The sequence below is a fragment of the Rhizobacter sp. OV335 genome, assembly GCF_900142965.1.
Classification (GTDB): Bacteria; Pseudomonadota; Gammaproteobacteria; order Burkholderiales; family Burkholderiaceae_C; genus Rhizobacter.
The window spans coordinates 165,750-223,420 of sequence record NZ_FRCQ01000007.1 but is presented as its reverse complement, the minus strand read 5'-3'; the positions used below and the strand labels follow the sequence as shown (position 1 = coordinate 223,420).

General features: G+C 65.8%; 48 protein-coding genes and 1 pseudogene (1 of these 49 only partly in view). 28 read left to right on the top strand and 21 right to left on the bottom strand.

Annotated elements, in window-relative coordinates; genetic code table 11:
- Positions 1–1,080: the 5' portion of a YbfB/YjiJ family MFS transporter gene (locus BUE42_RS10340; protein ID WP_073464959.1), read on the bottom strand. 165 nt of this gene lie to the left of the window's left edge; the window shows 1,080 of its 1,245 coding nt (coding positions 1–1,080); it begins with the start codon at positions 1,078–1,080; its stop codon lies beyond the left edge, outside the window.
- A gap of 81 nt (positions 1,081–1,161) precedes the next feature.
- Here BUE42_RS10340 and BUE42_RS10335 point away from each other — a divergent pair, with 81 nt between their 5' ends.
- Positions 1,162–2,022, top strand: coding sequence for a LysR family transcriptional regulator (locus BUE42_RS10335; protein ID WP_073464957.1), 861 nt, complete (start codon positions 1,162–1,164; stop codon positions 2,020–2,022).
- Positions 2,023–2,040: 18 nt separating this feature from the next.
- On the opposite strand, the gene BUE42_RS10330 is transcribed toward BUE42_RS10335, so the two are convergent.
- Positions 2,041–2,532: a VOC family protein gene (locus BUE42_RS10330; protein ID WP_073465016.1), complete on the bottom strand. Its 492-nt coding sequence runs from the start codon at positions 2,530–2,532 to the stop codon at positions 2,041–2,043.
- 67 nt (positions 2,533–2,599) lie between these two features.
- On the bottom strand, positions 2,600–3,511 hold the full coding sequence (locus BUE42_RS10325) for a helix-turn-helix transcriptional regulator (RefSeq protein WP_073464955.1): 912 nt from the start codon (positions 3,509–3,511) through the stop codon (positions 2,600–2,602).
- A 120-nt stretch (positions 3,512–3,631) separates the two neighbouring features.
- Here BUE42_RS10325 and BUE42_RS10320 point away from each other — a divergent pair, with 120 nt between their 5' ends.
- Both BUE42_RS10320 and BUE42_RS10315 read left to right on the top strand, forming a co-directional pair.
- On the top strand, positions 3,632–4,513 hold the full coding sequence (locus tag BUE42_RS10320) for an alpha/beta fold hydrolase (protein ID WP_235002235.1): 882 nt from the start codon (positions 3,632–3,634) through the stop codon (positions 4,511–4,513).
- 84 nt (positions 4,514–4,597) lie between these two features.
- Positions 4,598–5,659 carry a sensor histidine kinase gene (locus tag BUE42_RS10315; RefSeq protein ID WP_073464953.1) on the top strand — a complete coding sequence of 354 codons (1,062 nt, stop codon included), beginning with the start codon at positions 4,598–4,600 and terminating at the stop codon, positions 5,657–5,659.
- Positions 5,660–5,665: 6 nt separating this feature from the next.
- Here BUE42_RS10315 and BUE42_RS10310 read toward each other — a convergent pair whose 3' ends face one another.
- Both BUE42_RS10310 and BUE42_RS10305 read right to left on the bottom strand, forming a co-directional pair.
- Complete coding sequence (locus tag BUE42_RS10310) at positions 5,666–6,589, bottom strand: NADP-dependent oxidoreductase (RefSeq protein WP_073464951.1); 924 nt, start codon at positions 6,587–6,589, stop codon at positions 5,666–5,668.
- Between the two features lie 20 nt (positions 6,590–6,609).
- Positions 6,610–7,065: an ester cyclase gene (locus BUE42_RS10305; protein WP_073464949.1), complete on the bottom strand. Its 456-nt coding sequence runs from the start codon at positions 7,063–7,065 to the stop codon at positions 6,610–6,612.
- 102 nt (positions 7,066–7,167) lie between these two features.
- On the opposite strand from BUE42_RS10305, the gene BUE42_RS10300 reads away from it, so the two are divergent.
- Positions 7,168–8,079, top strand: a complete 912-nt coding sequence (locus tag BUE42_RS10300; protein WP_073464946.1) for a LysR family transcriptional regulator — start codon at positions 7,168–7,170, stop codon at positions 8,077–8,079.
- Between the two features lie 22 nt (positions 8,080–8,101).
- Here the strand turns inward: BUE42_RS10300 and BUE42_RS10295 are convergent, their stop codons facing one another.
- A complete protein-coding gene (locus tag BUE42_RS10295) occupies positions 8,102–9,484 on the bottom strand; it encodes a virulence factor family protein (RefSeq protein WP_073464944.1) in 1,383 nt (460 codons plus the stop codon).
- Positions 9,481–12,081 carry a bifunctional lysylphosphatidylglycerol flippase/synthetase MprF gene (gene mprF / locus BUE42_RS10290; RefSeq protein WP_235002230.1) on the bottom strand — a complete coding sequence of 867 codons (2,601 nt, stop codon included), beginning with the start codon at positions 12,079–12,081 and terminating at the stop codon, positions 9,481–9,483. Before mprF ends, BUE42_RS10295 begins: the two co-directional genes overlap by 4 nt.
- Before the next feature lie 162 nt (positions 12,082–12,243).
- On the opposite strand from mprF, the gene BUE42_RS10285 reads away from it, so the two are divergent.
- A complete protein-coding gene (locus BUE42_RS10285) occupies positions 12,244–13,965 on the top strand; it encodes a carbohydrate-binding protein (protein WP_200798933.1) in 1,722 nt (573 codons plus the stop codon).
- A gap of 13 nt (positions 13,966–13,978) precedes the next feature.
- Here BUE42_RS10285 and BUE42_RS10280 read toward each other — a convergent pair whose 3' ends face one another.
- Entirely contained in the window at positions 13,979–14,458 is a 480-nt protein-coding gene (locus tag BUE42_RS10280; protein ID WP_073464940.1) for a DUF6152 family protein, read from the bottom strand.
- A 49-nt stretch (positions 14,459–14,507) separates the two neighbouring features.
- The gene (locus tag BUE42_RS10275) at positions 14,508–14,927 is read right to left on the bottom strand and encodes a hypothetical protein (RefSeq protein ID WP_073464938.1); all 420 of its coding nucleotides are present in this window, start codon (positions 14,925–14,927) and stop codon (positions 14,508–14,510) included.
- A gap of 277 nt (positions 14,928–15,204) precedes the next feature.
- On the opposite strand from BUE42_RS10275, the gene BUE42_RS10270 reads away from it, so the two are divergent.
- The 8 genes from BUE42_RS10270 to BUE42_RS10235 all read left to right on the top strand — a co-directional run bounded on the left by BUE42_RS10270 (position 15,205) and on the right by BUE42_RS10235 (position 24,103).
- Positions 15,205–16,707, top strand: a complete 1,503-nt coding sequence (locus tag BUE42_RS10270; protein WP_073464935.1) for an FAD-dependent monooxygenase — start codon at positions 15,205–15,207, stop codon at positions 16,705–16,707.
- Positions 16,708–16,756: 49 nt separating this feature from the next.
- Entirely contained in the window at positions 16,757–17,119 is a 363-nt protein-coding gene (locus BUE42_RS10265) for a response regulator (RefSeq protein WP_073464932.1), read from the top strand.
- 148 nt (positions 17,120–17,267) lie between these two features.
- Positions 17,268–20,225, top strand: coding sequence for an EAL domain-containing protein (locus BUE42_RS10260; protein ID WP_159445396.1), 2,958 nt, complete (start codon positions 17,268–17,270; stop codon positions 20,223–20,225).
- Between the two features lies 1 nt (position 20,226).
- Entirely contained in the window at positions 20,227–20,415 is a 189-nt protein-coding gene (locus tag BUE42_RS10255; protein WP_073464927.1) for a hypothetical protein, read from the top strand.
- Positions 20,412–21,260, top strand: coding sequence for an HDOD domain-containing protein (locus tag BUE42_RS10250; RefSeq protein ID WP_083614034.1), 849 nt, complete (start codon positions 20,412–20,414; stop codon positions 21,258–21,260). The genes BUE42_RS10255 and BUE42_RS10250 overlap by 4 nt, the downstream gene beginning before the upstream one ends.
- A gap of 8 nt (positions 21,261–21,268) precedes the next feature.
- The gene (locus BUE42_RS10245) at positions 21,269–22,213 is read left to right on the top strand and encodes an ATP-binding protein (protein WP_073464925.1); all 945 of its coding nucleotides are present in this window, start codon (positions 21,269–21,271) and stop codon (positions 22,211–22,213) included.
- A gap of 10 nt (positions 22,214–22,223) precedes the next feature.
- Complete coding sequence (locus tag BUE42_RS10240; protein WP_083614033.1) at positions 22,224–23,564, top strand: response regulator c-di-GMP phosphodiesterase, NosR family; 1,341 nt, start codon at positions 22,224–22,226, stop codon at positions 23,562–23,564.
- Positions 23,564–24,103: a response regulator gene (locus BUE42_RS10235; protein ID WP_073464923.1), complete on the top strand. Its 540-nt coding sequence runs from the start codon at positions 23,564–23,566 to the stop codon at positions 24,101–24,103. The genes BUE42_RS10240 and BUE42_RS10235 overlap by 1 nt, the downstream gene beginning before the upstream one ends.
- On the opposite strand, the gene mddA is transcribed toward BUE42_RS10235, so the two are convergent.
- The 5 genes from mddA to BUE42_RS10210 all read right to left on the bottom strand — a co-directional run bounded on the left by mddA (position 24,104) and on the right by BUE42_RS10210 (position 29,572).
- Complete coding sequence (gene mddA, locus BUE42_RS10230; protein ID WP_073464920.1) at positions 24,104–24,862, bottom strand: methanethiol S-methyltransferase; 759 nt, start codon at positions 24,860–24,862, stop codon at positions 24,104–24,106. It lies immediately after the preceding gene.
- A gap of 44 nt (positions 24,863–24,906) precedes the next feature.
- Positions 24,907–27,078: an alpha/beta hydrolase gene (locus BUE42_RS10225; RefSeq protein WP_083614032.1), complete on the bottom strand. Its 2,172-nt coding sequence runs from the start codon at positions 27,076–27,078 to the stop codon at positions 24,907–24,909.
- Complete coding sequence (locus BUE42_RS10220) at positions 27,075–27,734, bottom strand: TetR/AcrR family transcriptional regulator (RefSeq protein WP_073464918.1); 660 nt, start codon at positions 27,732–27,734, stop codon at positions 27,075–27,077. The genes BUE42_RS10225 and BUE42_RS10220 overlap by 4 nt, the downstream gene beginning before the upstream one ends.
- A 304-nt stretch (positions 27,735–28,038) precedes the next feature.
- Positions 28,039–28,641, bottom strand: a complete 603-nt coding sequence (locus tag BUE42_RS10215; protein ID WP_073464916.1) for a porin family protein — start codon at positions 28,639–28,641, stop codon at positions 28,039–28,041.
- A 136-nt stretch (positions 28,642–28,777) separates the two neighbouring features.
- A complete protein-coding gene (locus tag BUE42_RS10210) occupies positions 28,778–29,572 on the bottom strand; it encodes an SDR family NAD(P)-dependent oxidoreductase (protein WP_073464913.1) in 795 nt (264 codons plus the stop codon).
- 161 nt (positions 29,573–29,733) lie between these two features.
- Here BUE42_RS10210 and BUE42_RS10205 point away from each other — a divergent pair, with 161 nt between their 5' ends.
- Both BUE42_RS10205 and BUE42_RS10200 read left to right on the top strand, forming a co-directional pair.
- Positions 29,734–30,765: a LysR family transcriptional regulator gene (locus tag BUE42_RS10205; protein WP_083614030.1), complete on the top strand. Its 1,032-nt coding sequence runs from the start codon at positions 29,734–29,736 to the stop codon at positions 30,763–30,765.
- A gap of 248 nt (positions 30,766–31,013) precedes the next feature.
- On the top strand, positions 31,014–32,636 hold the full coding sequence (locus BUE42_RS10200) for a recombinase family protein (protein ID WP_073464908.1): 1,623 nt from the start codon (positions 31,014–31,016) through the stop codon (positions 32,634–32,636).
- 99 nt (positions 32,637–32,735) lie between these two features.
- On the opposite strand, the gene BUE42_RS32105 is transcribed toward BUE42_RS10200, so the two are convergent.
- Positions 32,736–33,731: a hypothetical protein gene (locus tag BUE42_RS32105; RefSeq protein ID WP_143171422.1), complete on the bottom strand. Its 996-nt coding sequence runs from the start codon at positions 33,729–33,731 to the stop codon at positions 32,736–32,738.
- Positions 33,732–33,947: 216 nt separating this feature from the next.
- Here BUE42_RS32105 and BUE42_RS10190 point away from each other — a divergent pair, with 216 nt between their 5' ends.
- The 5 genes from BUE42_RS10190 to BUE42_RS32090 all read left to right on the top strand — a co-directional run bounded on the left by BUE42_RS10190 (position 33,948) and on the right by BUE42_RS32090 (position 38,635).
- On the top strand, positions 33,948–34,478 hold the full coding sequence (locus BUE42_RS10190) for a CHAP domain-containing protein (RefSeq protein WP_073464905.1): 531 nt from the start codon (positions 33,948–33,950) through the stop codon (positions 34,476–34,478).
- A gap of 647 nt (positions 34,479–35,125) precedes the next feature.
- Positions 35,126–35,554, top strand: coding sequence for a hypothetical protein (locus BUE42_RS32100; protein ID WP_143171421.1), 429 nt, complete (start codon positions 35,126–35,128; stop codon positions 35,552–35,554).
- The gene (locus BUE42_RS10180; RefSeq protein ID WP_073464900.1) at positions 35,554–36,597 is read left to right on the top strand and encodes a hypothetical protein; all 1,044 of its coding nucleotides are present in this window, start codon (positions 35,554–35,556) and stop codon (positions 36,595–36,597) included. The genes BUE42_RS32100 and BUE42_RS10180 overlap by 1 nt, the downstream gene beginning before the upstream one ends.
- A gap of 71 nt (positions 36,598–36,668) precedes the next feature.
- Positions 36,669–37,739: a trypsin-like peptidase domain-containing protein gene (locus tag BUE42_RS32095; protein ID WP_143171420.1), complete on the top strand. Its 1,071-nt coding sequence runs from the start codon at positions 36,669–36,671 to the stop codon at positions 37,737–37,739.
- Between the two features lie 2 nt (positions 37,740–37,741).
- Positions 37,742–38,635 carry a hypothetical protein gene (locus BUE42_RS32090; RefSeq protein WP_143171419.1) on the top strand — a complete coding sequence of 298 codons (894 nt, stop codon included), beginning with the start codon at positions 37,742–37,744 and terminating at the stop codon, positions 38,633–38,635.
- 15 nt (positions 38,636–38,650) lie between these two features.
- On the opposite strand, the gene BUE42_RS10170 is transcribed toward BUE42_RS32090, so the two are convergent.
- Complete coding sequence (locus BUE42_RS10170; RefSeq protein ID WP_073464896.1) at positions 38,651–39,016, bottom strand: hypothetical protein; 366 nt, start codon at positions 39,014–39,016, stop codon at positions 38,651–38,653.
- 340 nt (positions 39,017–39,356) lie between these two features.
- On the opposite strand from BUE42_RS10170, the gene BUE42_RS10165 reads away from it, so the two are divergent.
- The 6 genes from BUE42_RS10165 (at position 39,357) to BUE42_RS10140 (ending at position 51,133) form a co-directional block, all read left to right on the top strand.
- Positions 39,357–42,608 (top strand): helicase-related protein, encoded by a 3,252-nt coding sequence (locus BUE42_RS10165; RefSeq protein WP_073464894.1) that lies wholly within the window; start codon positions 39,357–39,359, stop codon positions 42,606–42,608.
- Complete coding sequence (locus BUE42_RS10160; RefSeq protein WP_073464892.1) at positions 42,605–43,369, top strand: DUF4391 domain-containing protein; 765 nt, start codon at positions 42,605–42,607, stop codon at positions 43,367–43,369. Before BUE42_RS10165 ends, BUE42_RS10160 begins: the two co-directional genes overlap by 4 nt.
- Positions 43,366–44,091, top strand: a complete 726-nt coding sequence (locus tag BUE42_RS10155; RefSeq protein ID WP_073464890.1) for a DUF6988 family protein — start codon at positions 43,366–43,368, stop codon at positions 44,089–44,091. Before BUE42_RS10160 ends, BUE42_RS10155 begins: the two co-directional genes overlap by 4 nt.
- Before the next feature lie 15 nt (positions 44,092–44,106).
- On the top strand, positions 44,107–46,068 hold the full coding sequence (locus BUE42_RS10150) for a site-specific DNA-methyltransferase (RefSeq protein WP_073464888.1): 1,962 nt from the start codon (positions 44,107–44,109) through the stop codon (positions 46,066–46,068).
- A 13-nt stretch (positions 46,069–46,081) separates the two neighbouring features.
- Positions 46,082–49,174, top strand: coding sequence for a type III restriction-modification system endonuclease (locus tag BUE42_RS10145; protein WP_073464886.1), 3,093 nt, complete (start codon positions 46,082–46,084; stop codon positions 49,172–49,174).
- 69 nt (positions 49,175–49,243) lie between these two features.
- On the top strand, positions 49,244–51,133 hold the full coding sequence (locus tag BUE42_RS10140; protein ID WP_073464885.1) for a DUF262 domain-containing protein: 1,890 nt from the start codon (positions 49,244–49,246) through the stop codon (positions 51,131–51,133).
- A 324-nt stretch (positions 51,134–51,457) separates the two neighbouring features.
- Here the strand turns inward: BUE42_RS10140 and BUE42_RS10135 are convergent, their stop codons facing one another.
- From BUE42_RS10135 to BUE42_RS10125, 3 genes are all read right to left on the bottom strand, one after another.
- Positions 51,458–51,631, bottom strand: coding sequence for a Mor transcription activator family protein (locus BUE42_RS10135; protein WP_083614029.1), 174 nt, complete (start codon positions 51,629–51,631; stop codon positions 51,458–51,460).
- Positions 51,632–51,741: 110 nt separating this feature from the next.
- Positions 51,742–51,963 (bottom strand): hypothetical protein, encoded by a 222-nt coding sequence (locus BUE42_RS10130; protein ID WP_073464883.1) that lies wholly within the window; start codon positions 51,961–51,963, stop codon positions 51,742–51,744.
- Positions 51,960–52,553, bottom strand: a complete 594-nt coding sequence (locus BUE42_RS10125; protein WP_073464881.1) for an IS66 family transposase — start codon at positions 52,551–52,553, stop codon at positions 51,960–51,962. Before BUE42_RS10125 ends, BUE42_RS10130 begins: the two co-directional genes overlap by 4 nt.
- Between BUE42_RS10125 and BUE42_RS33710 the strand changes: the two are divergent.
- Positions 52,552–52,857 (top strand): annotated as a pseudogene (locus BUE42_RS33710) (IS630 family transposase); the annotation flags it as partial. The gene BUE42_RS10125 and the pseudogene BUE42_RS33710 sit on opposite strands and share 2 nt — an antisense overlap.
- A gap of 53 nt (positions 52,858–52,910) precedes the next feature.
- Here BUE42_RS33710 and BUE42_RS34265 read toward each other — a convergent pair.
- Complete coding sequence (locus BUE42_RS34265; RefSeq protein WP_143171418.1) at positions 52,911–54,650, bottom strand: patatin-like phospholipase family protein; 1,740 nt, start codon at positions 54,648–54,650, stop codon at positions 52,911–52,913.
- Positions 54,651–54,815: 165 nt separating this feature from the next.
- Positions 54,816–55,106, bottom strand: a complete 291-nt coding sequence (locus BUE42_RS32975; protein WP_159445395.1) for a hypothetical protein — start codon at positions 55,104–55,106, stop codon at positions 54,816–54,818.
- Between the two features lie 360 nt (positions 55,107–55,466).
- On the opposite strand from BUE42_RS32975, the gene BUE42_RS10110 reads away from it, so the two are divergent.
- Positions 55,467–57,650 carry a TonB-dependent siderophore receptor gene (locus BUE42_RS10110; protein WP_073464877.1) on the top strand — a complete coding sequence of 728 codons (2,184 nt, stop codon included), beginning with the start codon at positions 55,467–55,469 and terminating at the stop codon, positions 57,648–57,650.
- Positions 57,651–57,671 lie beyond the last annotated feature (21 nt).

Sequence of the window (57,671 nt, the reverse complement as noted above, 5' to 3'; positions counted from 1 at the left end):
GTAGGCGGCGGTCAGCAGGCCGGTGAAGCTGTCACCCGCGGCCGGCCACACCCGCCGCGCCTCTTGCAGCGCATAGAAGGTGATCGCGGTGAACGGCACGCCCAGCAGCAGGCTGCCCAGCGCAAAACCCGCCGCGCCCGGCCAGAACAGGCCCAGCGCGATCGCGGCGGCCTGCATCGCGTAGCAGCCGCCCAGCAACCAGCGGCGATCCCAGTGCGACGGCGTGCGGGTCGACAGCACGGCACCGGCCGTGACCCCGGCGCCGAACATCGGCCAGAACAGGTCGGGCCAGGCGGAGCCGGCCGGCAGCACGGCCCGCGCGATCACCGGAAGGAAGGTGGCGGTGACGATGTAGCCCAGACCCGCCAGGCCGTAGGCCGCCGTCAGCAGCGCACGCTCGGCACGCGGTGGCGCAGGCTGCGCAGCGGCAGCCGGCGCCGCCGTGCTGCGCGGCGCGGCAGCGCCCTGCACCACCGGCCACACCAGCGCGCACAACGCGGTGGCCAGCAGCCCGAACACCGCCCAGCCGGCGGCCGCCCGCCACTCCAGCGCCACCATCGCGCTGGCCGACAGCCCGCTCAGCGTGATGCCCAGCCCCGGCCCGCAAAAGATCAGCCCGCCCATCGCCGGCCGGCCCAGCGCCACCAGCCGCCCCATGCACCAGCCCGACACATTGACGAAGACCACCGCGCTCGCCACCCCGGCCACCAGCCGCAGCGCGGGCCAGCTGCCGCTGAAGGGCAGCGCCATGCCGAGCGCCAGCAGCGCCGTGGCGACCAGCCCGCTGCGCGCGAGTGCCGCGGCACCCGGCACCCTGCCGCTGCGCCGTGCCAGCCACGGCAGCGCCATGCAGGCCAGCGCGCCGAGCAGGTAGCCGATGTAGTTGGCAGTGGCCAGCCAGCTGCCGCCGGCCAGATCGACCACGCCGTCGTGCAACATCATCGGCAGCAGCGGCGTGAAAGCGAAACGGCCGATGCCCATCGCCGAGGCCAGCGCCGCCATGCCGGCCAGGGCCACCAGCATCGGGCGGTCGCGCAGCGCGGTAGAAGCAACGGAAGAAGAAAACAGCTCGTGTTCCATGCGGTTGCCGCCGGGGCGGGCGGCGGTTTATCATCTCGTTTCGCGATTCTATTTTCAAAATCAATCTCGAAACAAGAATTCATGGACCTGGTGGCGCTGGAGATCTTTTGCACCGTGGCCCGCGAGGGCAGCGTGACCCGTGCGGCCGAGGTGCTGCAGCGCGCGCAGTCGAGCGTGACCACCCGGGTGCAGCAGCTCGAGGAAGACCTGGGCGTGACGCTCTTCCTGCGCGAAGGCCGGCGCATGGCGCTGACGGCCGAGGGCGAGACGCTGCAGGGCTACGCGATGCGGCTGCTGGCGCTGGCCGACGAGGCGCGGCAGGCGCTGCTGCCGGGGCGCCCCGGCGGCCGGCTGCGACTGGGTTCGATGGAGAGCACCGCGGCAAGCCGGCTGCCCGGCCCGCTGGCCCGGCTGCATGCGCGCTGGCCCGACGTTCAACTGGAGCTGCGCACCGGGCCGACGCGGGCGCTGGTCGACGCCGTGGCCGCCCATGCGATCGACTGCGCGCTGGTGGCGCTGCCATCGCCCGGCATCGACGCCCTGCCCCCCGCGCTGGAGGCCGCGCCGGTCTTCACCGAATCGCTGCTGCTGGCGCTGCCGCCCGGGCACCCGCCGGTGCGCAGCGCGGCCGACCTGCAGGTCGTGACACTGGCCGCCTTTGCGCCGGGTTGCACCTACCGGCAGATCGGCGAAACGTGGATGACGCGCGACGGCGCCGGCCCGCGCGTGCTGGAGCTGGCCTCGTACCACGCGATCCTGGCCTGCGTGGCCGGCGGCCACTGCGCGGGCGTGGTGCCGCGCTCGGTGCTGGCGCTGATGGCCGCGCCGCCGGCGCTGCGGCTGGTGCCGCTGCAGGACTGCGACACCGTGCTGCTGCAGCGGCGCGGCTACCGCTCGGCCGCGCTCGAGGCGCTGTGGGCCGAACTGGCCGCGGCGCGCTGAACGCCGATCGGCGATGCGCTAGCCGCGCCGCGCGGCCTCGATCGCGGCGACGTCGATCTTGCCCATCTTCATCATCGCGTCGAACACGCGCTTCGACACCGCGCGATCGGGGTCCGAGAGGGCCTCGATGAGCACGCGCGGGGTGATCTGCCACGACAGGCCCCACTTGTCCTTGCACCAGCCGCAGGCGCTTTCCTGGCCGCCGTTGCCGACGATCGCGTTCCACAGGCGATCGGTCTCGGCCTGGTCGTCGGTCGAGACCTGGAACGAGAACGCCTCGGTGTGCTTGAACATCGGCCCGCCGTTCAGGCCCAGGCACGGGATGCCCAGCACGGTGAACTCGACGGTCAGGATGTCGCCCTGCTTGCCATCCGGAAAATCGCCCGGTGCGCGTGCCACCGTGCCGACCGCGCTGTCGGGAAAGACCTCGGCGTAGAAGCGCGCCGCATCGAGGGCCGTGCCGTCGTACCAAAGACAGATCGTGTTCTTCGGGATCTTCTTGCTGGGCATGTTCATCTCCTGTGAAGCGGGCGGAAAGAATACTCGCCCCGGACGACGCGGCAACCCGCGTGCCCACTCAGCCCGCAGTGCGAATCGACCGCGCGCCCTTGAGCAATTTCCGGTCGCCGCGCCGGTACTCGCCCGGCGTGCAACCGACATCGCGCTGGAAGGTGCGGGTGAAGTTCGACAGGTCGGACCAACCCGCTTCGTAGGCGACCGAGGTCACCGGCTGCGCCGTGTCGCGCAACAGCGCAATCGAGCGCAGCAGGCGGATGCGCATCAGGTACTGGTGCGGCGTGACACCGATGGAGCGCTTGAAGATGCGCATCAGGTGGAAGGTGCTCAGCCCGACCGCGGCGGCCACGTCGTCCAGCGTCAGCGGCTCTCCCGCGCGACGCTCGATGCAGTGCGCGGCAGCCAGCGCACGCTCGTCCTGCCGAGGCAGCGCCGCGGGCGCCGCGCCATCGTCGAGCGCCCCGCGGACGATGCCGATCACCCGCAGCGCCGCTTCCTCGAGCGCGAAGCCCTCGCCGCCATCGACACCCAGCGAGCCCAGCAGCGCGGACACCCGCGGCGACGGCGGCAAGGCGGCGCGGCCGAAGCGCAGGCTCGAGCCCGCGAGGCCCAGGGCACTGAACGCGTCGTCCAGCGCCCGCTCCGAGAGCGACAGCACCACGCAATCGTCACCCAGGCCGTCGCCCTGTTCATGCGAACAGACGTAGCCCTCGCCGGGGTTGCCCAGCATCAGCCAGCCGGCGCCGAGCAGCGCACGCCCGGCGCGGGTGCGGTAGCTCAAGGTGCCGCGCTCGACGAGCGTCACCGAGAACGCCTGGTGTTCCTCGTCGCGCGGCCGCTCATCGGCACCGGCGCGGCATTCGCAGCGCATCAGGTGCAGGCCGCATGCACCGCGCAACGGGCGGTAGTTGCGGTCGGCATCGCGGTCGGCATTGCGGTCGGCGAACAGGCCTTCGGACAGAGCAGCGGACATGGCGTGCCGGCGTTGTGGATTCGCATCGATTCTAGGAGCCTGGCGACAGCAGTTTTTGCCAAGCCGGCCGCGCCGCCGCTGCCTACGCTGCGCACTCACCAACCCATCAGGAGCACACCCGTGTCCAAGTTCATCACCCCGAAGGAATTCGAAGCGCAACGCCAGTACGTCGACACGCCCTCCGGCCGCATCGCGTACGTGGCACAGGGCCGCGGCCCGGTCGCACTGTTCGTGCATGGCGTGCTGGTCAACGGCTACCTGTGGCGCCACCAGCTCGCCCACCTGGGCGCGACGCGGCGTTGCATCGCCGTCGACCTGCTGGGCCACGGCGCCACCGAGATCGATCCGGCGCAGGACGTGTCGTCGACCGCCAACGCGACGATGCTGGCGCAGTTCCTGGATGCACTGAAGATCAGCGCCGTCGACCTGGTGGGCAACGACAGCGGCGGCGGCATGGCGCTGATCTTCGCGGCCCACCATCCGCAGCGCGTGCGCAGCCTGACGCTGACCGATTGCGACACCCACGACAACTGGCCGCCCGAAGCGTTCAAGCCCTTTCTCGCGTTGTCCGCCTCCGGCGGCCTGCGCGGCGCGCTGGAAACCATGCTCGCCGACAAGAACTTCTACCGCTCGGCCAACGCGCTGGGCCCGGCGTATGAAGACGCCGCACAGGTGGAAGACGCCACCATCGAGATGTACCTGCGCACGCACCTGGCCAGCGAGCAGCGCACGAACGACCTGAAGCGCTTCCTCGCGGCCTTCGACTGCGCGCACACCGTGGCCGTCGAATCCCGGCTCAAGACGCTGCGGGCGCCGACCCTGATCGTGTGGGGCACCGACGACGTGTACTTCGACCTGAAGTGGTCGCACTGGCTGGCCGAGACGATCCCCGGCACGCGCAAGCGCGTCGAATTCGCCGGCGCGCGGCTGTTCCTGCCGGAAGAGCGCTGGACGGCGTTCAACGACGAACTTCGCGCGCATTGGCTGGCGAGCGAACGCTGAACGCGAGGGCCGCAGAACGGGTGGTAGGCTCCATGTCCATCGGAGCCCACCATGAACTTCCCCCGCACTGCCGGAGCACCCTCGATGAGCACGACGAGGCGGGGCATCTTCATGCACATCCGCGACGTCATCCGGCGCAATCCGATCCTGCTTCCGGTGGCCTTCGTCGCGGCCTTGTCCACGGTGCTGATCGGCGAAAGCTCCTACTGGCAATCGACGCGCGTGCTGGACCAGCTCATTGCGCTGCGATCGGGCAAGAGCAGCCTGCAGGAGCTGCGCACCGCCGCACTCGACAGCCAGGCGGACATCCATCGCACGCTGCTGCTCAACCGCCTCGGCGCGGGCGCGCTGAGCGCCGCGGGCCTGGTGGTGCTGTTCATGTACCTGCGCCAGGGCCTGGCGCTCGAGCAGGAGAAGGAACGCGTCAAGCAGGAGCTTCAGCGCGTGGTGCAGATCGAACGCGAGCGGCTGGAGGTCGAGGTGGCGCTTCGCACGGCGCAGCTCGTCAAGCTGACCCACCACATCGAGACGGCGCGTGAAGAAGAACGCGCCCGGCTGGCGCGCGACCTGCATGACGAGATGGGGGCACTGCTCATCTCGGCCAAGCTCGATGCCGCACGCATCAAGCCCCGCCTGATCGAGAGCGCGCCCGAAGCGGTCGAGCGACTGGCGCACCTGGTCGACATGCTCAACAAGGGCATCGCGCTGAAGCACAACATCATCGAGAACCTGCGTCCTTCGAGCCTGAGCAACCTCGGGCTGGCCGTCACGCTCGACATCCTGGTGCACGATTTTGCCGAGCGCTCCGGCATCAAGGTGCATTGCGCGCTGTCGGTGGTGCAGCTCGAACCGGCCGCGGAGCTGGTGGTCTACCGGGTCGTTCAGGAAGCCGTCACGAACATCAGCAAGTACGCCAAGGCAACGAACCTCTGGGTCGACCTGGTGTCCAGCGACGGCTTGGTGGAGCTGACTGTGCGAGATGACGGCGTCGGCTTCGACACCAGCTCGCCGTCGACCTCGGCCTATGGCCTGCTCGGCATGCGCTTCCGCGTCGAAGCCGAGCACGGAACGCTCGTCGTGACGGCGGCACCGGGGCAAGGCACGACGATCCAGGTGCGCCTGCCGGAGCGTGTCATCGAGAGTTGACCGTCCTCATCGCGCGGCCCGCACGATCACCTTGCCGCGAGCGTGCCCTGCAGCCACCTGCTCCAGCGCCGCGCGCGCGTCGTCGAGCGGGTGGATGGTGTCCAGCACGATCTGCAAGCGCTTGTCCTTGAACCACTGCAGGATCTTGTCCAGCGTGGTGGCATCGTGGTTGAAGAACACGAACGACCCCTGTCGACGCCCCCGTGCCTGGATGGCGAAGTCGACGGTGCTCACCACGGCGCCGGTGGCCGAGAGCACCTGCCAGGAGCGTTCGAGCGTCTCGCCGCCGATCGTGTCGATGACCAGGTCCACCTCGCGCAGCACGGCAGAGAAATCCTGGTGCTGGTAGTCGATCACGTCGTCGGCGCCCAGTTCCTTGGCCAGGCCGACGTTGCGCGCTGAAGCGGTCGCTATGACATGCGCCTTCGCCTGCTTCGCAAATTGCACCGCGAAGCCGCCGACACCCCCCGCGGCCGCATGGATCAGCACGCGCTGACCCGCCTGCAAACCGCCCTCGCCGAACAGCGCCCGCCAGGCCGTGCCCGCAGCGGTCGGCAACGCCGCGGCTTGTTCGAAGCTCATGTCGGCCGGCATCGGACTCAAGGCCTGGACGGGGATGACCGCGGCCTGCGCAAACGCGCCGCCGACCGTCGGCTCCAGCCGACCCACGACGCGGTCGCCAGGCTTGAACCGGTCGACACCCGGGCCGGCTTGCTCCACCACGCCGGCCAGATCGGTCCCCAGCGTGTAGGGCAGGTTCACCGGAAAGACCTGCTGCATGTGGCCGGCCAGCATCTTCAGGTCCAGCGGATTCACGCTGGCCGCTTCGATGCGGACGGACACCTGCCCTGGATCCGGACCGGCCAACGGGATGTTCTCGAGCACGGACTGGCTCGGATGGCCGAATGCGTGAATGCGAAGAGCTTTCATGGTGGATGCTCCCTGGGGCGTCAGTCGTTGCCGAAGGCGGGAAATGCGCCGAGCTGCAGGAACAACCCGAACCAGTCCTCCAGGTGCCAGGTGCGCTTGATTCGCGTGCCCTCGAATTCATGGAACTCGTGGATGCGGAAGCTGACCTTCCTGCCGGTCGCGGCAATGCCGAACAGGGGCCCGCGGTGGGTGCCGGTGATCTCGGCACGAACCGCGGCGCGGTCGTCGCTCAGCAGAATGTCGTGGACCGCGATGTGCACGTCGGGCAGCGCCTCCACGACGCTGCGGATGATCGGCTTCAGACCCTCCGGCCCCGGACCCTGGCCGGGGGCCAGCGGGATGTCGTCCCAGTCGGCCGTGACGGCGAGATCCATCAGGTCGGGATCGTGGTCGCTGAAGGCCCGGTACAGCAGCTCGACGGCGTGGCGCCGAGCCTGGTCGTGGGAGTCGTGGGAGATCGGGTTCGAGCTGCTCATGTTGAAGACCCTCTGAGGGCCGTCCGTGAAGTGATGAGCGAAGTCTCGGTGTCGGTCTATCATCTGTCCAACAAATGGCTTGTATATACGAGTATTTGATTCATGGATTTTCATGGCATCGACCTGAACCTGCTGGCGGCCTTTGATGCGCTGATGGACGAGCGCAACGTGACCCGCGCGGCGGTGCGCGTGGGCGTCAGCCAACCGGCGATGAGTGCCGCGCTGTCGCGCCTGCGATCGCTGTTCGACGATCCGCTGTTCCTGCGCAGTGCGGAAGGCCTGTTGCCGACGCCGCGTGCCAGGGATCTCGCCGGACCGGTGTCGACGGCATTGCGGCAGTTGGAGCTCGTGCTGGTGAAAAAGCCCGAGTTCGACCCGGCCGAGGCGGTACTGGATTTCACCGTCGGCTTGTCGGATTACCCGGCCTTCGTGCTGTTGCCGGCGTTGGTGAATGCGCTGGAGAAGAAGGCCCCCGGCGTATCGCTGCGCGTGCACAGTTTCTCGAGCCGGGACAGTGCCGTCGACCTGCTCGACGCCGGCACCATCGACGCGGCCGTCGGCGTCCCACCCACCCAGGCGGAAAGCAGGATCCTGACGCGTCCCATCCTGCGCGACGAGTTCGTCACGATCGTTCGCCGCGACCACCCGAGCGCCCGGCGCGGCATGAGCATGAAGGCCTTCCTGTCGCTGTCTCACGTGCTCGTCTCCCCGGAGGGAGACCGCCATGGGCTGGTGGACGAAGCCCTTGCCCAGGTGGGCAAGCGCCGCAGGCTGGCGCTGACCTTGCCTCAGATGTTCGCGGCACCGGCCGTGGTCGCCCGGACCGACATGACGGCCACGGTCATGAAGCGCGTGGCCCTGCACTCGGCGGCGCGTCGCAACCTGGCCCTGTTCCCGCCGCCGGTCGCGTTGCCCGAGGTGGTCTTCGACCTCCTCTGGCACCGGCGCAACGACACGCATCCGGCCCAGATGTGGCTCAGAGGACTTCTGGAGTCACTCGCGCAGGCGCTGTGAACAGGCGCCGGGCGGTGGACGACTACCTCGCCGCCTCGACGATCAGCCGCGCGAGCTTCTGGTACTCGCCGCCGAAGTGGTGGTCGCCCTTCATCAGCAGCACACGTGCATGCGCCGGCGCGAGCTTCGGGCACAGCGAATTCCGCTCGCGGTCGCCCTGCACGCACAAGGTGTCGGCGGCCGACAGCCGGCGCGCCTCGGGCAGGATCGGCTTGTCGCCGCTCGGGCCCAGCCAGTTGCTGAAGTGGAATTCGAACGACGCCTGTTGCGCCAGCCCCAGCAACGCGGTGAGCCGCACCGTCGCGCGCGTCGCGGCCGGCAGGCGGTTGACGGCGAAGGGCAGCACGTCGGCACCTTGCGAGTAGCCGATCAGGATCACCTCGGAGCGCTGCCAGCGCGCCGCGTAATAGCGGATCAGCCGGTCCAGATCGGCGGCCAGTCCGTCGGGCGTGCGGGCCTTCCAGAAGTAGCGCAGCGAATCGAAGCCGGCCACCGGAATGCCCTGCGCCGCGAGCGCGGCCGCCAGTTCCTTGTCGATGCCGGCCCAGCCGCCGTCGCCGGACAACAGCACCGCGAAGCGCTTGCCGGCACCGGCCACCGGCACCTCGACCATCGGCAGGTCGGCCAGTTGCCCGGGCGCGGGCGGCTCCGCCGGTGATGTCGTTTGCTGTACCGCGGTGAGCTGCGCATAGGCCGTCGCGAACGCGTTGGGGCCATCGGCGACCCAGCGTGCCTTCGGCACCTGTTGCACGAAGGCCTGCACGCTGTCGGCCGAGCATGCGGCGCCCGGCACCGCGGCCCATGGGGTGGCCAGCGTCGTCGCGGGCAGCAGGTCGAAGCCGGCGGCATTGGACACGCCGGCAGCCGCCCACCGCAGCCCGTTCGTCGCGCACAGCGGCGTCTTCAACGCCAAGCTCGGGCAGAACCCGACCGACAGCGCCGACGAGAAGCTCCCCGCCGGCGCCTGCGCCAGCACGCCATACGCGAACGGCGCCGCCGCACCGGTGCCCACCAGCATCGGCAGCCGGTAACCCGGCACCTGCTCGTAGGCCTGCAGGTGGCGCGACAGGTTCTCGAAGGCGCCTGCGGCATACGTGCATTTGCCGTCCTGTTTCTCCAGCCGCTTGTAGAACGGCGCCAGCGGCACGGCGGCCACCAGCGCGCCGCCGTCCACCATGCGGTCGATGGCCTGCTGCTCGGCGGCATCGGGCGCCTCGTTGGCCGACAGCATGAACACGAACTGCTGCACCGTGCCCGCCGGCTTGAACAAGCGCACGTCGTTGAACAGGCCGTGCGCCACCGTGCCGGGCGCCGTCTGCATCGGCTTCGGCCGCGCCTGGGCGTGGCATGGCGCCGCCGCGTGCGCGAGCAGCAGGCCGGCCCCGATCGCGAGGATCCACTTCATCGTCCGATCGCTCCCTTGAGGCCGCCACCGATCAGCGCGGCCACGTCGGCCAGGATGAACACCGGTGCGAGCCCGGGCGGCGCGGCCAGGTAGCGGGCCTCCCAGTCGGGCTCGAACTTGTCCTTGAAGTTGTGCAGCCCGCGGAAGTTGTAGAACCGGTCACCGTGCTCGAACAGCAAGCGCCCGAGCCGCTGCCAGCGCGGCGCGCGGCGGCGCTCGGCCATGCCGGCCATCGGCGACATGCCGAGCCCGAAGCGCTCGTAGCCTTCGGCCTGCAGGTGCAGCATGATCTTCGCGAACAGGAAGTCCATCGTGCCGGGCGGTGCGTCGGGCAGGTGGCGCATCAGGTCGAGGCTCGCATCCTTGCGGGCATCGGTGGTCAGCAGGTTGGCGAACGCGAGGATGCGGTCGTCGCGCCGCACGATCGCCACCGGCAGCCGCTGCACGTAGTCGGCATCGAAGCGCCCGACCGAGAAGCTCTTCTCGCGGCCGCGCTGCTCGGCCAGCCACGCGTCGGAGACCTGCTTCAGCTGCGGCAGCCATGCGGCGACGCCCTCGGCCGGTACCACCTCGAACAGCAGCCCCTCGCGCTCGCCGCGGTTCACGCCGGTGCGCAGGTTGGCGCGCTTGGCACCCTTCAGGCTGAAATCGGGCAGCGGCACGTTGGCGTACTCGCCGAGCTTCAGCGCGTGCAGGCCGCAATCGAGGTACAGCGGCAGCGTGGCCGGCCGCACCTGGTAGAACGCGGCGCGCCCGCCATGGTCGTTGGCCCGCTCGATGAACTGCCACACCAGGTCGGGCCATTCGCGCGCGTCGCCGAACGGGCCGTACAGCGAGACCCACGAGCGTCCCTGCTTGCCGAACATCAGGAAGCTGCGGCCGGACGGCGAGAACATCAGGTGCTTGTCGCCGACCAGCACATGGCAGCCGTCGGACGACGGGTTGGCGCGCACGATCGCGGCAGCCCGCTCGATCTCCTCGGGCGTCGTGACGGCCACGTCGCCGGCCGGCGGCCGCAGCAGCTGCCACAGGCCGTAGGCCAGCGCGATCAGTGCGACGCCGGTCAGCGCGCGCAGCGAACGCGGCGCCTGGCCGTCGAGCTCGAACTGCCACCACAGCCGGTTGCTGTAGCCGACCTCGCGGTACGCGAAGAACAGCACCCACACGCACGCGAGCAGCACGCCGCCGAGCGCCAGCAGCCATTCGGGCTCGAGGCGTTGCGAGAACAGCGACGAGCGCCGGTCGAACTGGTTGCGCGAGATCACCAGCAGCAGCGCCAGCGTGCTCAGCATCGCGGCCTCGGTGACCGCGATGCCCTTGGGCAGCGCCAGCACCGCGGCGATCACCGACAGCACCAGCGCCCCCCACCAGGCGGCGTCGAGCTGGTGCAGCAGCCCGCGCGCCACCAGCAGCAGGCCCAGCCCGGCCACGCTGCCGAGGAAGTGCGAGGCCTCGATCAGCGGCAGCGGCACGTGCAGGTGCGCCAGGATCTCGCGCGCGTCTTCGGTGAACGGCGTCACGCCGGAGACCATCAGCCAGAGCCCCGCGACCAGCGTCAGCGCGGCCATCAGCCGCGGGCTCAAGTGCACCGCCATGCGGCCGACCGGCGCGGCCACGCCGGAGCGCAGCTCGTAGGTCGCCAGCATGCCGGTGGCCAGCACCAGCGGCAGCACGTAGTAGATGCCGCGGTTGAGCAGCAAGGCGCCCAGCATCACGTCGCTGGGCACGCTGCCGCCGCTGGCCAGCAGCATCACCGCCTCGAACACGCCGACGCCGCCCGGCACGTGGCTGATGATGCCGGCGGTGACGGCGATGGCGTAGAACGCGATGAAGGTCGGCAGCGCGAGGTGCTGGCCCGGCAGCAGGAACCACAGCGCCGCGGCCGAGGCGCACAGCTCGAGCGCCGAGATCACCAGCTGGCGCAGTGCGAGTTCGGCGGTCGGCAGGCGCATGCTCCAGCGGCCGATGCGCAGGCCGCGGCGCTTCGTGCACAGCCAGATGAAGCCGGCCAGCCCGACCAGCAGCGCCGCCGACAGCAGGCGCAGCAGCAGCGGCGGGGTGTGCAGCAGGCCGCCGACCTCGTCGGCGCCCCACAGCAGGCCGAGCGCGCCGAACGCCGCCATGCCGAGCCCGAAGGCGGCTGCGTTGAACGCGATCACCTTGCCGATCTGCGAGGGCTCCAGCCCGGCGGCGGTGTACAGCCGCATGCGCACCGCGCCGCCCGACAGCGGCCCGAGCCCGATCGTGTTGGACAGCGCATAGGCGACGAACGAGGTCAGCAGCACGGTGGCGCGCGCGACCCGTGCGCCGGCGTACTGCAGCGACGAGCTGTCGTAGCCGGTGAGCGCGAGGTAGCTGAGCGCGGTGGCGATCAACGCGAGGCCGATGCTCGAGGCCGGCGTGGTGGCCACTGCCGCCATCACCGCGCTGTAGTGCACCTGCAGCAGCAGCTGGCGCAGCGCGAGGCCGACGGCCAGCGCCAGGCCCAGCGCGATGGCGCCGAGCAGCCAGGGTCGCAGCCGCGGCCACCGGTCGCCCCACAGGGCCAGCGCAGACTTGGGAAGAGCGAGGGTGGGGTCCAGCGAGGACTCGGACACGGTTCGAAAAATGCGCGGTGGTGGAGACGCGGCTATTGGATCGCGTTTTCCGCCTCGCGGGCACAAACCATTACCACTTTCATCCCTCAAGTGGTACTCAAATGGTATTGCAGCGGCTAGAGTCCCGATCGCCGTACCGACCCGCCCACTCGGAGACCCTCCATGCCCGTCCACAGCCCCTTTTCCAGTCCGCGTTCGAACCAGATGCGCTTGCTCAGCGCCTTCGCCGCGGTCCTCGTCACCGCCACGGCCCAGGCGGCCAGCTACCCCGCCTGGAAGGCCGACACCTTCTACGCCGCCGGGTCGCTGGTGACGTACAACGGCCGCAACTACCGCGCGACGGTGGCGCAGACCGACTACGCGAGCACCGGCTGGAACCCGACCACCGCCAGCCTGTGGACCGACATCGGGGCGGCTGATGGCCCGGCTCCCGCACCCGCCCCCGCGCCGACACCTGCGCCTGCGCCGGCCCCCGCACCAACGCCGGCTCCCGCGCCTGCACCCACGCCCGCACCGGCCCCAGCGCCCGCCCCCGCCCCGGGCTGCCAGCCCGCCTGGCTCGCCGCGACCGCGTACGGCGGCGGCCAGCAGGCCAGCGTCGGCACCGTCAACTACAAGGCCAACTGGTGGACCCAGGGCCAGAACCCGTCATCCAACAACGGACCGGCCGGCAGCGGCCAGCCGTGGACCAAGGTGAATGACTGCGGCGCGCCGGCTCCTGCGCCTGCGCCCTCTCCCGCGCCGGCCCCGGCACCCGCCCCTGCACCGGCTCCCGCTCCGGCGCCTGCGCCGGCACCGGCCCCCGCCCCGGCGGCACGCGCCTACATCGGCTACTCCGGCACCTGGAACACCAGCCTCTACGACCTGGCACCGGCCAACATCCCGAACTACTTCACCCACGTGAACCTGGCGTTCGCGAAGCCCAACACCCCGTATGTGAAGGGCAGCTACGCGTTCGACCAGTCGATCGCCGGCTTCGAGTTCGCCGAAGGGGCATCCGGCAACAACGGCCAGCGCTTCTTCAGCGCCCAGCAGGCGCAGGACCTGCGCAACAACATCGCGGCACTGAAGGCGCGCGGCACGCAGGTCTGGCTGTCGTTCGGCGGCTGGGCCTACAGCCAGGGCAGCGAGTGGGCCAACTACAACGCGAAGGGCGTGGTCGACCTCGCGCTCGACCTGGGCGCCTCGGGCGTCGACCTCGACTGGGAAGTCAACGGCGCCTCGTGCAACAAGCTGGACGCCGCCAACTTCAGCTGCAACACCGATGCGCAGATCGTCGGCATCATCGACGCGACCTACGCCGAGATCCAGTCGCGCGGCGCGAAGCTCGGCATCTCGGTGGCCGGCTGGTCGACGGGCGCGTACTACGTGAAGGGCTCGCCGTTCGAAGAAGGCAAGGTGCAGTGGGGCTCGCCGTTCGGCGGCGTGATGTACACCGCCGTCAAGACGCGCGGCAGCAAGCTCAGCCACATCAACCTGATGTCGTACGACGGCGGCGACTACTACGACCCGCGTGAAGGCTACGAGTCGTACCGCGCGATCTACAACGGCCCGATCCACATGGGCATGGAGATCGCGCCCGAAGGCGCAGGCGGCGCGGTGCTGAAGATCCCGGCGAACGGCGTGCAGTACGACGCCGAGATGCTGAACGGCAGCAACAACATGGCGACGGCCTACTACAACGTCGAGACGCTGGTGAACTACGTCAAGAACAAAGGCCGCTCGAACGACGGCTTCATGCTCTGGCAGATCTGGAAGCAGCGCGTGCACATGCCGGCACCGGCCGGCGCGGCCACCGAGAACTCGGCCGGGCAGTACGTGTGCCGCAACCTGCCGCTGCAGGGGGACTGCAACCAGGCGATCCCGAGCCTGCCGAAGCAGTGACGCGGGGACAGGATCAGGCCGGGCTGGATCGCAGCCCGTAGGCCTTGTCGCCGACGAACAGGTACTCGACGCGCATCACCGCGTCGCCCTGCTCGCCGCTGCTGGCGTAGCCGATGGCCGAGACCTGCGCGCCGGCGCGGATCTCGGCCAGCTTCCAGGCGTCGAGCCGCGTCAGCGGTGCCAGCTCCAGCTCCCAGCGCCGGTCGCTGCGCCGCGGCAGCGTGGCCTTGGCCAGCAGGCCGGGGCCATCGACGGCGGCGGTCTGCGCCGGCAGCACGCGCCTGGCCAGGCCGGCGGGCAGCTTGAGGCCGGCCGGCAGCTCGATCATCAGCTCGGCGTGCGGGTTCTGCCACTTGCTGCCGATCACGGTCCCTTCGAGGTACAGCGGACGCTCCTGGTCGAAGCCGCTCCACCCATGGTGGGCCGATGCCGGGCGCACGGCCCACGGCGTGATGGCGGCGAGAACGGCGAACTGGCGGCGGCTCAACAGCATGGCGTGACTCCTGGGGCTGATGGTGGCGCTGACGGTGGCGTTCGATCCCTCAATAGGCGATCCAGCGACCGCAGACCACCACCGCGATCCAGAGGGCAGTGGACACCAGCATCTGTAGCCGCGCCGCCGTGTCGAGTTTGCGCAGCGATCCGCGGCGGTGGAACCAGGCGGCGTTGATCCCGGCGAGCGCCAGCAGGCCCATCTTGGTCACGAAGGCCCGGTTGGCAAGCAGCTCGCCGGGTTGCGTCGCGAACATCAGCAGGCCGCTGGTGGCCGCGAGCGAGAAGCCGATCAGCGCCAGCGTGAGCGACAGCCGGGCCAGCGCCGGCACCGGCAGCGCGGCCGCGTGGCCGAACACGCGCACCTCGAGCGCGACCAGGTTGCCGAGCAGCAGCGCGATGCCGATGATGTGCGTCGCTTCGAGCGCGGGGTAGGCCCAGGGGGTTGTGGTCAGCGAGGCGAGCGCCATGGCGCCAAACTTTAAGCGCTGCGACGAGGCGTCGATAGAATCGCCCCACGCCCCATGCGTTCCGCATCGGGCACGCCCGGCACATCCCACCCCACGGTGCTGCCCACAAGTCAGCGAATCCCCTCTTCCTTCGCACCGTCGAATCGTCGTCCGCGTTGAACTGCCTAGCCAGTTCCGGGTCGCGATCGCCCTCCTGATTTCGTTGCCCTGAGCCACTGCGCGTTGCCGCCGCGACCGCCGTGGAGCTTCCTGGCGCCCCCTTCCGATCGATCACCTCATGACTTCCTCGTCTTCATCTTCTTCCTCTTGCCTGCATGACGTCGTCATTGCCGGCGCCGGCCCGGTCGGCCTCTTCCTCGCCTGCGAACTCGCGCTCGCGAAGCTCGACGTGCTGGTCCTCGAACGCGCTGAAAGCCCCGAAGCGCCGCTGAAGGCGCCGCCGCTCGGCACCCGCGGCTTGTCGATCGCCACCGCCGAGGCGCTCCATCGCCGCGGGCTGCTGGACGAGCTCAGCATGGCCACCGGCGCTCCGCGCCAACCGCGGGCCGGGCACTTCGCCGGCATCGCGATCGACGCCGCCAGGATCGACCGGTCCGGCTGGAAATACCACCTGCCGAACCCGGCATCGAACCCCTTCGCGGCCGACATGGGGTCGGTGGAGTCGGTGCTGGCTGCCCGGGCCGTCGCGCTCGGGGTCGACATCCGGCGCGGGCATGCGGTCACCGGCATCGACGACCACGGCGACGAGGTCGCTGTCCACGCCAACGGGCTCTCGTTCCGCGCGAAGTGGCTGGTCGGCTGCGACGGCGGCCGCAGCGCGGTGCGCAAGCTGGCCGACTTCGAATTCCCGGGCACCGAGCCGGAGTTCACCGCGTACTCGGCGCTGGTGGACATCGCCGACCCCGAGAAGCTGCGACCGGGGCGCAACGCGACGCCCGCGGGCTTCTACATGAACGAGCCCGGTCGCCTCGCGATCGCCGATTTCGATGGCGGCGCCTTCGACCGTTCGGAAGCGATCACCCCGGAGCACCTGCAGGCGGTGCTTCGCCGGGTGTCGGGCACAGACGTGACGCTGTCGTCGGTCCACCTCGCCACCAGCTTCACCGACCGCGCGCGGCTGGTGACCACCTACCGCAAGGGCCGCGTGCTTCTCGCCGGAGACGCCGCGCACATCCACTCCGCGCTCGGAGGCCAGGGCCTGAACGCCGGCCTGGGCGATGCAATGAACCTCGGCTGGAAGCTGGCCGCCACCGTGCGGGGCAACGCGCCCGCCGGCCTGCTCGACACCTACCACGCCGAGCGGCACCCGGTCGGCGAGTGGCTGCTGGACTGGACACGGGCGCAAGCCGCCGTCATGCGGCCCGACGCGCACGGGCGGGCCCTGGAGGGCATCGTCCGCGGCCTTGCCGATACGCCGGGCGGGGCCACCTGGTTCGCCGAGCAGCTCTGGGGCGTGTCGTTGCACTACGACCTGGGCGGCGGTCACCCGCTGGTCGGCCGCAGCGCCCCGGATGTCGAGTTCGCCGATGGCAGCAGGCTCGCGTTCCACCTCCGGGCCGGCGCCGGCGTGCTGGTCGATTTCGACGGCTCGCAACCCTTGCGGCAAGCCATCGCGGATTGGAGCGATAGCATCCGCTACGTGGCCGGTGGCGCGACGAACGAGCTCGGGCTCACGGCCCTGCTGGTGCGTCCGGACGGCTTCGTCGCATGGGCATCCGACACGGCAGCGGCCCCTGGCGATGTCGAGCCTGCAGCGACGAGATGGTTCGGTTTGCAGTGAAAGTCAGTACAGTGGCCCGGCGTCCCTCAACACAGACTGGAAGCGCCCCATGCCCACCATCCTCATCGTCGACGATTCGGCGTCCATGCGTCAGATGGTGTCGTTCACGCTGAAGAGCGCGGGCTACACCGTCGTGGACGCGGTCGACGGCCAGGACGCCTACGAGAAGACGTCGAGCAACGATTTCGACCTGGTGCTGACCGATCAGAACATGCCCCGCCTGGACGGCATCGGCCTGACACGAAAACTTCGGGACAACCCGAAGTTCAAGACGACGCCGATCCTGATCCTGACCACCGAGTCCAGCGACAGCATGAAGCAGGCCGGCCGCGCCGCCGGGGCCTCCGGCTGGCTGGTCAAGCCCTTCGATCCCGCCAAGCTGATCGAAGTGATCAAGAAGGTCCTGGGCTAGCGCTCGCGGCCGCGCAGGCGGCTTCGTCGACTTGTGCACGCAAGTCGCGACGCCGGCAGAGACCGCTTCAAGCCGGGTGCATTCACGTCGATAACCCCCCCAGCATCCACGAGAGATGCACGTGAATCGCCCAGATGGAGACCTCACCATGTCATCAGTTGCCGACAGTACTCAGCAAGGCGCCCTGCCGGAAGCGCCAGCTTTGAGCAGCGGCACGCCCCTGTCCCACCGCACGTACCGCGACCTGCTCGAACAGGCGCAGGTGGGGGTCTTCGTCATCCAGCAAGGCTGCTTCAAGTACGTCAACCCGAAGGTGGTCGAGCTGCTCGGCTACTCCGAGGCACAGCTGCTGGCGGGCATGACCGCCACGGCCGTCGTGCACCCGCAGGACATCTCGCGGGTGGCCGAACACATCCGCCAGCGCATGGCCGGCATCGCCGGCGTGGCCTACGACATCCGGTGCGTGCGGGCCGATGGAAGCATCTTCGTCGGCCGGGTGTTCGGCCGGGCGATCGTCTTCGAGGGCGGGCCGGCCGACCTGGTCACGCTGAGCGACGTGAGCGAGATCCAGCGGGCGCGGGAACTGGCCGAGTGGCGTGCCCGCATGCTGGCGCAGACCGAACTGCTGTGCCGCAGCGGCTCGGTCGAGATCGACCTCACGGCCCGGCGCGCCACCCTGTCGTCGGGCGCCTACGCGCTGCTGGGCGAGACCCACGAACCGGGGACCTTGTCGATCCTGGCGGCCCTGCGCTGGATCCCGCGCGACGAACGCCGCTTCCTGCTGTCGATCTGGCGTGGCGCGGCGCGTGGCGACCCGTTCGAATTCCAGCACCGCATCCTGCGCGCCGACGGCAGCCGCCTGGTGGTGCTGCACCGCGGCGTGGTCGATGTCGGTGCCGACGGCGTGTCGATGCGCGGTGTCGTCATCCTGCAGGACATCACGGCCCAGCGCGAGGCCGAAGGACGCATTCAGGAGCTTGCCAACTACGACGAGCTGACCGGTCTGCCGAACCGCGTGCTGCTGCTCGACCGCCTGGATGCCGCGGCCCATGCCGCGCAATGGGACGAAGGCCGCTTCGCACTGCTGTCGCTCAGCATTGCCCAGGTCGACCAGGTGGAAGAGACGATGGGGTTCGGCGCCGGCGACACCCTCGCGATGGCCATCGCGGCGCGCCTGTCCGGGCTGTGCCGATCGGAAGAGACGCTGGCCCACCTGGGCGGCGGCGAGTTCGCCGTGTTGCTCGACCCGGCGCTCGGCGACGGCGAAGACGCGGTCTCGCAACGGGCTCGCACCATCCTCGAAGGCCTGCGCCTGCCCGAGAACGTCGGGCAGACCGAGGTCTACCTCAGCTGCTCGATCGGCATCGCGACCTACCCGGCCGATGCCGATGGTGCACAACGCCTGCTGGAATGCGCCCAGACCGCGCGCCTGCACACCGACAACGGCGCCAGCCGCATCGCCTTCTTCACGCCGCAGGCGAACGTGCATGCGGTGCGCCGCATGACGCTCGAGTCGGCGTTGCGCCGCGCGATCGGCCGCCAGGAGCTGACGCTGCACTACCAGCCCCAGGTCGACCTCACCGATGGCCGGCTGATCGGCGTCGAAGCCCTGGTGCGCTGGCATTGCAGCGAGCTCGGCGACGTTCCGCCGGCCGAGTTCATCCCGGTGGCAGAGCAGACCGGGCTCATCATCCCGATCGGCGAATGGGTGATGCGCAGCGCCTGCACGCAGGCTGCCTCGTGGGCCCGCGCGGGCCTGCCGAGCGTGCGCGTGCACGTGAACCTGTCGCCGCTGCAGCTGCAGCAACCCGACATCGCGCGCCGCCTGCACGCGATCCTGCTGGAGACGGGCGCCAACCCGGCGCACCTGGGCGTCGAAGTGACCGAGAGCATGCTGACCGTGGACGTCGAGCATGCGGCGCGCACGCTGCGCGAGCTGAAGGCCATCGGCGTCGAGATCTCGCTCGACGACTTCGGGACCGGCTACTCCAACCTGGGCGTGCTGCGCACACTGCCGATCGACGTCGTGAAGATCGATCGCTCGTTCGTGCACGACGTGACCGCTGCGCCCGAAGACGTCTCGATCACACGCGCGGTGCTGACCATGGCCCACAGCCTGCAGATGAAGGTGCTGGCCGAAGGCGTCGAGACCGAGGGCCAGCTGAACCTGCTGATCGCCAACGGCTGCGACATGATCCAGGGCTACTTCTTCAGCAAGCCGGTTCCTGCCGACGAACTGGAGCAGATGCTGCGCGAGAACCGCCGCCTGCCCGACCGCTTCCTGACGCGCGGCCAGCGCAAGCGCACCTTGCTGCTGGTGGACGACGAAGAGAACATCGTCTCGTCGCTGCGCCGCCTGTTCCGGCGCGACGGCTACAACATCGTCACCGCCCACAGCGGCGCGGAGGGCCTGCAGCGCCTGGCCGAGGTGAACGTCGACGTCATCGTGTCGGATCAACGCATGCCGGGCATGACCGGTGTCGAGTTCCTGCGCCGCGCGAAGGAGCTCTATCCCGACACGGTGCGCATGGTGCTGTCCGGCTACACCGAACTGCAATCGATCACCGATGCCGTCAACGAAGGCGCCATCTACAAGTTCCTGACCAAGCCGTGGGACGACGAACGCCTGCGGGTCCACGTGGCCGAGGCCTTCCGCCAGAAGGACATGGCCGACGAGAACCGGCGGCTCGCCCGCGAGGTGCACAGCGCGAATCACGAACTGGCGCTCGTCAACGAGCGCCTCGAGGGCTTGCTGACGCGCCAGCGGGAACAGACGAGCCTCGAAGAATGCCGCGCCGCCAACGCACGCAGCGTGCTCGAGAACGTGCCGACCCCGATCGTCGGCGTCGATGCTGACGGGATGATCGCCTTCGTCAACCGCGACGCGCAGATGCTGCTGTCCGATGCCGGCGCGCTCATCGGCTGCGACGCCGACGAGGTGCTGCCCGCCGGGCTGTGCCAGGTGCTGTCGCTGGACGCCGGCGTGCATCGGCGCGTCGAGCTGCGCGGCCGCTGGCATCGCGCGGTGTGCCGCGCGATGGACGACACGACCGCCAGCGGCAAGCTGCTCGTCATCACACCCGAATTCGAGACGGAGGTTTCCTGACATGTCCGAGCCCACCCGCTCCGCCGGCCCCGCCGCCGAACCACCGGCCGCTTCGCCCACAGCGCGTGCCACCGGCGCCGCCGAGGTGCGCGAGCGCCTGAACTACCTGTTTCGCGCCTCGCTGCAGGAAGGCCGCCTGCACCCGCTCTACCACCTGATTCAACAGTACCGCCTCGGGGAACAACCGTGACGCAGCCCACCCTCCACCCCGACGCCGTGCATGCCAAGGTGCGCACCTTGCCCGCGCTTCCGCAGGCCGTCATCGAACTGCGTTCCGCGCTGAAGCGCGAAGACGTCGCCGTCGACGAACTCGCCGCGACCATCTCCCACGACCAGGCGTTGACCGCCAAGACGCTGCGCCTGGCCAACTCGTCGTTCTATGGCGTCGCCGGCCGCGTGTCGTCGATCCGGGGGGCGATCAACATCCTCGGGCTGCGCACCGTGGCCACGGTGGCGACGACGGCGGTGGTGATCTCGAGCTTCGATCGCACGGCCTGCGCCGGCTTCGACTTCGACGGCTTCTGGCGCCACGCGCTGGCCACCGCGTTCTGCGCGCAGGAGCTGGCGGCGGCCACCCACATGGACGGCGAGGCGGCGTTCTCTGCCGGCCTGCTGCACGACATCGGCCGCCTGGCCCTGGCCACCTACTTTCCGCTCGAGCTGGGCCAGACGCTCGCGTGGGCCGCCGAGCACGACGTCCACGCGATCGAGGCCGAGCGGCTGATGCTCAACACCGACCATGCGGCGGTGGGCGGCCTGATCGCCGAGCACTGGAACTTCGCGCCGGCCATCGCCGAGGCGATCCGCTGCCACCACGAGCTGCCCGCCCACAAGTCGGCGACCCTGGCCGACCTGGCCCACGTGGCCGACAACATGACCCACGCGCTGGACCTGTCGGGACTCGACGAGGACATGGTGCCGCCGCTGTCGCTCGCTGCCTGGGAGCGCGTGGCGCTGTCGCCGCAGCAGGTGCAGAAGATCTTTGAACGAACCGAGCGGCAGGCGCAGAGCGTGCGCGACTCGCTGACCGTCTAGGAGACCCCATGGACCTGTCCACCCCCTCTTGCGCGCCGGCCGGCGACACCGCGGCCGCCCAGCTCACCCCCGTGCAGATCGAAGCCCTGCTGCGCGCGAACGAAGAACTGACCGAACTCAACCGCAAGCTCTCGGAGGCCCAGGACAAGCTGGTGCAATCGGAGAAGCTCGCCTCCATCGGCCAGCTCGCGGCGGGCGTCGCGCACGAGATCAACAACCCGATCGGCTTCATCTTCTCGAACTTCGGCACGCTGGAGAAGTACCTGGCGCAGCTGTTCGGCATGCTCGCCGCCTACGAGGCCGCAGAGCCCGCGCTCGCCGGCACCCCGGCAGCGGCGCAGCTGCTGCGGCTGCGCGAGGAGATCGAGCTCGACTACCTGAAGGACGACATCCCGGCGCTGATGACCGAGTCGAAGGACGGGATCCAGCGCGTGCGCAAGATCGTGCAGGACCTGAAGGACTTCTCGCGCGTGGATGCGCGGCAGGAATGGGAGTGGGTCAGCCTGCACACCGGGATCGACTCCACGTTGAACATCGTCAACAACGAGATCAAGTACAAGGCCGACGTCGTCAAGCGCTACGGCGAGCTGCCCGATGTCGAATGCCTGCCGTCGGAGCTGAACCAGGTGTTCATGAACCTGCTCGTCAACGCGGCCCATGCGATCAGCGCCGAGCGCGGGACGATCACGATCAGCACCGGCACCGCGGGCGACATGGCCTGGGTCGAGATCGCGGACAACGGTAGCGGCATCGCGCCCGAGAACCTGAAACGCATCTTCGATCCGTTCTTCACGACCAAGCCGGTCGGCAAGGGCACCGGCCTCGGGTTGTCGCTGTCGTACGGCATCGTCAAGAAGCACGGCGGGCGGATCGAGGTGAACAGCGAGCCGGGCCGCGGCACGGCGTTTCGGGTCAGCGTTCCGGTGAAACGCATCGACGCCGCGGCGGCCTGAGGCGAGCCCCATGCAGGAAGCCGTCTTGTCCGGACCCGAGTCCGCCACGTCGACGCCGCCGGTGGCCGGGCTGCCCGTCGCGCCGTGGACGATCCTGTGCGTCGACGACGAGCCGAACATCCTGTCGTCGCTGCGGCGGGCGCTGCGCAATCCCCGCTACCGCGTGCTGACCGCGCCCGGCGGCGACGAGGCGCTGGCCATGCTGGAGGCCACGCCGGTCGACCTGGTGATCTCGGACATGCGCATGCCCGGCATGGACGGCGCCCGGCTGCTCGGGCAGATCCGGCGCCGCTGGCCGCGCACCATGCGCATCCTGCTGACCGGCTACGCCGATGTCGACTCGACCGTCGCCGCCATCAACGAAGGCCAGATCTACCGCTACGTCAACAAGCCCTGGGACGACGGCGAGCTGCAGGTCACGGTGGCACAAGCGCTGGAACGGCTCGAACTCGAACGGGAGAAGGAGCGGCTGGAGGCGCTGACGCACGCGCAGAACGAGGAGCTGCGGCGCTTCAATGCGGAACTCGAGCGGCGGGTCGAGGAGCGCACGGTCGAAGTGACGCAGGCCAACGACAAGCTCAAGCGCAACTACATGACCTCGATCAAGGTGTTCGCCAACCTGATCGAGCTGCGTGGCACGCAACTGGTCGGCCACGGCCGGCGCATGGCCGAGATGGCACGCGCGCTGTCCAGGGCAATGGGCTGCAACAGCGAAGACACGCAGGCGGTGTTCGTCGCGGCCTTGCTGCACGACATCGGCCTGATCGGGCTGTCCGACGAGATCCTGGCCAAGCCGGTTCCCAAGCTCAGCGTCGAAGAACTGGCGCTGTACCGCAAGCACCCGATCCTCGGCGAGCAATCGCTGATGGCGCTGGACGACATGCAACCGGTCGCGGCGCTGATCCGGGCCCACCACGAGCACTTCGACGGCAAGGGCTTCCCCGACGGGCGCGCCGGCGCCGACATTCCGCTGGGCGCGCGCATCCTCGCGATCGTCGACGCCTACGACGACCTGCTCAACGGGCACATGGGTGCGGCCGGGCTGAAGACGGCGCAGGTGCGCACGCTGCTGATGCACGGCCGCGGCTCGCAGTTCGACCCCGAGGTGCTCGACGTCTTCCTGCACATCAACCAGCCCAGTGCCCCGACGCCGCCGGCGCCGATCTCGATGACCACCGAGCACCTGCAGCCGGGCATGGTGCTCGCAGCCGACATGATCTCGCGCGAGGGTGCGCTGCTGCTCGCGACCGACCACGTGCTGACCGCCGACACCATCCGCCGCATCCGGCAGTACGAACAACGCGAAGGCATGCGCATCGAATTGCGCGTGCGCCCCATGAGGAAAACCTGATGAAAGCATCCATCCTGCTGGTCGACGACGAGGTGCATGTGCTGACCGCGTTGCACCGCGTGCTGCGGCTGCCGCTGCGCGACCGCGCACGCATTGAGCTGTTCAGCGACACGCGCCTGGCGCTGGAGCGCGTCAAGGAACACGCGTTCGACGTGGTCGTGTCCGACTTCAGGATGCCGCACCAGGACGGCATCGCGTTCCTCGGCGCCGTGCGGGCGGTGCAGCCGCGCGCCGTGCCCTTGATCGTCAGCGCCTCGGCCGACGTCTCGACCTTGGTGCGGGCCGTCAACGACGCCCAGGTGTTTCGCTACCTGCTGAAGCCGTGGGACGACCAGGAATTGCTGAACTGCATCGATGCCGCGTTGCGCCGCGCCGGCGAGCTGCGCGAAGAGCACCTGCTGGCGGATGCGACGCGCCTGCGCCAGGGCAGCCTGACGGCCGCCGAGGCGGAGCGACGGCGCCTCGAAGCGATCGAGCCCGGCCTGACCCACGTCGACTGGGGCCCGCACGGCGAGGTGCTGATGCCGCCGCTGGACTGATCAGGACTGCGAAGGCCCCTTGCGATCGCGCGCCCCGAACTTCGGCACCAGCATGCCCACCTGCTTGCGGTACAGCTGGTAGCGCTGGCCGAATTGCGCAACCAGGTCGCGCTCCTCGAACCAGATGCCGATCAGGATGTAGCCGGTGCTGCCAGCGGCGAACAGGAAATGGCCCGCCGTCATCTGCGGCGTCGCCCAGAACCCGAGGATGAAGCCGAGGTAGATCGGATGCCGCACCTGGCGGTAGAACAGTGGCGTGTGGAACACCGGCGTCGGAAGCGCCTGGCCGCGCAGGTTCGCCCACACCTGCCGCAGTCCGAACAGCTCGAAGTGGTTGATCAGGAAGGTGCTGATCAGCAGCACGCCCCAGCCGAGCCAGAACACGCCCAGCAAGAGCGTGCGCACGACCGGATCGGCGACCGACCACACCACCGGCTCGGCGATCGGCCGCCATTGCCACAGCAGCAGGGCCAGCACGGCGGTCGCCGCGAGCACGAAGCTGCTGCGCTCCATCGATTCGGGAATGATCTTCGTCCACCAGCGCTTGAAGCCGCGCCGCGCCATCACGCTGTGCTGCACGGCGAACAGCCCGAGCAGCGCCAGGTCGACGACCAGTGTTTCGACGAGCGGCGCCGCGGTTCCGCTGTCGATGGTCTTGGGCAGCAGCGGCAGGTTGCCGACAAAGCCGATGGCGTAGGTGAAGGTGGCGAGGAAGAAGAGGTAGACCACCAGGCCGTAGAGGGCTGCGAGGATTGCCATGTCGAGTCTCCCATTGCAGAACACTGCAGAAGTTGGCGGGCGGGTCAACGTGCCCACTCGCGGTTGTCCAGAACCTGCGCAATGCGCAGTGCGGCCCGTGCGGCACCGTCGGTCTCCACCGGCCGGTAGCGCACGGGTTCGTGCATCGCGGCCAGCGCGCGCGCGGCCAGTTGATCGGGGTCGAGCGTCGCCGCGTAGTCCATCGAGCGGTCGGCCGCGTAGTTGGCCAGGCGCTGGCGCACGTGCACGCATTGCTCGAAGTGCCGTTGCAACGGAAAGCTCAGGAAGGGCCGCCGCGTGGCCACCAGTTCCATCGTCGTCGACAGCCCGCCTTGCACCAGCGCGAGGTCGCAGCAGGCGAGGTGCTCGTAGAGCTTGTGCACATAGGGCCGCAGCTCGAGCCCTGGTTGCGGCTTGAACGCATCGGTCGACAAGCGCGGGCCGGTGACCAGGATCAGGCGCAACTCGGGCAGCTCGCGCTTCATGCGCGGGAAGGCCGCGGCGATGCGCTGCAGCAGGTGCTCGCCGGTGGCCGTGCCACCGACCGCGGCAATGGCGATCTTTTCATCGCTGCGGTAGCCGTGCTGCGCGCGCAGGCGCTCGGTGTCGGCCAGCGTGCGCGCATCGAACGGCAGGCAGTAGCCGCAGTAGCAGAAGTTGCGATCGGTCCACTCGCGGATGACCGGCAGGCCGGGGCCGAAGCGCTGCTCGCTCACGTCGTCGCGGTTGCCGACGAAGATCGCCGCGTCGCGCAGGTAGGGGTAGCGCGCCACATGCTCGATGTCGTCGGCATTGCGGTCGGCGCACAGCGTGGCTTCACGCTCATTGCCCGGTTCCATCGGCAGGCAGCCGACGAAGTCGGTCAGGAAGACATAGGGCTGGCGCTTGAGTTCCGGGTTCTCGTGGTAGTGGTAGTCGACCTCCCAGGCCTCGTCGCCGATGACGATGTCGTAGTGCTCGGCCTCCATCAGGTCGACGAAGGTCATGAAGTTGCGGCTCATGATCTCGTCCATCGTGCGCAGCGCGAAGAAGGCAGACAGGTCGTGTTCGCCGGCCACCTGCTCGAAATGGCGGCTCTCGTTGGCCAGCCGTTGCGTGATCGGGTGAAGGCGCTCGCCTTCGCGCGCCAGGTAGCGCGCGGCCGGATCGACCGTGAACCAGTCGATCGCGAGATCCGGCTGCAGCTTGCGCAACTCGCGCGCGATGGCCAGGTCGCGCTGCACATGGCCCAGGCCGATGGCGCTGGAGATGAACAGCGCGCGGCGCGGGCGCGCCATCGCGCGCACCCAGGTGCGCTGGCGCGCCGGCCCGGCGATGAACTCGCGCAGCGTCCGGTTGAAGAGCACCGCGTCGCGCACCGCGGTGACATGCCCGCCGCCGGCGACCGTGAGCATCTTCGAGCCCGGCACCAGCGCGTGGATCTCCTGGCCCTTGGCATGCGGTGCGCGCCGGTCGCCGTCGCCATGGATCACCAGCGTCGGGCAAGTGATGCGGCGCGCCAGCTCGCGCACGTCGTTGCCCACCCATGCGTTGCGGCAGGCGCCCAGCCATTCGGCGCTGGTGGCCCAGCCGTAGTGCACACCGTCTTCATAGGCCTTCGTCGAATGCGGTTCGCTGAAGATCGTGCTCATGAACCAGTCGAGGTAGCCGGGCCAGTCGCTGCCCAGCAACTCGCCTTCCATTTTCAGGCGCTGGGCGAGTTTCTCGTCGCTGGGCAGCGAATCGGCAAAGCCGCCGGCGGTGATCACATGCGTGACACGCTGCGGTTGTTCGGCCGCCAGCCGCAGCACCGTCATGGCCGCGGCCGAGATGCCGACCAGCGCGGTGCGCTCGGCGCCGACGGCATCGAGCACGGCCACGAAATCGGCATGGAAGTGGTCGAAGCTGTAGGCGGCCTGCCCGGTCGGCCGATCGGAGCGGCCGTTGCCGCGGCCGTCGGTGGTGATGACACGGAAGTGCTGCGACAGGTAGGGCACCGTGCCCTTGAGCATCTGGCTGTGCACGACCTGGAACGACGGCGCAAAGGCGATCCACGGGCCGGCGTCGCCCCACACCGCATACCAGATCTTCACGCCCGCGCGGTCGACGAAGCCCTGCTGCGCCGGCTGCACCGTGTCGTAGGGCGAGGCGTCGGGAGCGGGCACCGACCCGGGCTCGGGCAAGGGGCCGGCGATGCGGTCGAACCGCTCGGGCAGCGGGCGGCGCGGCGTGTTCATGCGCGGCTCCGCGGGCGCCGCGCGGGTGCGATCGGCTCGGCGAGCTTCGCATCCAGCGACTGCAGCAGCCACTGGACGGCATCGAGCGCCGCGCCGTGGGCGAGCGATTCTTCCTTCACGCCGAGCAGGTCGGCGAACTCCATGCCCAGCCAGAACTCCGAGATCCAGCAGGCGATGACTTCGGCGGTGAACGGCGGGGGCAGCTTCGCGCCGGTGGCTTCGTACGCGGCCAGGGCCTCGCGCACGGCACCCAGCACCAGCTTCTTCCAGGCCAGCAGGCGCGGCAGGAACTTCTCGCGCAGCCCGGGGTTGGAGAGGCTGGCGGCCCACAGCTCGGCCTGCAGGCGCACGAAGCCCGATGCCAGGTCGTCCTGGTAGAAGCGCCGCGCGCTGGCCCACTTCTGCGCGAACCCTTCATCGCCGTCGTACATCGACGCCTGGCGTGCCAGCAGCCGCTGGTTCACCGCGTCGAGCACGTCGATCACCAGCTGGTCCTTGCTGCGGAAGTGGTAGTTGATCAGCGCATGGTTGACGCCGGCGTCCTTGGCGATCTCGCGCACGCTCAGCGCCGCATAGCCATCGGCCACCAGGCGCCGGAAGGTCGCATCCAGGATGCGCTCGCGGGTCTGGGTCGCATTGCCGTCGTGCAGGCTCAAGCTTGCCGGCCTGGGCTTGCGAACTGCCGTCGTCGCGGGCATGGTCCACCAAGTGGTTTAAACGATCGTTCAAATCTAGGCGAGGAATGGGAGATGTCAAGCTCGAAGTCGCCTGCTCGTTCGCGGACAGGAATCTGCCGCAGTTCCCTGAGGGCCTGTACGGTGGGAACTCAGCCGCCTTCGTCGTTCCGGTCGGGACGCCGGCGCCTACCGGCAATCCAGGGCACATCACGGTGCACGATTTGAACAAGCCGTCGTCGACTTGCCAGGGGCCGATGTGCCGTTGATCAACGGGAAGGCGCGCTCAGAAGCTGGTGCGCACGCCGAGCGACCAGTTGCCGACGCGGTCCGTGCCACGCGGGAAATCGAAGCGGTGCTCGTCGTAGTCCAGCACCACGGCCCACTGCGGCGTGAACTGGTAGCCGACGCCGACGCCCCAGGCCGGCTTCCACGCGGTGCCCGTGCCGGAGTAGCCCGGGATGGGCGACTCGTTCTTCGTGCGGCCGTAGGTGGTGCCAAGGCGGCCGTACAGCAGGTAGGGGCTGTTGTTGGCCATCGGCACCTTGCCGACCAGGCTGACGTTCACGCCGTGGGCGCGCACGACGCCGCCGTTGCGATCGACCTCGCCGAGGTGCACGTAGCCAAGTTCCAGTCCCAGCCACTCGTTGAACATGCCGCCCACGTAGAGTTTGCCGGATGTGGCGCTGTCGTCGCAATTGCTGCCGGGTGCGCAGTCGGCACGGTAGTCCGACTGGCCGACGTTCAGGCCGACGTAGCCGGAGGTGGTGTAGGGGATCCACGACGAGCGTTGCGACGTGGATTGGGCATGCGCGGCGGCGCCGAGCACGAGGCACGCCGCCGCGGCGGCCGAACGAGCGGCCAGGTGCCGCGAAAGGGTGTGGGTCATCGTCTTCTCCAGTCAAGTGTCGAAGTGCCGTGCCGCAGCACCGGCGGATCCGCTGCTGCGCACCAGAACACTCCGGCAATCCGTGTTCCCCCTCTGAAGAATCGATCAAGCCAGCCGCTTGCCCCGTGCACGACGGTCAGATGATGGAGCGGACAATGCCCCCGTCGACTCTCAGTGAAGAACCCGTCGTTCCAGAAGACTGCTCCGAACACACGTAGACGACCAGATTTGCCACTTCTTCGGTCGTCGCAAAACGATTGGTCAGCGTGGAGGGCCGGGTCGTGTCCAGGAAGTTCTGCTCGGCTTCTTCCTGGGTGACGCCTTGCTCCTTCGCGGACGCCTTCATCCAGTTGTTCATGATTTCGGAGCGAGTGGGGCCGGGCAGGACGGCGTTGACGGTAACGCCCGTGCCCTTGGCGAGCTCGGCCAACCCCCGGGACACGGCGAGCTGCGCCGTCTTCGTGACGCCGTAGTCGATCATCTCCTTGGGAACCGCAATGGCCGACTCGCTGCTGATGAACACCACGCGACCCCACCCTCGCTGGATCATGCCCGGCATGAAGTGCCGTGATGCGCGAACGCCGCTCATGACGTTGAGTTGGTACAGGTCGAGCCAGTCGGCATCGTTCTGTTCGAAGAAGCCCTTTGGATATGCCGTGCCCGCATTGTTCACGAGGATGTCGACATCCTTGGCCTGAGCTGCCAGGGAAGCAGATCCTTCGGCTGTGGAGACGTCTGCGGCGACACCGGTGAAATCGGCGTTCGGCAGCAGCGCACGCAACTCTGCGATGGCTGTGTCCACGCGTTCCTTGGTACGTCCATTGATGACCACTGAAGCGCCGGCCCGGGCAAGGCCCTCGGCAATAGCCCGGCCGATGCCCGCGGTAGATCCGGTGACGAGGGCCTTTCGGCCGGTGAGTTCGATCCTCATGAGTTCTTCTCTCGGAGAGCACTGTCTGGCAGCAAGGAATGCAGTGTCCCGTTGCACGACACCCACTGGAAGGCAGGGCGAGCGCATATCGCCTATGCTTTGATCGCATGGACTGGCCTCCTCGCACTCTTTCAACCACCGGTGCGAAAGCGGGATGACACATGCACGACGACAAGCCAACAACACCAGCACGGCACACTGGCGCGCCCCTGCGACGAGATCAGAAGGGCTCTCTGGTTCGACAAACAGGCAAGCTTCTGTGGATGCAATGCTTCGTGCGATCGGTGGAGACAGGCAGCTTCTCCGCAACGGCCCGTGAACTGGGCATCGGGCAGCCCAACGTCAGTCGCCACATCGGTTCGCTCGAATCGCACCTCGGTCTGCGCCTGTTGCAGCGGACAACGCGCAAGCTGTCTCTGACGATCGAGGCGGAGCGCTACTACATCGAGGCCAGGCGTGCGCTGGACACGATCGACGAGGCGGAGTCAGTGGCTCGCGACGAAGACGAGCCCCGGGGGCTGTTGCGGGTCAGCTGTTCGATGGTCGTCGGTTTGCTGCATGTGCAACCGTTGATCGCGCCGTTGCTCGCCAAATACCCGCATCTGGAAGTCGAGCTCCATCTGTCCGACGAATACGTCGATCTCGTCGCGGAGCGCTTCGACCTGGCTGTGCGCGTCGGCACCTTGAAGAGCAGCGGGCTGGTTGCACGACAGGTTGGCGTGTCGGAGCGAGCTGTATTTGCCAGCACGGAATACCTCGAACGCCATGGTGAGCCGGCCACGCCCCAAGACTTGATGCAACACGAATGCCTGTTGAACACCCGATTGCCCACTGGAAGTCTCTGGCCCTTCGCGGGCGGCGAGATCAACGTTCGTGGCCGCTACCGGCTCAACAACAATGAGGCGGTCGTGAACGCGGTGCGCCAGGGCCTGGGCATCGGCCTCGCACCGGCCTGGATCTTCGAAGAGGATCTGCGCGCCGGCCGCGTCAAGGCGCTGCTGCCTCAGCACCCGCTGCCCGCCGGGGAAGTCCATCTGGTCTACCCGGAGCGCCGACTGATTGCCAAGCGAACGCGGATCTTCATGGACGCGATCGACAGTGCCTTCGCCGGCAAGGCAGCCGTGCAGCCCGGCTACCTTGATAGCCTCCGAAACGCCGGGCTCTCGCCAGCCGGTCAGAAACGGGGCACGTGATTCGTCGAGTGCTGGAGGTCCGAGACGTTGCTGCATGCAGGCGCTCGCAAACTTGGCTCACTGCTGCTCAGCGCTGGACGGCCGAGACCAGCAGACAGCCGGGCCCTCCGCTCACCCGGCGGGCCTCGCTGGGGGTGCTGACCCGTCGATCCATCGACGAGCCGGCTGAGAGAGTCCCTTCGAACCTGATTGAGGTAAGCCTCACGCCGCGAAAGTAAACTTTCCTCTCACAAGAAGAGAGGGAAGGAATGGCGAGGGTCTACAGCTACATCCGCTTCAGCGATGCGAAGCAGGCAGCGGGGGCGAGTTCGGAGCGGCAGCGAGCATATGCCCAGCAGTGGGCGAAGGATCACGGGCTTGTGCTCGATGATCAGCTCAGCTTGCGCGACGAGGGCCTGTCGGCCTATCACCAGAAGCATGTGAAGCAAGGGGCGCTTGGGGCGTTCCTGCGGGCTGTAGAGAATGGAGCCGTGCCCTCCTCTTCTGTTCTAGTGGTGGAGGGGCTTGATCGGTTGTCGCGTGCGGAGCCGCTGCAGGCGCAGGCGCAATTGGCATCCATCGTCAACGCGGGAATCAAGGTCGTCACCGCTTCAGACGGGAAGGTCTACAGCCGAGAAGGCTTGAAGGCCAATCCAATGGACTTGGTCTACAGCCTGCTGGTGATGATCCGGGCACGCGAGGAAAGCGACACGAAGAGCCGACGGGTGCGGGACGCGATTCGCCGGCAGTGTCAGGGGTGGCAGGCGGGGACCTATCGCGGCCTCATACGGTACGGCAAGACGCCGAGCTGGCCGCAGGTCGTCGATGGACGGTGGGAGTTGATTGAGCCGCGGGCCGAGGCACTGCGCGCAGGCGTCGACATGTACCTGCGTGGATTAGGCACCGGACACATCGCGCGCGAGCTGCATTTGGCCGGGCTTGCCGTGAGCAACGCCATCCCGAGCAGCGGGCACTTGGTGCGCTTGCTGGCGCACCCCGCACTCATCGGCGACAAGCACCTTGACCTCGACGCGGAGACCTTCCATCTCCTCAACTACTACCCGGCCGTCATCACGCGCGAGGTCTGGGCCGAACTGCAGGAACTCACGACGGCGAGGAGCAGGCGGAACGTGCGCGGCGAGATTCCATCCATCCTCACGGGCTTCGGCGTTTCAGTCTGCGGGTACTGCGGCGGGCCGTTGAAGAGCCAGACAATGGCCAGCAAGCGCCGAAGCGATGGCACGTTGTCTGATGGGCATCGTCGCCTCCAGTGCGTTCGGATCAACGATGGCGACGGATGCTCAGTGAGCGGCTCGTGTTCGGCTGCACCCGTCGAGCGCGCGCTTATGAGCTACTGCAGCGACCTGGTCAACCTGCAAGCGCTGTATCGCGGCGATCGCTCCGCGGTGCTGCGTGGCGAGCTGGCGCTGGCCAAGTCCCGCTTGAAGGACATCGAAACCAAGCTGGAGCGGCTGGCCGGCGCGCTGCTTGAGAGCGAAGACGCACCGGTCACGTTCGTTCGCCGAGCGCGTGAGCTGGAAGACGAGCGTAGCAAAGTGCAGGACTTGGTGAAAGCGACCGAACGCGCTGTCACGGAGGCATCCAGAGCCGACATCCACGGGGCAGATGTGCGGTGGAGATCCTTGGTCGAGGGCGTCGACAAGCTGCACTACGAGGACCGAGCGACTGCGCGGCAGCTCGTCGCGGACACCTTCGAGCGCATCGTCGTGCACCGGCGTGGCGTGCGCCCTGCAGAGACGGCGGTCGGCTACATAGATGTCTTGCTGCATGCCAAGGGAGGAACCAGCAGAATGCTACGCGTGGACAAGCGTGGCGGCTGGATCGCCGCCGAACACGTCGACCATGCCGAGGCCGCTTCGTCGGACATATAGTTGGTCTTGCTCGTGCGTAGGACGAGTGTCATCCCTTAGGGGTTCGCCTCTGATGCGTCGAGCACTGGCCTCTACACCTACGCTATCTCCTACTCAGACCTAATGGGATCGCCAGCCGCTGAAACCGCTCGACAACAATGCTTTACGCGTGGCCAGTGAGGAGTAGGTTGGCGAGGTCTGCTGGTATTGCGTCTGCCAGGACGTGGTGTTGCCGAAGCTGTAGCCGCCTGGGTTTCGCCTATAGATGACGGTGAACGCCATCAGGTCGTATGCGAGTTCGGCCGAGCTTTGCGCATGGCCGGACTTGGCATTCAGAATGCCCGAGATGATGTCGGCGTTGTCCTCGATCACGCTGGTATAGGTAAAGAGGCCGCCGCCCGGCACGAAGATCTGCTCGCGAAGCTTGGCCAGCGAGTGCCAGTTCCAGATGTGGCCGAACTCATGGAAGAACGTGCCGCCGGTCATCTGGGTGAAGAGTTCGACGCTGCGATCGAGTTCGCCCGGTGTCAACGACGCATCAGGGAATGCGAGCGGATCCGCCGCCTGACAGAATCTGGAGAAGCTCATCTGCTGCGAGGCGGCCAAGTCGACGATCTGCAATAGCGATAAGCTGGTGCGGCCACTCTCCCGCATCGCCAATCCATTTGCAACGTCCGCCATCAGATCCAGCATCTTTCCGTCGAGGACCATCAGTGTGTTGGCCGCGACGCCGCCGCCAAAGGGAACGGCTGTGCAGGCGAGATCGCTGCTCACTTGCACATAGACGCGTGCAATGCTGGCACGTTGAGCCAGGCGATTGAAGGTGTTGGTGTAGCGACCAGCGAGGTAGCTCGCGGACGTTGATTGAACGATCTGTTGATCCATCTGCGCAAGCGCCGCAGGTTCGTTAACTAGTGCGGTTATGACTGGCGAGAACTGCGGATTTTTCTCAAGGCCCGATGCCTGGAGTTGCCGGGCAAGTTGGACTTCGACCGGTGCGGCGGACGGCGGTGAGCCCGAATCGCCACCGCCACCGCACGCGGCAAGCCATACACCCATGGTCGCGAGCGCACCGGCCGAGAATGCGCGCCTGAGCCTGCAGATGTCGGTGAGCATACGCACCTCCTGTCGTTGCACGGAACATGTCGAATGCCTGCAGCATGACCTGCCTGGTCGGAACTAGCATCCGTCGTGTTGCGGACGCGGTTGGTGCGCAGGCCTGTCTGCAGCCCTCCTCAATCTGCTGGATGTCAAAGCCTGCGTGCCCGACTAGCGTCGCGCATGCGGCACGCCCACGGTGGACTGCCACCATCCATGCACAGGAGGTATCACATGAATCCTGCTATCGAGAAGCTGATCTCCATCGCTCGCAAAGAGATCGGAACCAGGGAGGGCCCGGCCAACAACACCGGCGCTCGGGTTGTCGAATACCAGGGCGCCACATGGCTGCAACCCGGTGCATGGCCTTGGTGCGCGGCCTTCACCTGCTGGATCATGCGCGAGCTGCTCGAGGACGAAGCGGTGCGGGCATACTTGAGCACCTACTTCAAGCGGCCGGGCCTCACGTTCGCTCAAGCAGACAAGTTGCGCTGCCGCGATGCCAGCGCCTTCGGCTGGGAGAAATGGGCGGCGTCCGCCGGCTTTCAGGTCTTGTCAGAAGCCAGCCTCGCCCGCGCCGGAGACTTCGTCGTGTACGACTTCTCGCACATCGGGTTAGTCATCGAGGATCAAGCTTCGCCGACCGACAAGATCAAGACCATCGAGGGCAACACCAATGGGCACGGAGAGCGTGAAGGCGATGGCGTATGGGCGAAGGAACGCATCCACACTCTCACCAAGTCGTACATTCGAATATTCAACTGAGCACTGCACAGCTGGACGGCGCAACCCTGGAGCTCGGCGCTGCTGGCCTAGTTGTCACCGCACGTTCGTATTGGCCGCCGGCCGCTTTGTGACGCGATGGTGTAGGCGCGGATGGGGCACGGCAAGTCCCGCACAGCTCGCTAGTGGCCGCCCAGTGGCGCTGTTGTGCTCGGCGCGAAGGCCCTGCAGCTCACAGCTGAACGGTGGGCAGGCGATCCCGTCGTCAGGGTCACTTGCTCAAACAAATGGTCTCATCTGCCTTGAGGAAGACGTCTTCGCGAAGATGCTGATACCGTCCAATCGGTTCCATACTCACGGGGCGCGACATGTCACTATTGAGCTCGTGGCGTCGGACTTTTAGACTCACCCCCACGTTTGCGCTTGCGCTTGCCGCGTTGACCTGCGGCCATGCAGCGGCCCAACCTGACGCGTGTGATAGAGGAATACTTGCGCAGTCGGAGAAGCTCAATTTCCCGTATGTTGCAAGATCTGGTGGCTATTGCGACGGCACAGTTGCATTCGACAACGGGGCAGTCTTGCAACTCGTGTCGTACACGATGGGTCCAGTGCGATTTTCCCCAGACCAGCCCCATGTAACGCTAAAGGTCGCGAGTTCTTCGAATGGCCAGTCCGTGAGGGTTATAGGCGTGGACAAGCGTCCCACCGGTTCATATCGATTCGATGCCATTCCGCCGGCGAGTGGTATCGATTTTGACCTGAAGGCTGCTGTCCATCCAAAGGGCTTGAAGGCTGAACATCTGGGCTTCGTTGCGTGGATCAACCGCAACGGAAGCACGCTGTATCTGCCGGTGGCGGTGGGCGCCCCGGAAGCGGGCGATTCGCCAGTTCTGGTCATGCGTGCGCCTACGGCCGTAGTTCAGGCCGCCTATGAGATATGCATCCATGGTCAACCCTGCGGGCCGCAAGAGCTGTGGAAGAGAGATCTCGAAGCAGGAAGCCAACTCGAGCTGAAACTGCCCAAAGGCCCGTCGCCTCGGCAGGCAGCGGTCAAGATCACAGTGGTGGGGCCGGGCAATCGGACTTTGGGTGATGTCCTGCAGATGCAAATCCCGTGATGGAAAGGCCCGCTCGCCAAGCGCTGAAGCAGAAGATCGCGGATGCCGAGGTCGGGCTCGAGACCAGTCTGACCCAGGAATCGACAACCGCCGATCTCAGTAGGCACGACAAAACTCTACGAATGCTCGACCGGCTGATCGGGCGCTTCCCCGCGAGCGAGGCCCCTTCATGGCAGCTGCCGCTGTTGGTTGCCGCGGTAGCCCTGTCACTCCTCGGCGTTGCGGAGATCGTCAAATTAAGGGGGCCGTTGGTAACGGTCGATGCTCGGCTATCCACGCTGGTCGTCAGCGCCGCCGCGGACGGTGCGGGCATGTCAAGTGATGCCGAGATTCCACTCAAGTCGCTCGAAGTCGCGGGAGATGCACAGGCGAAGGCCATCACCGACCCGGCGACATCAATCAGCTCTTTGAGGGTGGCTGCCGGGACCACAGTCGTTCTAGAGCAGCGGGCCTCGTGCTTCGAAATTCAGATTCCAATCGCACAGCGAGCCCCCAAGGCAAGCGTGGAGCTTGGACTTGACTTGCTCATTCTGCATCCGGCAAAGGCGCCAGGGCAATTGCCCAGGCCGATGGAACTGCGCGCGAAGCCAGGAACGACAGTCACGATCTGTGGTGATTTCCCACCCAACTATGCGCTTTCTGGGAGCGTCGAGAGCATCGACCTTTATCGGCGGCAGCCGGGCGATCCAGCTCGAGGCTTTGCCGACATGCGCACACCATCGATCGTCTCGGGCAAGCTGCGTATGCCGCAGGTCAATCGCGCGACGGACCTTCAGGACACCGAGATGCTCTCCTTGGATAGTGTCGCGCGCGGCTGGATATTCGTCTTCCCGGCACCGGTGATGCGGGTCGTTTTCTCCGGCAACGTCAACCGTCTGATTAGCGTGTCGCCCACGCCAGAGGGAGGTTCGGCCTCCCTCGAGCCCAGCTTGCTAGAGTGGTTTACGAAGTCCCCACTCGCGACCGCTGTATTCGGACTCGTTACCGGTTTAGTGGGGTTGTTATGGGCTCTCGGCAGGTACTTCGGGTTCTTGGCGCGTTGATCGTATGCCTTTCTGAGGTCGCGCGAGCGCAGCTCGGGCTCGGTGCGCCCGAGTCATTTGCCGCAGAGCAGATGCTCAACAACGTTGTCCTGGTGGAGGCTGATGCGGAGCACGGACTGGGTTTCATCATCGGCCGAGTCGGTGACGTGCTATGGATAGCGACGGCCGCGCACGTCGTCTTTCCCCACCGAAATCGCACGCCGCCGCAACCAGCGTCGCGAATTCAGGTGCAGGTCCGAGGGGTGCCCACTTGGTTCTCTCCAGAGCAGCCGCCTGATCCGGCCAGTAACGACATTGCGTTCATCGGGGTCCGGGCGCCACTCGCCCAAATGACCACTGCGCTTTTCTGGCGATCCAACGTCCAGGTGAACGAACTCACCCCTGGACAGTCGCTACGCATAGCTGGCATGCCTGGCCTCATCGCCTACAGCCCAAGCGGTACTGGCAAGGTCTCCGGTACTCCTCAGTTTCCTGTCATAGAGATTGCCGCGGGCATGGGCCAAAGTGGCCAGTCAGGAGGGCCAGTGGCGTCTGCCGAGGGCTTTGTCGGCATGTATCAGAAGAGCGAGGGGGACCGCGTCGTGTCAATCGGAATTGTCCGCAAAGCAGCGCTCAATGCCGGCAGACCCTGGGAGCTGCTGCCTGCGCCGCTCCCGAATGTTGCGGTGCGCCTATGCCTCACAGCCGCGGCCGAGAGCATGGCTCTGCCGGACATAAATGGACCAGGCGGTACCGTTAAGCGCGATGCGGCCAATTGCGTGAACACCATGTCGGGCATAAACACCTTGGTGTCACCCCAGTTGTTTGTGCTTTGCGACCCGCCACAGGTCAACCTGCCGCGCGAGCCGCAGCAGCATCTCGCTGTACGGTGCTACGTTGACCCGTCAGGTGCGTGGATGTCAAAAACCGACGGGTATGCAATGGTCGCCGCCCGCGGGGGCATATGGACCATCGAAGGCTTGAGTCAGTCCAAGTTCGGAGCTTTCACCGGGCTCCTGATTGGCACGCCACCAACTCTGCAAGCGCAGATGCGAACTCTGAGCGGCTCCGTGGCGACCGGGAATTTGACGTTGGCGCCACGCAGGCTGCAGGGCGTCTTGCTCGTCGACGGACAGAGTTTCTCACTCGACATGGAGAGATAGCTGTGGACAACACGAAAGCCGACCGATTTCGCCTGCTCGCTGCTGTAGTCGCGGCCCTGATGCTGAACACAGGAGCCTTGGCGCAGAGCCCACACGTCGGAGTGTGGGAAGCGCGAGAACTGACGATCAAAGAGGCATCACCCGGGTGCCGCTATGTTGAGTCAGTAACCGCAATATTCCAACTGTCAGGAGGCCTTAACAACACGGTGGACGGCACCCTGACTCGCAGATTTGAACGCCGCTGGTGGATCGCGGACCTAGGCTGTCGATTGCCGGGGGCGGGAGCGAGCCCTATGTTTACGCTACGCCAAGACTGGTGGCAGGTCCACGGAGAGCCGATGGGAAGCGGCACTCAGCGCCTCAGCGGCAAATACGTGAGCTGCACGACAGACTGCAGGGACCCTTGGACCCCACCATCGACTTTCGAGACCGAATTCGTTCTCCGGGACGGTGGCGTCTTTTCGGCAGGGGCCCTCACGGGGATTCTTGCGGCGGCGGAGTTCCGCGATTCCTACCAAGCGCAACTCGATTCCGCGGAGGCCAGCGAGGCGTACGTGCCGTTAATTCGACCTTTAATTGAAGGTAAGTGCGACGAGTTCCTGCTGCGTTCTGTGGATGCGGGATTCATAAAGCGCTTCCCAAGGGACGCGCTTTGTGCACTTGCCGCGCAACACAGGCAGCTCATGCCCAATGTGATCAGGACTGACAAGGCGCAGGCCTACTCGCTGTCGCTTGCTTCGGTAAATGGAGCAGCGGGTCCCATTCTGCTAGGTGGCGGAGACGTGCTCGTCCAGCGATTCTTCGTGCTCACCACTGATGGCAATGGACTCTTAATGGGCGCAGCCCTGCGAAAACAACGAAATGGATCATGGTTATTGGTCGATATCGTCCCGTGACGGACGTTTCGCCTTTCAGCCCGGTGTCCACAGCACCAGAATCTTTCCATCCGGCCCCGTGTTGATCATCCACATCATGGTGCCGGAAGTAAAGTTCACTTTGTGAACCTCGGCCGGGCCCATCTGTGACGCTTGCATGCCCATGAACTCAGTCCCGGTGATTGAGCCCTTCGCGGCTAGCATCTGCTTCAGATTAGGCATCTGACTCTCGCACGCGCCCCGCAACATCGGGCTCATGAGTGACGGCGGGCAGTTGCCCTTGGCCGACTCCACAAGCGCCTGTTTCAGCAGCTCAGCGTGTTGCTGTGCTTGGGCAGCTCCAATGCCCGCCAAGGCGACGAGCACGAAGGGTGTCCACTTCGCGATGATTCCCTGCTTCATGGTTGCGCTCCTCTCGGGTATTGAGCCAATGTAGGATTCTTTGATGCGCTAGGCAAGCTGCTGTCCTCCATCATTCTGATGAGGAATGACAGGCCTTGCCGACGCAATCGATGGATAGGTCTTCTCAGCAGCCTCAAGGCGAAAAGCATTCAATTTTAGTAGGCGTTCCGTTTCCGCATCGGACGCCGAATATGGCAACGTGAAGCTCCGCAGTGGCTTGACAGCTCCACTTCGCAGTTCGCGAGCGCAACAGCTCAGCCGAGCCATCACCGTCCTTGATGGCAACCCCCCCCTCAATGGCCTCAACTAATCGGTTAAATTGCTGGAGGGAGTAGACACGATGAACCTCATCCGAAATGCTGGAACCGACCGCGTGGTAGACCTGATCTTGTCGGAACTCGCTTCCGGCAACCAGCTTGACCTCATGACGGCGTCAGGGTCGCTCTTCGCGTTTGAAGCCCTTCATGAGGGCGCCAACAAACTCCGCGCCGCGCGCTTGGTGATTCCCGCTGACGCCTCCGACTTCAACCCTCTCGGCAATGCAGCCGATCGCCCGGCACGGAATCGGCTGCAAGCACCAACCCTAGCAAGGCAGTTCGCCGAGTGGCTCCGTGGCAAGGCGGAAGTTCGATGCGCACCGGGCGCCATCCCCCAAGGCCTCGCGGTTCTCCGCGGACCAGACGGCAAGGTTCGGCGAGCGGTGCACGGATCCTTCGGCTTGTCTACAGACGGACTTGGCATCACCCCTGGCAACCCGCTGAGCTTCATCCAGGCATCGGAAACGACCCACGAAGCCGAGCTGTTGGCTCGTTGGTTCGACCTCCAATGGGATAGCCTGGGTCATCAAGCCAAGGCGAAGACGGCGATTCTGGACGTCCTGGACGGACTGGCGGCTTCCCGAGACCCGACGAGCATCTACGCGACGATGCTGTACCACCTGTTCAAAGCTGACAGCGAGGACATGGATGAGGAACGCATCGTCAAATCAGCCACCGGCATCCGCGACACCGTCGTCTGGAAGAAGCTCTACAGATTCCAGCGCGATGGAGTCGTCGGCGCCATCGACAAGCTGGACCGATTTGGCGGTTGCATCATTGCCGACAGTGTGGGGCTTGGAAAAACTTTCGAAGCACTCGCGATCATCAAGTACCACGAGCTGCGCAACGACCGCGTCCTGGTGCTGTGTCCGAAGCGCCTACGTGACAACTGGAGCATCTACAAGGCCAACGATCAGCGCAACGTCCTTGCGTCAGACCGCTTCAACTACGACGTGCTCAACCACACCGACTTGTCGCGCGACGACGGCTTTTCGGGCGATATCGACCTCGCACATGTGAACTGGGGAAACTACGACCTCGTCGTTATCGACGAGTCGCACAACTTCAGAAACAAGAAGGCCCCGAAGCAAGGCTCCGAGACGCGCTACGACCGGCTGATGCGCAAAATCATCCGCGAGGGCGTCAAGACTCGCGTGCTGATGCTGTCGGCCACTCCAGTGAACAACCGCCTGGCTGACCTGAAGAACCAAATCGCCTTCGTCACTGAGGGCGACGACACTGCGCTCTTTGATCACGGCATCGCCAGCATTGACAGCACCACGCGCCGCGCGCAGAAGGCCTTCAACCGCTGGCTGGAGCTGCCCGAAGATGAACGCACGCCTCATCTGCTGGTGGAGATGCTGGGCTTCGACTACTTCGCGCTGCTGGACCACCTGACTATCGCGCGCTCGCGCCGGCACATCGAGAAGTACTACGGCACCGCGGAAACCGGCCGGTTTCCCGGCCGCCTACCTCCCGTTAACATCAAAGCTGACGTAGACATGGCCGGCGAGTTTCAGTCTATCAAGGAGATCAACTTCGAGATCCGCCGGCTTAAGCTGGCCAGCTACGCGCCGCTGCGCTACGTCAAGGAAGACAAGCTGGCCAGCTACGACGCCAAGTACAGCACAGCCATCCGCGGCGGCGAGAGCATCTTCCGGCAGGTCGATCGCGACGAGAGCTTGATCCACCTGATGCGAGTCAATCTGCTCAAGCGGATGGAAAGCTCTGTGTTCTCGTTCGCTCTGACCGTGGGGCGCCAACTCAAGGATGTCGACGAGACCCTTGCACGCCTGCAGGCATACCAAGCCGGCACCGCTGGCGCAGAAGACGAGTTCGAGGAGATCGACATTGCCGATGTCGATGTGGACGATCCCGCCTTCGAAACTCTGCTGGTTGGCCGCAAAGTCAAGGTGCTGCTCAGCGACATCGACCTCACCCGCTGGCGGCAGGATCTCACCGAAGACCGAAACCGGCTGGCGACGCTCAACGCCGCTGCACTTCAAGTCGATGCCACCCGTGACGACAAGCTCGGCAAGCTGCGCGACTTGATCGCGGAGAAGGTGCGCAATCCGATCAACGTAGGCAATCGCAAGATCATTGTCTTCACCGCGTTCGCCGACACAGCCGAGTACCTATACGACCACTTGGCCAATTGGGCCAAGACCCATCTACAGATCGAAGCTGCTCTAGTCACTGGCGCCGGAAGAAACCGGTCTACCCTGCCCGGGTTGCGGAAGGATTTGACCTCGATCCTCACGGCCTTCTCGCCTCTGTCCAAAGAGCGCCCAGCCAGCCTGGCGCGCGAGGGCGAGCTTGACTTACTGATCGCCACCGACTGCATCAGCGAAGGCCAGAACCTGCAGGACTGCGACTGGCTCGTGAACTACGACATCCACTGGAACCCGGTGCGGATCATTCAACGCTTCGGCCGGGTGGACCGGTTGGGCTCGCCCAACACGAGCATCCAGCTCGTCAACTTCTGGCCCAACATGGAGTTGGAGGAGTACATCAACCTGGAGCAGCGCGTGAGTGGCCGCATGGTGTTGCTGGATGTCTCTGCTACGGGCGAAGAGAACATAATCGAGCAGCAGTCTGGCGACCCGATGAACGACCTGGAGTACAGGCGCAAGCAGCTGCTGAAGTTGCAGGACGCCGTGATTGACCTCGAAGACCTGTCCAGCGGCGTCTCCATCACAGACCTCACCCTCACCGACTACCGCATTGACCTGGCGCGCTACCTGAAGGCCCATCCAGGCAAGCTGGAGAGCATGCCCATGGGCGCGTGCGCTGTCACCACCACGCACGAAGCTGACATCCCGCCCGGCATGCTTTTCTGCCTTCGCGCCGAGGGCGTCGCAGCCGAGAAAGCCGTCGACCCCAACTACCCGCTGGCGCCAATCTACCTGGCGCACATCGGCGAGCACGGCACCGTGCTGTTGTCTTACACGCAGGCCAAGCACGCACTGGACCGTTTGAAGCGCCTGAGCATGGGGCGAGAGCTGCCTGACGCAGGCGCTGTCGCCCGCCATGCCAAGAGCACGCGCCAGTTCTCTGACATGCGCCACGCCCAAGACCTGCTCGCCACCGCGGTGGGCTCGATCGTGGGCAAAGGCGAGGAGCGCGCGGTCGCCAGCCTATTCGCGCAGGGCGGCACTCATGCCATACGCGGCGAATTCGCGGGCATGAATGACTTCGAAGTGCTGGCCTACCTGGTTGTCTTGCCAGGTTCTGCCGCCACCGCAGGAGCTGCAGCAAGCACGACGGCGGCATGAGTGCCGATGCGCTGATCCGGGCTCTCGGTCTGCCCGACGCCACTCGGGTCGGCCGGCGCGTGCCCAAGAAACTACTGGCCGAGCATGGTGCCGCCACCGCGGCCGACAAGCGCCAGGTGCAGGACGGGGTGGACGAGGTCCAGTGGCTGGCGTCCCTCAAACCCCATCTGATCGCCGTGCCGTCCTTCAAGGATGAGCAGCGAGAGTACCTGGAGGTGGCGGTGCTGAGCATGAAGCTGAAACCGAGCACGAAGCCGGGCCGCCTGGCCGAGCTGCTGCATCGTGCCGTGCCCTACCCGGTGCTGCTGCTCACCAGCTACGACCTCGGCGTCAGCCTGTCGCTCGCGCACATCCGCGAGTCCCAGAACGAAGCGGATAAGACGGTGCTGGACGGCTCAGTCCTTTCCGTCTTGCTGCCAGACGAAGGGCACGGGGCCGACTTCTACGCGGCGGTGGCGCTGGCCAAACAGCCCCAGGCCGACCTGTTCGCGCTTTACCAAGGCTGGCTGGACACCGTGAGCGCGCTGGACGTCGCCCAGGAAACTGGCCGCTTCCTTCCCAGCCTGACGCGCGAGCAGTCCGCGGCACGGCACGCCGCCCTGCAGGACTGCCGGCAGCTGAAGGCGCAGATCGCACAGCTGCGCAGCCAGGCCGAGAAGGAAACACAGATCGCCCGACAAGTGGCGTTCAACCAAAAGATCCATGCCGCGCAGAGCCAGTTGCGGGCCTTGCAGCGCACGCTGTCTGAGGAGTCGGCATGACGCAAGCCGCAACCCCGCACGACGGCGACCCGGAACTGGACACGCCGGGCCGGGCGCTGGCCCGAGCGGATCAGCTGGATGAAGCCCTGATGGCGGCCATCGCCGCCGAGCAGTACCGCCCCTACGACGGTTCCGCGCGCATCAACGCCAGCGTCAGTGCCGCATGCGTGGCGCTGGAGCATGGCCGAGCGCTCCGCGTGCTGGTAGCTCAAGCGCTGCCGACGGCGGCGCTCAGCCTGCTTCGCCTGCAGCATGAAGCGCTGACGCGCGCCGTGTGGCTGCTCTACGCTGCGACGGACCTCGCTGTGGAAAAGCTCGCCGCCCCCCTATCGAAGGAGACCGAGGCCGCGGCCAGCAGGCTCCCAATGCTGGCCGACATGCTCAAACAACTGGCCGACAAACCAACCGCGGCGCAGCCACTGCTCGGCCTGCAGGCCTTCAAGGACAACAACGCAGCCGCGCTGAACTCTTTCGTGCACGGGGGCATCCACGCTCTACACCGGCGTGCACAGGGCTTTCCTGAGCCGCTTGTGATCGGCGCCCTGCGCAACTGCAACGGCCTGCTCTTGATGGCTGGCATGATGCTGGCCGTACTGGCTGGTAGCCAGTCCATGGTCCGGCGCGTCGGCAGACTCCAAGTTGAGTTTGCCGCTGATCTGCCGCCGCCCCTGCAGACCCAAGCACACGCCGATGGCACCGTGGGTCAAGCCCAAGAACACTGAAGTCGAAGAAGAACCATGTCCATCCGAAAGATCGAGCCCGGCATGCAGGAAAGCCAGAGCGCTGACATCCTGGCCGACAACGTAGCCAGGCTGAAGGCCCTGTTCCCCGAGCTGGTGACCGAGGGCGCCAAAGGGCCGGCCATCAACATCGACGTGCTTAAGGCCCTGGTCGGTGATGCCACAGCGACCGACACTGAGGAGAAGTACGGCCTGAGCTGGCACGGGAAGCGCGCTGCGCGCCAACTCGCCTTGACACCCAGCGCCGGCACGCTCCGCCCCTGCCCCGAAGAGAGCGTGGACTGGGAGACCACGCAAAACCTGATGATCGAGGGTGACAACCTCGAAGTGCTGAAGCTGCTACAGAAGAGCTACGCCGGCAAGGTCAAGCTTATCTACATCGATCCGCCGTACAACACCGGCAAGGACTTCGTCTACCCTGACAACTTTCAGGACAGCATCCGGAACTACCTGGAGCTGACCGGCCAGGTCGAGGGCGGCCGAAAGATCAGCAGCAACACGGAAGCAAGTGGTCGATTCCACACCGACTGGCTGTCGATGTTGTACCCGCGCGTGAAGCTGGCGAGGAGCCTGCTCCGCGGCGACGGGATTCTGTTCGTATCGATTGACTCCACAGAAGTAGCCAATCTCCGACTGTTGCTTGATGAAGTCTTCGGGGAAGAGTGCTTCATCATTGACCTGATCTGGAAGAAGCGCGATGGAGCGCCAAACGATAGAAACATCGGATCCGTACACGAGCACATCCTCGTGTACGGCAAGGCCCTGACAGCTGGTTCAACTCGGACACTCGCAGAAGATCGGCTCAACTTGATGCCGCGAACGGAGAAGGCTGACGCCGAGTATCAAGAGTTTCGGGAGCCGGGTGGGCCAGACCCAAGAGGTAAGTTTCGCAAGATCGACACCACCGCGAACGCCAAGGGTGGTCGGGATGTAGCGTCACTTCACTTCGGGGTGCGAAACCCAACCACAGGCGAGATGTGCTACCCGCGGGACGGAACCTGCTGGCGTCATTCCAAAGAAGAGATGGATCGTTTGCAGGCGGACGGGCGTCTGTACTGGGGCGTGAACGGCACGGCTACAACACCGATGCGAAAGCTGTTCCTGAGCGAGGCCAAGCCAGGCATGACGACACCGTCCATACTCCCTGACATGCCGCTGAATCAGCACGCAGCACGGGAGCTGGAAGTCCTCTTCGGACAGAAGTCTGTGTTTGACACCCCCAAGCCTACTGAGCTCTTGAAGCTACTCGCGCACCTAGGAAGTGGGCGTGACGACATCTGCCTGGACTTCTTCGCGGGCTCTGGCAGCATGGGTGAAGCAGTGATGATGCTCAACGCTACTGACGGGGGCCAGCGTCGCTACGTGCTCGTACAACTGCCAGAGCCAATCGCCGACTCTTCCGAGTCACGGATCTCCCGAGACTACTGCTTGAACATGGGCCGGCCTCCGATCATCTCGGAGTTGACGAAAGAACGAATGCGCCGGTCAGGACAGAGGATCAAGACCGAGGGGCACAACTCCGTGGATGTTGGATTCCGCGCGTTTCGTCTGGATACGTCCAATCTCAAGGCCTGGGCGCCCCGTACCGACGATGTCGGGCAGTCATTGCTAGACCACCTTGAGCATGTGAAGTCGGGGCGGAGCACCAACGACGTGCTCTACGAGTTGCTGCTCAAACTTGGGCTCGACCTGTGCGTGCCAAAGCAGGTGAGGGAAATCGCTGGCAAGGCTGTTCACAGCATCGGCGGGGGCGTGCTGCTTGCATGTCTCGACGAACGCATCAGTGTTGCCGACGCTGAAACGTTGGCCCTTGGCATCGTGTCATGGAGCAAGGAGCAAGCCACCGCAGGCGAGGTGACCTGCGTCTTCCTCGACAGCGCCTTCGAGAACGATGTCGCCAAGACCAACTTGGCGGCCATCCTCGAACAGCACGGCATCACCAAGGTGCGTAGCCTCTAACGCGAACGCTGCGATGAAACTTCATTTCGAAGCGGACCTCCCGTATCAGTCCGAGGCAATCAAGGCCGTCTGCGACCTATTCCGTGGGCAGGAAATCTGCCGCACCGAGTTCACTGTGACGGTGCGCGCCGCGCGCACCTACGACGACCTGGTGGCCACGCAAGGGTCACTTGACGGCATGCTGGCCACCGAGCAAGGGGGCATCGGCAACCGCCTGACCTTGCTGGACGAAGAGATCGAAGAGAACCTGCATTCGGTCCAGCTGCGCAACGGCGTGCCGCCCTCCACGAAGCTGTCGCCCGACTTCACGGTGGAGATGGAGACCGGCACTGGCAAGACCTATGTCTACCTGAAGACGGCCTTCGAGCTGAACCGCAACTACGGCTTCACCAAGTTCGTGATCGTCGTACCCTCGGTCGCCATCAAGGAAGGCGTCAACAAGACGCTGGAGATCACGCGCGAGCATTTCGAGACGCTGTACCCCAGCGCAAAGGGCTACGAGTTCTTCCAATACGACTCCGGCAACCTGAGTAAGGTGCGCAACTTTGCCACTAGCCCGAACGTGCAGATCATGGTGATCACCGTCGGTGCGATCAACAAGTTTGGCGACGAGCAGGAGGCCGCGCAGGAGGAGGCCGACGAAGCCCTGCGCCGCGAGAAAAGCAAGAACGTCATGTACCGCGCCAGCGAGAAGACAGGCGGCGAGAAGCCCATCGACCTGGTGCGCGCAACCCGTCCCATCCTCATCGTGGACGAGCCGCAGAGCGTGGACGGCGGCATCGATGGCCGCGGCAAAAAGGCGCTGTCGCGCATGCACCCGCTGTGCACGCTGCGCTACTCGGCCACGCATGTTGACAAGCACAACATGGTGTACCGGCTCGATGCCGTGGATGCCTACGAGCAGAAGCTGGTCAAGCAGATCGAGGTGGCATCGGCCACCGTCGAGCAGGGGTTCAACAAGCCCTATGTAAAGCTGGTGGGCATCAGCAACAAGCGCGGCGTCGTGGCCGCGACGGTGGAATTGGACGTCCTGGGCATGGCCGGCAGCGTGCAGCGCAAGGAAGTACCGGTACAGGATGGCGATGACCTGGAGCAAACCACGGGCCGCGAGGTCTACGCCAACATGCGGGTGAGTACGCTGCGGGCAGCCACCAAGAGCCCGAAGGGCGAGGCCCTGATGGAACTGAACCTGCCCGGTGGCCAGGAGTTCCTGCGAGTGGACGACAGCTGGGGCGGCGTGGAGCCGCTGGCGGTGCAGCGCGAGATGATCCGCCGCACGATCAAGGAGCACCTGGACAAGGAGAAGCGCCTGCGCCCCATGGGCGTCAAGGTGCTGAGCCTGTTCTTCATCGACGAGGTGAGCAAGTACCGCGTCTACGACGGACAAGGCAATCCGCTGAAAGGCGTCTACGCCACGATCTTCGAAGAGGAGTACCAGCGGTGGGCGCGGCACCCCGACTACCGCAGCATGTTCAACGAGGTCGACCTGAGCGCGGCCGCCCACGAGGTGCACAACGGCTACTTCTCGATCGACAAAAAGAAGGTCGGTGGCAAGACGGTGGAGATGGTGAAGGACACCAGCGGCAGCACCGCGGCCGACGACGACACCTACAACCTCATCATGCGTGACAAGGAGAAGCTGCTCAGCTTCTCCTCGCCGCTGAAGTTCATCTTCAGCCACTCGGCTCTGAAAGAGGGCTGGGACAACCCCAACATCTTCCAGATCTGCAACTTCAGCGCCCGTTCCACCGAGCGTTGGCGCCGGCAGACCATTGGCCGCGGGTTGCGACTGTGTGTCAACCAGGAGGGTTTGCGCCTGCGCGGCTTCGAGGTGAATACGTTGACCGTGGTCGCCAACGAGAGCTACCAGCAGTTCGCCGACAGCCTGCAGAAGGAGATCGAGGAAGACGGCTTCCAGTTCGGCGTGGTGCCCGACCACCTCTTCGCGGGGGTGGCTGTCAAACAGACGGACGGTACACAGAAGCCGCTGGGCTTCGATGCCTCCAAGATAATGGCCGAACACCTGCGCGCTCAGCGGCTGATCGATGCCAAGGGTAAGGTGCAGGACAGCCTGCGCCAGGCCATCAAGGAAGGTACCCTGACGCTGCCGCCAGAGCTGGAAGCCCAGCGTGCTCAGATTCTGGAGCTCCTGCGCAAGGTGGCCGGCAAGCTGGAGATCAAGAACGCCGACGAGCGCCGCCAGGTGCCGGTGCGGCGTGCTGTGCTGGACAGCCCCGAGTTCAAGGAGCTGTGGGACCGCATCAAGTTCAAGACGACGTACCGGGTCCACTTCGACAACGACCGGCTGGTCCGCGACTGCATAGCCGCGGTGATCGCCGCACCGCCCATCAGCAAGGTTCGTCTGCAGTGGCGCAAGGCCAACATGGAAATCGGGCAGGCCGGCATCGTGGCCCAGGAAACGGCCGGCTCCGCCGTCGTCATGCTGAATGAGGGTGACATCGAGCTGCCTGACATCCTGACCGAGCTGCAGAACCGTACCCAGTTGACACGCCGCAGCATCGCGCAGATCCTGGTCGACAGTCATCGCCTCAACGACTTCAAGCGGAACCCGCAGCAGTTCATCGAGATCGTGGCCGACGCCATTAACCGCTGCAAGCGCGTCGTGCTGGTGGACGGCATCCGCTACCAGCGCCTGGGCGATGACCAGTACTACGCGCAGGAGCTGTTCGAGAGGGAAGAGCTGACCGGCTATCTGAAGAACATGCTGCAGGACGCACAGCGTTCGGTCTACCAGCACGTCGTCTACGACTCCGAGGTGGAGCGTGACTTCGCCGACCAGTTGGAGAAGAACGACGCGATCAAGGTCTACGCCAAGTTGCCGGGCTGGTTCAAGGTGCCAACGCCGTTGGGGACCTACAACCCCGACTGGGCCGTGCTGGTGACGACACCCGATGGCGACCGCCTCTACTTCGTCGTAGAGACCAAGAGCAGCCTGTTCGACAACGACCTACGCAACGCCGAGAGCGCCAAGATCGAGTGTGGCCGCGCGCACTTCAAGGCGCTGGCTCTCGGCGAGAGCCCAGCGATCTACGACAGGTTCAGGGACGTGGCAGGGCTGGTGGAGCGGGCCCATACCGCCGTATAGCCCAGCTCCAAATGGTGCGCCACACAGCAATTTGACTTCACCGGAACATCGAGCCCAGGGAGGGCAGTCATGGATTCGAGAACGTTCACCGTCCAGCAGATCTACCAGGACCGGCGCCAGTACCGAGTTCCGTTCTACCAGCGTCCTTACGTCTGGAATCGTGATGACCAGTGGGGGCGGCTCTGGGAAGACATCCGCGACAAGGCCGAGGCTCGGCTGCAGGGTGGGAAGGCAATACCTCACTTCATGGGTGCCGTGGTATTGGAACCGCAGAGGAAGCAAGGCCTGCTTGGGGTGGAGCGACACCACATCATCGATGGTCAGCAGCGACTGACCACACTGCAGTACGTGCTGAACGCACTGGTTCACACCCTGCGTGCGGCGGGGAACGACAAACTGCTGGCGCTAATTGATGCTTGCCTGACCAACTCGAACCCGGAGACGATGGAAGACGTTTCCGTTGAGCGCTTCAAGCTATGGCCGACCTTTCGTGATCGCAAGCAGTACGAGGAGTCGATGACTGCGACATCTGTCGACGAACTGCGCCAGCGGTTTCCGGCGAGCTTCACTCAGACGGGCAGCCTTCGCAAGATTGGCGTGGCCCACCCACCAGCGCTCGAAGCGATCATGTTCTTTCACGAGCAGATGCTCGACTGGGTCATCGACGAGACGGAGGTCGAAGCGGTAACCCGCGCCACTGCCCTGGCTACGGCTGTCCTGACCGACTTATCGATCGTCTGCATCTCCCTCGGCGAAGAGGACGACGCCCAGGTGATCTTCGAAACGCTGAACGGTCACGGTGCGGAGCTGCATGCGACCGACCTGATCCGCAACTTCATCTTTATGCGGGCAGGCACAGATGCCGATGACCTCTACAGCAACCTCTGGAGTCAGTTCGAGGCTCCGATCTGGTCGGAATCGCAGACCCGAGGTCGCCTGAGCCGGCCACGTCTGGAATGGTTCGTCCAGACAGCAGTCCAGGCGCAGACCAGTGAGGAGATCGACGTCGGCCGCCTGTACGCAGGCTACCGACGCTTCGTGGACAGCGCCGCAGGCCTGCATGCAGCAGGGGCTCAGCTCACCATGTTGAACAGGTACGGCGAGCAATACAAGGCGCTGGTAACCGGTGCCGGTTCAACGCCGATCTCCGTTTTCGGGCGGCGCATCGCCGTGTGGGATGCGTCGCCGACACACGCCTTGGCCCTGAGGGTGGCGACTTCGTCGATGTCGCCCGACGAGCAGTTGGAGATCTACGGCTGCATCGAGTCTTACCTGGTTCGGCGTGCCGTTTGCGGACTGTCCCGCAAAAACTACAACAAGGTCTTCGCTCAACAACTGAAACGGCTTATCGATGGCGAACTGACAACGGCTGCCTTCCGCAATGCGCTCTCGTCACTGAGTGGCGAGGCATCGCGCTGGCCTACCGACGACGAGTTCCGGCGTCAGTGGATCGACGGGGATGCCTATCCTGGGAGGCTCGATGCAGCAAAGTTACGAGCAATTTTTCATCGTTTGGAAACGGCGATGCGTACCGAGAAGACGGAGGAGCTAGTACCGCTGACGCTCGACTCGCTAGACATCGACCACATCCTGCCGAAGTCTTGGTACAGCCACTGGGCGCTGCCGGATGGTACGACGGCCTTGGCCTTCGATGCCGTCAATGCCCAGCCCTTGCGCTTCTCCAGTGCAGCTATTGACTCGAGAACTCAAGCAATCCTTGACCGAGAAGATGCGTTACCACGAATCGGAAATCTGACCCTTGTCCACTTGGGCGTCAACCGCAGCCTACAGAACTACGGCTTCGGTAAAAAGCGCGACGCTCTGTTTGAACACTCAAACCTGCACTTGAATCGCGCCCTAATGAAGCGCGATACATGGGACGAGGCAGCTATCGTGGCTCGGGGAGAAGCACTCTTTGAGTTCGCTACTACGATCTGGCCAGGACCAGGTACTTCTTGACGTCAGCGATGAGCGCCGTCCATTCGGGATGCTCAGGCTCGGGAATGCCAAATGCATTGCTGCTTACGCGTCAAGCCGCTGACGGCAAGTGTGCCCTCGCGGAAGTACATCCCAAAGACCCAGATCGCATCGACCGCACCGGCCCGCGCACATCGAGACCGAACAGCAGGCTCTTCTTTCGCTCGACCACGCGTTCGGGTGTGGCATTCACACGCACCAAGAGCCGCTCCAGGCGCCGGGTGAGGGCCGCCCAAAGAATGCGCTCGGGGGTCGGCCCTGCGCAGACCGCTGCATCCCCGGCCGGCTTCCCCTGCCAGCTCGCGCTCATGGCCGCCCCCGCTGGCCGACGATCCGATAGACCGTCGAGCGCGCCAGCCCGAACAGCTGCATCAGCTCCTTGATGTTCCGACCGTTGAACATCTCTCGCACGCGCTCATCGCGCGCCGACTTGTCTGGCGCCGGCACATAGACATCGTCACCACCGAACCGCGCGCGCATGCCCTCACGATCTCGTGCGCGATCGCACTGGCCCACGGCTCCTGGAAGGCCAGGTCGTCGCGCAGGATCTCGGTAAGCGGCCAAGCATCCCGTCTTGACGACGGAGCCGATCAAGGCGGGTTGATCTCGTCGGTGGTTTCGCCGTCGTCGTAGTACCGCCCGATGGCGCGATCCAGTCGCTTGAGCAACGCGTTGAGCGTCTCACCATCGCGGCGTGCGAGCATGGCCAGGGCGTTGTGGCCGTCAGCGGCCGTCGCCGCGCAGCCAACGCCCTGGATGTGGCCCAACGTGATGTCGCCGCCGTCGTCGATCAGTGCTTCGATGTTCTTCATGAACCCGTAGTTTCTCGCGTGGCCGCAGCCGTCCACCGGTGCGGCAGCAACTCGTCGATGCGACGGTTCGGGTGCATCGGCAGCCGATGCAGCACGTCCTTCATGTAGGCCCAGGGGTTGTGCCCGTGCAGCTTGGCCGACTGCACCAGGCTCATCACCATCGCCGCACGCTGCCCTGCGAGCTCGCTTCCCGCGAACAGCCACGCCTTGCGCCCCATTGCCCACGGCCGCACGAGGTTCTCGATATGGTTGTTGTCGATGCTCACCGCGCCGTCGAGCAGGAAGCGCCCGAGTGCCTCCCAGCGCTTGAGGCTGTAGTCCAGCGCGTTGGCGATCGCACCGCCGTCGGGCACGCGCGTACGCTCCAGGCGCAGCCACACGTGCAGCTCGCCCCACAGCGGCCTGGCGTGCTGTTGCCGATGTTCCAGTCTTTGCTTGGGTGTCAGCTCTGGGACCTGAGCGTCTCGGGCCTGCGCTTCAACCCTGTACAGCTTGGCGATGCGCGCGACGGCCTGCGCCGCGACCGCGCTGGCGTTCACGCGCGCGAGTTCGTCGAACTTGCGCCGCGCGTGCGCCAGGCATCGCGCCAACTACGCCACCCACGCGCACCCTGACGTGCAGGCGTGGCTGGCCAGGCATCCGCGCTTCGTCATGCATTTCACGCCCACCAGCGCCTCGTGGCTGAACATGGTCTAGCGCTTCTTCCGCGATATCTCCGAGAACCGCATCAAGCGCGACAGCTTCACCAGCGTCGCCGAGCTGGAGCTGGCCATTGACCTGTACATCGAGCATCACAACGCCGATCCCAAGCCCTTCATCTGGACCGCCAGCGCCACAGACATCCTCGCCAAGGTCACTCGCGCCAAGGCAGCTCTCGATCGAGTCACTAAATAGGTTCATTCAATTCAAGCGCACCATACTAGCGAGGAATTGGGCCTCACGTTGAACTACCGTGTCACAACTGCGTATTCAACACTTTGGCCGGGTCTCAGTGTGATCACTTCGTGGTCCGGCCCAAGTTCTTGGCCCTCACGGTGCGGTGCGACTCGAACAAGTAGGGGCCTACGCGACGAGTTCCCGATTATCAACGAGTATGCGCCTGGCTGCTGAGCAACGAACAGCGTGCCCCATTTGAGGTCACCTGGCACGTTGATCGCGCATACTCGGGACACGTTGCAGCCTGGAGATCGACCCGCAAGTCGAACGGTAAGTGCGTCAGGCATGGAGCCAACGAAGTGAGCATGCTCGCCAATCCGAATTGATATGCGTCCGACTGTCCCTCTGCCTACCTGAGGAGATGAAGCAGACAAGTCTGGGTTTGCGGCGCGTTCTTCAAGATCACGAATCACGGCCCTTTGCCGTTCAACTTGGCCGCGTAGACTGTCTGACTCCGTCCTCGCTCCGGCCAACTCCGAGTTGAGGGCTGAGTTTCTGGCAGCTTGTTCACGAATCGTCGCAGAAGTAGTCATGGCCACGATCCAAATGATCACGATGGGCGAGAGAGCCAGCCCCCAGAGGACATAGCTGGCCCAATCCTTCGAGTTCCACAAGCCAATTGGGTTCGCACGAGACATTCTGAGTACAGCATGAAGTTGCTTCACTTTGTCTTGTTCAAACCAAGTTAAGAAAAGTCGTTGTGCGCTGAGGGCTCCCTCTGCTTTACCCAAAACCTGATCTGCAACGGCATGACCGTGCTGCAAGAGTAGTTGCACTTCACCATCAACAAACGCATTCAAGTCCGTGCGCATCAGGGGAATGCGACTCTGGATCTCCTCGTGGTGTGCCCTCGGGCCAGAGCCAGGCAACCTAATGCTCACAAGGTCTGTGCGCACCAATTTTAAATCATCGTGCTCAGGGTTCGGCTTGGCCTCCAGATCAGAAACGCGCCTCATAAGGATATCGGTGGCGCGAATCGTTCGAGTGAGCAAGGAGCCGAAGCGGCTATCGACGTTCCAACCGAGGGGCGCTGATGCGTCGCACAAGATTGCGCGGTCAAATTCTCGAGGTTTCCGCCTCAGGAGCCATCGAATGCCCAAATTGTCGTAAATCCCACCGTCGGAGAGGCATTCGAAGTTCTGTGGGAAATCCTCCGGCGTGGCGTCAAGGCTGCCTCGAGTCAGTACAACTGGTGGAAATAGCGGCGGAAAGGCCGACGAAGATGCGACGGCCAACGCAAGCGGAAGAACTTGGCGTCTATGAATCTTGTCTCTTGTCTCAAGTCCGATTGCTGAGAACGCGCAGGCATCGCCCGAAGTCATTGACGTTGCAAGAAGAAAGAAGGTTGGACGTTCCGGAGAATCGCTTGTAGGCCCGAGGGCCGTGAGATCGCTGTTTCGATATAGACGAGCGTACTCAGCTTCCAGAAGAGCAATTCGCCGGAAAACCTTCAGTCCGAGTAAAGGAAACAGGAGAGGTGATAGTAGCCAGCGGCGAACCAACCTGCCGCGCACATCGCGTTGGGCAAAATCAACTACCTCTTGGATCATCGCTTCGAGCGCGCTTCCTCCTTGGCGATACATTTCCCAGTTGAGGGCCAAATGCGCAGCGAGTATCGCGCCCCCTGAGACCCCAGTCACAACGCGAACGTTCGCCAATTCTCCGGTTTCGCTCAGCTGTCGAATGACACCGAGGTGAAAGAGGGTGGCCCTGAAACCGCCTCCGGAAAAGCAAAGTGCGATTCGAGTCATCAATTGCCCCGCATTGTGCGTTGCTCAGGGTTTTACCGTGAAGCCTAACGTGTTGCGGACGACAGCACGATGCTGTCAATCACGACAGGGTGTCGTGCTTCCAGCTCCGCCCCGGCACGACGAATGTCTTCGACGCATGTGTTCAATTTCCCGCTTGCTGCATGTTCATGCAGTACGAATTTTGGCGGCAAATTCGGCAGTCATAACAAATTTTTCCGGGCTGCGCGCTGGCTTGCCATGTGAGGCGAGGCATGGAGCCATCAGGTCCATCGTTGTTCCCCGCTCACTGGGCAACGCATGGCGCGTCGCCCTCAGCGCATTACGGCTGAGTTCGCCGTCTGGAAGCGGCCATTCACGTATGTCGGCTCCTGGCCCGGTGGAGGCACTCGACCACGCGGCGCCAAGGGCAGCAACTTCCGCCCAGCCTTTGGCTCGCAACACGATCGCCGCGCCCAAGCCGTCATCCCATCAGTGTCCGATTGAAGGACGAGCGTCTTTCTACCGGCTCGCTGCAGACGAACGTTGGGAAGTACCGCCACCGCGACTCAGCCGCGCCATCTCAAATAGTGCAAAATCCCCCCGCCCGCCGCTCATCCGGCGGGCTTCGCTAGGGGTGCTGGCCACGTTCGCGTGACCGGCTGAGAGAGTCCCTTTGAACCTGATCGGTGGCGCGCTGTCGCAGGCGCGCCACGGGCTGACAGATTTATCTTGTCGGCCTGAGGTAATCCTCGCGCAGGGAAGCGTCGTGCCGCGGAGCCTCTCTTCTTTGCCGCGGCCCGGTTGCGCCGACCTGCCATCGCCAAACCGGGAAGTACGATGGCATTCCGTTCTTGCAAGTCCCCTGCCCTGGCGCCGTTGGCCCTGGCGCCTTTGACACTGGGCATCGCAGCCGCATTCAGCGCGCATGCGCAATCCACCACCACCCCCGATCCACAGACGCTGCCGCCGGTCACCGTGACCGGCCGCTCGCCCGACGCGATCGCCACCATCGGCGGCTTCGGCGACCTGCCGCTGTCGAAGCTGCCGCTGCAGGCGACCGTGGTCAGCAGTGTCGCGATGAAAGATGTCGGCGTGCACAGCCTTGCCGAGATCACGCGCTTCGACGCGAGCCTCGGCGACGCCTACAACTCCGAGGGCTACTGGACCACGCTGATGGTGCGCGGCTTCGCGACCGACAACCGCTTCAACTTCCGCCGCGACGGCCTGCCGATCAACGCCGAGACCGCCCTGCCGCTCGCCAACAAGGAGCGCATCGAGATCCTCAAGGGCACCAGCGGCATGCAGGCCGGCACCAGTGCGCCGGGCGGGCTGGTCAACCTGGTCGTCAAGCGGCCCGAGGGCACCGTGCGCTCAGCGGCGCTGGAATGGCAACAGAGCCACACCTGGCGCGGCGGTGTCGACATCGGCCAGCGCTTCGGCGAGGGCGAGGCCTTCGGCCTGCGCGTCAACGCGCAGTACGACGACCTGGATCCGCAGACGCACGACCTGCGCGGCCACAGCCAGCTGCTGGCGGTGGCCGGCGACTGGCGCGTGACGCCCGACACCCTGCTCGAGGCCGAGTTCGAGACCAGCCATCGCAGCCAGCCCAGCGTGCCGGCGATGAGCCTGCTCGGCAGCCGCCTGCCCGATGCATCGGCCTACGACCCGCGCACCAACCTGAACAACCAGCCGTGGTCGCAGCCGGTGGTGCTCGATGGCGACACCGCATCGCTGCGCTGGCAGCAGCGCCTGTCGGCCGACTGGCGTGCGGTGGCGCACTTCGCCACGCAACGCCTGGTCAGCGACGACCGACTCGCCTTCCCCTATGGCTGCACCGCCGAAGGCAACTACGACCGCTACTGCAGCGACGGCAGCTTCGACCTCTCCGACTACCGCAGCGACGACGAGCACCGCCGCACCGATGCGCTGGACCTGGGGGTGCGCGGCACGCTGTCGGCCGGCGGGCTGTCGCACGAGCTGCAGACCGGCGTCCTGTTCTCGCGCTTCAGGAGTCGCCTGCAGGGTCAGGCCTACAACTACGTCGGCATCGGCAACATCGACGGCACCGCAGTGACGCCTGCGGATCCCACGCTGAACGCCACCAACACCAACCGCGACGAACGCAACACCGAGCTGTACGTGCGCGACGCGATCACGCTGACGCCGACCTGGAGCGCGTGGCTCGGCCTGCGTCACACGCAGCTGAAGCGCGAGAGCATCGCGACCGACGGCAGCCAGCCGGTCTCGTACAGCGATTCGTTCACGACCCCGTGGCTCGCACTGAGCCATGCGCTGCAGCCGGGCCTGCTGGCGTACGCGAGCTGGGGCCAGGGCATCGAATCGGAAGTGGCGCCGAACCGCCCGCGCTACACGAATGCCGGGCAGGCGCTGGCTCCGCTGAAGAGCCGCCAGGTGGAGCTGGGCCTCAAGGGCAGTGCAACAGACCTGAGTTGGGGCCTGACGGCTTTCGACATCGTGCGCCCGCGCTTTGCGGATGTCGGCAGCAATTGCGCTGATGACGAGAAAGGCAACACCTGCACGCACCAGGAAGACGGCGAACAGCGCCACCGCGGGCTGGAGGCCGAAGGCGCATGGTCGGTGGGCGACTGGACGCTGCAGGGCGCGGCGATGTGGCTGCATGCGCGGGTCGAGGATGTCGCCAGCGACGCGACGCTGAACGGCAAGCGGCCGGTCAACGTGCCCGATCGCACGCTGAAGCTCAACCTGAACTACCGCGTACCGTTGCTCACCGGCCTGAACCTCTCGGCCGGCGCGGTGCACGAGGGCGAGCGGATGGTGCTGCAGGACAACAGCATCTCGATCCCAGGCTGGACGCGCTTCGACGCGGCGGCCCGCTACGAGCATCGGGTGGCCGGCGTCGGCACGCTGACCTGGCGCGTGGGCGTCGACAACCTGAGCGATCGCCGCGCCTGGAAGGAAGCGCCGCTGCAGTTCGGGCACGTGTACCTCTACCCGCTCGCGCCGCGCACGGTGCGTGCGTCGGTTCAGATCGATTTGTGAGCCGGCGGCCAGAAGGCCCGT

Bases quoted from the DNA above. Each gene is read 5' to 3' on its own strand.
- BUE42_RS10335 (WP_073464957.1), top strand. From the start codon at position 1,162: ATGGACCTGGTGGCGCTGGAGATCTTTTGCACCGTGGCCCGCGAGGGC.
- BUE42_RS10330 (WP_073465016.1), bottom strand. From the start codon at position 2,532: ATGCCCAGCAAGAAGATCCCGAAGAACACGATCTGTCTTTGGTACGAC.
- BUE42_RS10325 (WP_073464955.1), bottom strand. From the start codon at position 3,511: ATGTCCGCTGCTCTGTCCGAAGGCCTGTTCGCCGACCGCAATGCCGAC.
- BUE42_RS10315 (WP_073464953.1), top strand. From the start codon at position 4,598: ATGAGCACGACGAGGCGGGGCATCTTCATGCACATCCGCGACGTCATC.
- BUE42_RS10310 (WP_073464951.1), bottom strand. From the start codon at position 6,589: ATGAAAGCTCTTCGCATTCACGCATTCGGCCATCCGAGCCAGTCCGTG.
- BUE42_RS10305 (WP_073464949.1), bottom strand. From the start codon at position 7,065: ATGAGCAGCTCGAACCCGATCTCCCACGACTCCCACGACCAGGCTCGG.
- BUE42_RS10300 (WP_073464946.1), top strand. From the start codon at position 7,168: ATGGATTTTCATGGCATCGACCTGAACCTGCTGGCGGCCTTTGATGCG.
- BUE42_RS10295 (WP_073464944.1), bottom strand. From the start codon at position 9,484: ATGAAGTGGATCCTCGCGATCGGGGCCGGCCTGCTGCTCGCGCACGCG.
- BUE42_RS10285 (WP_200798933.1), top strand. From the start codon at position 12,244: ATGCCCGTCCACAGCCCCTTTTCCAGTCCGCGTTCGAACCAGATGCGC.
- BUE42_RS10280 (WP_073464940.1), bottom strand. From the start codon at position 14,458: ATGCTGTTGAGCCGCCGCCAGTTCGCCGTTCTCGCCGCCATCACGCCG.
- BUE42_RS10275 (WP_073464938.1), bottom strand. From the start codon at position 14,927: ATGGCGCTCGCCTCGCTGACCACAACCCCCTGGGCCTACCCCGCGCTC.
- BUE42_RS10270 (WP_073464935.1), top strand. From the start codon at position 15,205: ATGACTTCCTCGTCTTCATCTTCTTCCTCTTGCCTGCATGACGTCGTC.
- BUE42_RS10265 (WP_073464932.1), top strand. From the start codon at position 16,757: ATGCCCACCATCCTCATCGTCGACGATTCGGCGTCCATGCGTCAGATG.
- BUE42_RS10260 (WP_159445396.1), top strand. From the start codon at position 17,268: ATGTCATCAGTTGCCGACAGTACTCAGCAAGGCGCCCTGCCGGAAGCG.
- BUE42_RS10255 (WP_073464927.1), top strand. From the start codon at position 20,227: ATGTCCGAGCCCACCCGCTCCGCCGGCCCCGCCGCCGAACCACCGGCC.
- BUE42_RS10245 (WP_073464925.1), top strand. From the start codon at position 21,269: ATGGACCTGTCCACCCCCTCTTGCGCGCCGGCCGGCGACACCGCGGCC.
- BUE42_RS10240 (WP_083614033.1), top strand. From the start codon at position 22,224: ATGCAGGAAGCCGTCTTGTCCGGACCCGAGTCCGCCACGTCGACGCCG.
- BUE42_RS10235 (WP_073464923.1), top strand. From the start codon at position 23,564: ATGAAAGCATCCATCCTGCTGGTCGACGACGAGGTGCATGTGCTGACC.
- mddA (WP_073464920.1), bottom strand. From the start codon at position 24,862: ATGGCAATCCTCGCAGCCCTCTACGGCCTGGTGGTCTACCTCTTCTTC.
- BUE42_RS10225 (WP_083614032.1), bottom strand. From the start codon at position 27,078: ATGAACACGCCGCGCCGCCCGCTGCCCGAGCGGTTCGACCGCATCGCC.
- BUE42_RS10215 (WP_073464916.1), bottom strand. From the start codon at position 28,641: ATGACCCACACCCTTTCGCGGCACCTGGCCGCTCGTTCGGCCGCCGCG.
- BUE42_RS10210 (WP_073464913.1), bottom strand. From the start codon at position 29,572: ATGAGGATCGAACTCACCGGCCGAAAGGCCCTCGTCACCGGATCTACC.
- BUE42_RS10205 (WP_083614030.1), top strand. From the start codon at position 29,734: ATGCACGACGACAAGCCAACAACACCAGCACGGCACACTGGCGCGCCC.
- BUE42_RS10200 (WP_073464908.1), top strand. From the start codon at position 31,014: ATGGCGAGGGTCTACAGCTACATCCGCTTCAGCGATGCGAAGCAGGCA.
- BUE42_RS32105 (WP_143171422.1), bottom strand. From the start codon at position 33,731: ATGCTCACCGACATCTGCAGGCTCAGGCGCGCATTCTCGGCCGGTGCG.
- BUE42_RS10190 (WP_073464905.1), top strand. From the start codon at position 33,948: ATGAATCCTGCTATCGAGAAGCTGATCTCCATCGCTCGCAAAGAGATC.
- BUE42_RS10180 (WP_073464900.1), top strand. From the start codon at position 35,554: ATGGAAAGGCCCGCTCGCCAAGCGCTGAAGCAGAAGATCGCGGATGCC.
- BUE42_RS32095 (WP_143171420.1), top strand. From the start codon at position 36,669: ATGCTCAACAACGTTGTCCTGGTGGAGGCTGATGCGGAGCACGGACTG.
- BUE42_RS10170 (WP_073464896.1), bottom strand. From the start codon at position 39,016: ATGAAGCAGGGAATCATCGCGAAGTGGACACCCTTCGTGCTCGTCGCC.
- BUE42_RS10165 (WP_073464894.1), top strand. From the start codon at position 39,357: ATGAACCTCATCCGAAATGCTGGAACCGACCGCGTGGTAGACCTGATC.
- BUE42_RS10160 (WP_073464892.1), top strand. From the start codon at position 42,605: ATGAGTGCCGATGCGCTGATCCGGGCTCTCGGTCTGCCCGACGCCACT.
- BUE42_RS10155 (WP_073464890.1), top strand. From the start codon at position 43,366: ATGACGCAAGCCGCAACCCCGCACGACGGCGACCCGGAACTGGACACG.
- BUE42_RS10150 (WP_073464888.1), top strand. From the start codon at position 44,107: ATGTCCATCCGAAAGATCGAGCCCGGCATGCAGGAAAGCCAGAGCGCT.
- BUE42_RS10145 (WP_073464886.1), top strand. From the start codon at position 46,082: ATGAAACTTCATTTCGAAGCGGACCTCCCGTATCAGTCCGAGGCAATC.
- BUE42_RS10140 (WP_073464885.1), top strand. From the start codon at position 49,244: ATGGATTCGAGAACGTTCACCGTCCAGCAGATCTACCAGGACCGGCGC.
- BUE42_RS10135 (WP_083614029.1), bottom strand. From the start codon at position 51,631: ATGCGCGCGCGGTTCGGTGGTGACGATGTCTATGTGCCGGCGCCAGAC.
- BUE42_RS10130 (WP_073464883.1), bottom strand. From the start codon at position 51,963: ATGAAGAACATCGAAGCACTGATCGACGACGGCGGCGACATCACGTTG.
- BUE42_RS34265 (WP_143171418.1), bottom strand. From the start codon at position 54,650: ATGACTCGAATCGCACTTTGCTTTTCCGGAGGCGGTTTCAGGGCCACC.
- BUE42_RS10110 (WP_073464877.1), top strand. From the start codon at position 55,467: ATGGCATTCCGTTCTTGCAAGTCCCCTGCCCTGGCGCCGTTGGCCCTG.